The sequence below is a fragment of the Serratia sp. AKBS12 genome (assembly GCF_024793895.1).
Classification (GTDB): domain Bacteria; phylum Pseudomonadota; class Gammaproteobacteria; order Enterobacterales; family Enterobacteriaceae; genus Serratia_F.
In genome coordinates, this window is the sequence record NZ_JANUSB010000009.1 from 1 (window position 1) to 57671 (window position 57671).

The window sequence follows — 57671 nt, forward strand, 5'->3', positions numbered from 1 at the left end:
AGCGATGCATTGAGCTAACCAGTACTAATGATCCGTGAGGCTTAACCTTACAACACCGAAGGTGTTTTAGAGCGAATAATTTTCAGCGAAGTTCCGAGATTGGTTCGGGTGGTTACGAGGGTAACGGCCGGAATGAAACAGAATTTGCCTGGCGGAAAGCAACAAGCCCTACGCGCAAGCGTGGGGCTTTTTGTTTTGCCTGTTATCTAGCGTGCTGCCGGAGCATGAGTATGTGATTTGTCCGTCGGAGACGGGTGATAACGCCTCTGGCGGCGGCCCGGCAGGGGAGTCTCAGTATGAGACGAATATTGCAGACACTGCCCAGCATCAATTTAAGAAGCCCCAGGCGAAAGCATGGGGCTTTTTACATGTAAATTTCCCGATCTCTACGTGATTGGCCATTTCTATTAGCTTGTTTTCCGGTCTCTTACCGGCGATTTGACCTTTATAGCCTACGGAGCAGGGAATTGAGTACAATTACTGCTATTCCCCTACCCATTACAGGAGTAACTCATGAAGCTAGGCAACATATTCACCGGCTGCGCCACCTTTCTGGCCCTGACTTGCAGCTTGCCCGCGGTGGCGGATTCGGGGCTGTCTTGCTATGGCGCACAGGATGAACAACCGCAAGATAGGGCACAACTGGCTGAAATAACAGTCAAAAGCGCTTTCTACGATTACCGTTATCCAAGCGATTGGAATGATAATCCCAACTTAGAAAATGGCCATTTCCAACAAGGGCGCAATTACCTGGTGCCGGGCGATCGCTTGGTCGTTGGGCCAGAACAGCGGGGATATCGCTGTGGTTATTACATTAGCGCCAAAGGGAGACAAACGGCGAATTGGATAAAGGCTGATTCGGTACGGGTATTGGACAATGTAGCGCCCACAGGCTGGCAGGGATACTGGGTGAGCAATGATAGTCGCCGGCAGTTGATCGTGACTAAAAAGCGGGCCGAATATCAGTTTGTCGGAGGGGGGCAAGATCCGAGCCGCATCAGTTTTACCTTCCCGTTTACTGAGCCGGCAATTAACCAGGATGCACTTTTAGTGGCTCAGCAACCGACGGATACGCCTTGTGAGCTTAAGCTACATCGATTGGGTGAATACTTGATCATTACCAATGGTGAAAGCTGCGCTATGACGAATGCCAATCCAGACGGCGTACTGCGTAAACGTTGATTTAGGTTTTGTCCGTGCCGGTAATGAAACATTTTCACCTTACGGTTACAGGCTCGACATTACGCAGAAAAAAAGCTATCTTCGGGCATCTAGAAGTCTAAACGTATAAACGGATGTGTGAGGGGTAAGCAATGCCGATTCGTGTTCCTGATGAGTTGCCTGCAGTAAGTTTCTTGCGAAATGAGAATGTCTTTGTCATGGCATCCTCACGGGCAAAAACACAGGAAATCAGGCCATTGAAGGTGTTGATCCTTAACCTGATGCCGAAAAAGATCGAGACGGAAAACCAGTTCCTGCGGCTGCTGTCCAATTCTCCGTTGCAAATTGACATTCAGTTGTTGCGTATCGACAGTCGCGAATCAAAGAACACCCCGGCTGAGCATCTGAATAACTTCTATTGTGATTTTGAAGACATACAAAACGAAAACTTTGACGGCCTGATCGTGACCGGCGCGCCATTAGGTCTGGTCGACTTCTGTGACGTTGCCTACTGGCCCCAGATAGAACGTGTTATCGACTGGGCGAAGGACCACGTTACCTCGACGCTGTTCGTGTGCTGGGCGGTACAGGCTGCGTTAAATATCCTGTACGGCATCCCCAAGATGACGCGTGACGTAAAGCTGTCCGGAGTGTACCAGCATCAAACGCTGCAACCGCACGCGTTATTGACCCGTGGTTTTGACGAAACCTTTTTGGCGCCGCACTCACGTTATGCCGATTTCCCGACCGATATCATCCGCCAATATACCGATCTCGACATCCTGGCCGAGTCGGAGCAAACCGGCGCCTATCTGTTTGCCAGCAAGGACAAACGGCTGGCGTTTGTTACCGGTCATCCAGAATACGATGCGTTGACGCTGGCAGGAGAGTACCGTCGGGATTATGATGCCGGCCTCAACCCCACGGTTCCACTGAATTACTTCCCTGATGACAATCCTCAACTCGCACCAAAAGCTACCTGGCGTAGCCATGGGCATCTCCTGTTTTCCAATTGGCTGAACTATTTTGTTTACCAGATCACCCCGTTCGATCTGCGTCATATGAATCCGACCCTCGAATAATCTTTCTCTGATTTTGGCGGCTGAATCGAGGCCGCCTCGATGCTGGTGTTCGTCTCCCCCGTTCTGCCCCTGCCTGTTTCAATCGTTAAAATCCTTTTGTTACAACCATTTAGCTACAACCTTTCCTTGTTATGGAAGCGTTTTCCTTATGAATTTAACGCAATAACACAATTAACTTATTGATAACAAATAACTAATAAAATATTTATTTTAAAAATGGAAATCGTTTTTGATTTTTAAATTTAGTTGGTTATTCTTAGATCACACGGAACCAGATCTGACCAGTTGGCGATGGTTTATATCCGCCCTGAAGCGCACGCATTTTGGTGCATGGGTACTGGCCGATTGCCAAGGGCAAAACGGCAAGATGGGAAGGAGCACGGTAATGACACAGCAGATGGTAGGCACGGAGTTAACCTTTACACAGGCTTTTGGCGTCGCCGAGCGCCAAGTGCTGACGGATGATGCGGTTGAGTTTCTGACGGAACTGGTCAGTAAATTTACCCCGCAGCGCAACAAACTCTTGGCGGCGCGCAGCGCTTGGCAGGCTGATATCGATCGTGGGGCTCTGCCAGGATTTATTTCGGAAACCAGTTCCATTCGTGAGGGCGAGTGGACGATTCGCGGCATTCCGCCCGACTTGCGTGACCGTCGGGTAGAAATCACCGGGCCGGTTGAGCGCAAGATGGTGATCAATGCGCTGAACGCCAACGTCAAGGTATTCATGGCCGACTTTGAAGATTCGCTGGCGCCAAGCTGGGAAAAGGTCATCGATGGCCAAATCAATCTGCACGACGCGGTTAACGGCACCATTTCCTATACCAATGAAGCTGGTAAAATTTATCAACTGAAGCCAAATCCGGCGGTGCTGATTGCTCGCGTTCGTGGGCTGCATCTGCCGGAAAAACACGTGCAGTGGCATGGCGAAGCGATTCCTGGCGGTCTGTTCGACTTTGCACTCTATTTCTTCCATAACTACCGCCAGTTGCTGGCTAACGGCAGCGGCCCCTATTTTTACCTGCCGAAAACCCAATCCTGGCAAGAGGCGGCCTGGTGGAGCGAGGTTTTCAGCTTTGCCGAAGATCGTTTTGCTCTGCCACGTGGCACCATCAAGGCCACGGTGCTGATTGAAACCTTACCGGCGGTCTTCCAGATGGACGAAATCCTCTATCACCTGCGCGATCATATCGTCGGGTTGAACTGTGGCCGCTGGGATTACATCTTCAGCTATATCAAAACGTTGAAGAACCATGGCGACCGGGTGCTGCCGGATCGCCAGTCGGTGACCATGAATAAACCGTTCCTCAGCGCCTATTCTCGCCTGCTGATTAAAACCTGCCACAAGCGTGGTGCATTTGCCATGGGCGGTATGGCAGCGTTTATCCCCAGTAAGGATGCCGAGCAAAATGCCGTGGTATTGGACAAGGTGCGTGCCGACAAACAGCTGGAAGCCGACAACGGTCACGACGGCACCTGGGTGGCGCATCCCGGGCTGGCGGATACCGTCATGGCGGTGTTTAACCACGCCCTGGGCGAACGACAGAACCAGTTGGCGGTGCTGCGTGAAAATGATGCGCCGATCACCGCCGAGCAACTGCTGGAGCCCTGTGAAGGCGAGCGGACCGAAGCAGGCATGCGCGCCAACATTCGCGTGGCGGTGCAATACATTGAGGCATGGATTTCCGGTAACGGCTGCGTGCCGATTTACGGCCTGATGGAAGACGCCGCCACGGCGGAGATTTCCCGCACCTCGATCTGGCAATGGATCCACCACGAAAAAACCCTCAGCGACGGGCAACAGGTTACCAAGGCGCTGTTCCGTCAGATGTTGAAAGAAGAGATGTTAGTGATACGTGATGAAGTCGGCGAGACACGTTTTAACGCCGGCCGCTATCAAGAAGCGGCACGTCTGATGGAGCGTATCACCACGCAGGATGAATTAATCGATTTCCTGACCTTGCCCGGTTATGAGCTCTTGGCCTGAACCACTGCTGATAGTTAACCCCTACAATTCAAGGATAAAATTATGACCACCTCTCGTACCCAACAGATTCAACAGCTGGAGCAGGATTGGAAATCGGCACGCTGGCAGGGTATTACCCGCCCGTACAGTGCACAAGACGTGATCAACCTGCGTGGTTCGGTTAACCCGGCGTGTACGCTGGCGCAAAACGGTGCTGCCAAACTGTGGGAACTGCTGCACGGCAAGTCGCGCAAGGGCTACGTTAACAGCCTGGGGGCATTAACCGGCGGACAGGCGCTGCAGCAGGCCAAGGCCGGCGTCGAGGCGATTTATCTGTCGGGCTGGCAGGTAGCTGCTGACGCCAACACCGCCTCGGCGATGTATCCGGACCAGTCGCTGTACCCGGTTGATTCGGTGCCGGCGGTGGTTGAGCGCATCAATAACAGCTTCCGCCGTGCCGATCAGATCCAGTGGGCGAACAAGATCGAGCCGGGCAGCCAAGGCTATACCGATTATTTCCTGCCGATCGTTGCCGACGCGGAGGCCGGTTTTGGCGGCGTACTGAATGCGTTTGAGCTGATGAAGGCGATGATTGAAGCCGGCGCGGCCGGCGTGCATTTTGAAGATCAATTGGCGGCGGTTAAAAAATGTGGCCATATGGGCGGCAAAGTACTGGTGCCAACGCAGGAAGCGATTCAGAAACTGGTCGCGGCGCGCTTGGCGGCCGATGTACTGGGCGTACCGACGCTGCTGATCGCCCGTACCGACGCCGATGCGGCCGATCTGCTGACTTCGGACTGCGACCCGTACGACAGCCCATTCATCAGCGGTGAACGCACCGCCGAAGGTTTCTTCCGTACCTATGCCGGCATTGAGCAGGCGATCAGCCGTGGCTTGGCCTATGCGCCTTATGCCGATCTGGTGTGGTGTGAAACCTCGACGCCGGATTTGGCAGCCGCCAAGCGCTTTGCCGACGCCATCCACGCCAAATTCCCGGGCAAACTGCTGGCCTACAACTGCTCGCCGTCGTTCAACTGGAAAAAGAATCTCGACGATCAGACCATTGCCCGCTTCCAGGACGAGCTGTCGGCGATGGGCTACAAATACCAGTTCATCACGCTGGCCGGCATACACAGCATGTGGTTCAACATGTTCGATCTGGCGCATGCCTATGCGCAGGGCGAAGGCATGAAGCATTATGTCGACAAAGTGCAGCAGCCGGAATTTGATGCCGTCAGCCGCGGCTATACCTTTGCCTCGCACCAGCAGGAGGTGGGCACCGGTTACTTTGATAAGGTCACTACGGTGATCCAGGGCGGAGCCTCGTCGGTCACTGCCTTGACCGGATCGACCGAAGAGCAGCAGTTTTAGCACCGAGCCGATGGTTTGGAGCTGATAGGCATAGAGGGCCGGCATCCCGGCCCTCATCCGTTGGGGGAGCACACGATGGCGGCAAAACTGGAGTTGTTGATCGCGCAGACCATCCTGCAAGGTTTTGATGCACAATATGGTCGCTTTCTGGAAGTCACCGCCGGGGCGCAACAGCGCTTTGAGCGGGCTGACTGGCCGGCAGTGCAACAGGCGATGAAAAAACGTATCCATCTCTACGATCACCACGTGGGGTTGGTAGTGGAACAGCTGAAATGCATCACCGGGCAAAAGTACTTCGATGCGCAGTTTCCCAGCCGGGTAAAGGCGGTGTATACCGAACTGCTGCCGGATTACCCGCGTTTTGAAATCGCCGAAAGCTTCTTCAATTCGGTCTATTGCCGCCTGTTCAAACACCGTGACCTTACGCCGGATAAACTGTTTGTCTTCAGTTCGCAGCCCGAACGGCGTTTTCGCGATATTCCGCGCCCGTTGGCGCGGGACTTTATGGTCAACGACTCTCTACCGGCGATGCTGAATAATCTGTTAAGCGATTTACCGCTGCGCCTGCCGTGGGAGGATTTGCCACGCGATATTGGTTACATCACGGCGGCGTTGCAGCAGGATTTCAGCGCCGCACAGCTGTCTGGAGCGACTTTCCACATCGCCAACGAGCTGTTTTACCGCAATAAGGCGGCCTGGCTGGTAGGGAAGCTGCGCACCGCAGATGAGGTGTTCCCGTTTCTGCTGCCGATCCACCGTAGCGATGCGGGGGCGCTGTTTATCGATACCTGTCTGACCCGCAAGGAAGAGGCCAGCATCGTGTTTGGCTTCGCCCGTTCCTACTTTATGGTGTATGCCCCGCTGCCAGCGGCGATGGTGGAATGGCTGCGTGAAATTTTGCCAGGCAAGACCACCGCCGAACTGTATATGGCGATTGGTTGCCAAAAACATGGAAAAACCGAATGTTATCGCGAATATCTAACGTTTATGGCCACCTCGCAACAGCAGTTCATCATTGCGCCGGGGGTTAAGGGCATGGTGATGCTGGTATTTACCCTGCCGTCGTTCGATCGGGTATTCAAGGTGATCAAAGACCAGTTCGCCCCGCAAAAAGAGGTTACCCAGGCGCAGGTAATGGCCTGCTATCAGTTGGTGAAAGAGCACGATCGCGTTGGACGAATGGCGGATACGCAGGAGTATGAAAACTTCGTCATCGACAAGGCGCGCATCAGCCCGGAGCTGTTGGCAGAATTACAGCGCGAAGTACCGGAAAAGCTGGTAGATCTGGGTGAGCAGATCGTTATCAGACATTTGTATATGGAGCGCCGCATGACGCCGCTCAACCTGTACCTTGAGCAGGCCGGCGATCGGCAGTTGCGTGACGCGATCGAAGAATACGGTAATGCGATAAAACAGCTGGCGGCGGCCAATATTTTCCCGGGCGATATGCTGTTCAAGAATTTTGGCGTTACCCGCCATGGGCGGGTGGTGTTCTACGATTATGATGAAATCTGTTACATGACCGAAGTGAATTTCCGCGATATTCCGCCGCCGCGCTACCCGGAGGACGAATTGGCCAGCGAGCCGTGGTACAGCACCTCACCCAATGATGTGTTCCCGGAAGAATTTCGCCATTTTCTGTGCAGCGATCGGCGGATCCGTCAGGTGTTTGAGGAGTTACACGGTGATTTATTTACCGCGCAATACTGGCGTGGTTTGCAGCAGCGCATTCGTCAGGGGCACGTTGAAGACGTGTTCGCCTACCGCAAAAAGCGGCGTTTCAGCCAGCGTAGCGGCGCGGACATACCGGCAACCCCCGCGGCGGTATAAGAGCGCAGCGACCTGCGCTCTTGTTACTGCTTATGCCTGCGCGCCGGCAACGGCTGCGCGAGCCAACTCGGTAATACGCGCATAGTCACCGCTTTCCAGCGCATCGGCAGGTACCAGCCAGGAACCACCGATGCACAGCACGCTGTTCAGCGCCAGATAGTCACGGTAGTTGCCAGGTGAAATACCGCCGGTTGGGCAGAAGCGCACCTGCGGGAACGGACCGCAGATTGCCTGCAGTGCTTTCACACCACCATTGGCTTCCGCCGGGAAGAACTTGAATTCACGCAGGCCATGATCCATACCCAGCATCAGTTCAGACACGGTGCTGATGCCCGGAATCAAGGGAATGGTGCCAGCGGTTGCGGCGCTCAGCAGCTCGGCGGTCAGGCCAGGACTGATGGCGAACTGCGCGCCAGCCTCGGTCACCTGTCGTAATTGCTGCGGATTAATGACGGTGCCGGCACCGATGATGGCGTCTGGTACCGCGTCGGCGATGGCGCGAATCGCGTCGATGGCACAGGCGGTACGTAGCGTCACTTCCAGCACTCGTACGCCGCCGGCGACCAGCGCCTTTGCCAGCGGCACCGCATGCTCCAGTTTGTTGATGACAATCACCGGTACCACCGGGCCGGCGCTGAGGATCTGCTCGGCGCTCGTTTTCCAATTCTTCATTTATCAACTCTCTTCAACGTTGGGGCGGGAAACCGACGGCCGATAGCGGGGTGACGCCCCCTCGGCCGCGTTTCCTCATCGATTAAAATTTGATGCAGCAGGCACCCTGTTCCGCGCCAGAAAGCTGGCTGCGCAGTGCGCCAAACAGTTCGCGTCCACAGCCGATGTGCTCGGCGCTCAGATCTGGGCGATACGCTTCGCGCGCGGCCAGTTCGGCCGCACCAACCTGCAGTTCCAGTTCGCCGCTGCGGCCATTGACGCGGATAATGTCGCCGTTGCGTACTTTCGCCAGCATGCCGCCGGTATAGGCTTCCGGCGTTACATGGATGGCGGAGGGCACCTTGCCGGAAGCGCCGGACAGCCGACCATCGGTCACCAGTGCCACCTTGAAACCACGATCCATCAGCACGCCAAGCGGCGGCATCAGCTTGTGCAGTTCCGGCATGCCGTTGGCCTGCGGCCCCTGGAAGCGCACCACCACCACGCAATCTTTGTTCAGCAGTCCGGCTTCGAAGGCCGGAACGATGTCGTGCTGGCTTTCAAACACCACTGCCGGCGCTTCGATAATCTGGTTATCCGCTGGCACGGCCGAGGTTTTCATCACCGCGCGGCCAAGGTTGCCGGACAACACCTTGGTTCCGCCGTGGTGCTCGAACGGCTGGGCGATGCTGGCGATAACCTGAGCGTCGAGCGAACTTTCCGCACCGTCGCGCCACGCCAGACTGCCGTTGTCCAGCCAGGGTTCCTGGGTGTAACGCTCAAGGCCAAACCCGGCGACGGTGTGTACGTCACGGTGCAGCAAGCCATGCTTCAACAGTTCGCGCACCACCAGTTGCACGCCACCGGCGGCCTGGAACTGGTTGATGTCGGCCGGGCCATTGGGGTAGATGCGGCACAGCAGCGGCACGGCGTCCGACAGCTCGGAGAAATCATCCCAGTTGATGATGATGCCGGCGGCGCGCGCCATGGCCACCATGTGCATGGTCAGGTTGGTGGAGCCGCCGGTGGCCAGCAGCGAAACGATGCCGTTGACCACCACTTTTTCGTTCATCAGCTGGCCAATGGGCAGATAGTTGCCGGAGGTTTCGGTCAGGCGCGTGACCTGGCGAGCGGCAGCATCGGTCAGCGCGGCGCGTAGCGGCGTGTCCGGGTGGACAAACGAGGCGCCCGGCAGGTGCAGGCCCATTACCTCCATGATCATCTGGTTGGTATTGGCAGTGCCGTAGAAGGTACAGGTGCCAATGCTGTGGTAAGAGGCGGCTTCCGCCTCCAGCAGCGCCTGGCGGTCTGCCTTGCCTTCGGCATACAACTGGCGCACGCGGACTTTCTCTTTGTTTGGCAGGCCGCTGCTCATCGGTCCGGCGGGCACGAACACCGCAGGCAAATGGCCGAACGACAGCGCGGACATCACCAGCCCCGGAACAATCTTGTCGCAAATGCCGAGAAACAGCGCGCCATCGAACATATTATGCGACAGCCCGACCGCCGCCGACATGGCGATCACGTCCCGGCTCATCAGCGACAGTTCCATGCCATCCTGTCCCTGGGTCACACCGTCGCACATTGCCGGTACGCCACCGGCCACCTGACCGACCGCCCCGACGGCATTTAGCGCCTGTTTCAGCTTCTGCGGATAATCTTCGTAGGGCTGGTGGGCAGACAGCATATCGTTGTAGGCGGTGATGATGGCGATATCGCTGCGCACCATGTTTTTCAGCGCGTTTTTATCTTCCGGTTGGCAGGCGGCAAAGCCGTGTGCCAGGTTGCCGCAGGCCAGCTGGGCGCGATGCACGGTTTGGCTGCGGGCGGCGTCGATACGTGCCAGATAGGCAGCACGGCTGTCTTTGGAGCGTTCAATAATGCGCTGTGTTACACGGGATAGGGTTGAATTAATCATACCTTCCTCACATTGTCGTTATAGTTATCGCCAGCAATGGCGGGCCCGGTGATACCAAGGGCCAATCATGGTGTTGTTATAAGTGTGTCGAATTTAAAACGGGCTCGCCGATGTGGGCCGCCGAGCTGGGGCGCTATTTACGCGCAATCTTCCTGCGGCATGAAGCTTTGAATGTGTTGCAGGGTATCGGCAATCACCCCTTCCAGCGGTTGGTTGATATCCACCGCCATCACATCACTTTCATCAACACCCGGCTGTTCCAGCGCGTCAAACTGCGACACCAGCATCTGTGGTTTGAAGAAATGGCCTTTGCGGGCGCTGAGGCGCGCTTCGATCACCGGCAGGTCACCGTGCAGATAAATAAACGACAGGTTGCCGTTACCGGCGCGCAGGCGATCGCGATAATGCTTTTTCAGCGCCGAGCACACGATAATCGACACGTTATTGGTGCGTTGCATGGCGAACGCGGCGTCATTGAGCGCAGCCAGCCAGGGCGCGCGATCGTCGTCATTTAGCGCCATGCCGTCGGCCATTTTCATGATATTGCTGCGTGGATGCAGGAAGTCGCCATCCAGAAAGCCGGCGGAAAGTTGGCGGGCAACGGCACCGGCGACGGCAGATTTGCCACTGCCGGAAACGCCCATGATGACGTAAATACGGTTTTGATTATTGGTCATGGCTTAGCTCCAAACGCGATGGGTGTCGTTACCGTGCAATAGTGTTGTTACCGGTAACATGTTATCGGTAACATTGTCGGCGCAAGCGGCTTCGGAGGCAATCAGCTTTACCTTTTGCCGTCGTTAACTGTGATCGGAATCAAACTTTTCGTACAGGAATTACGCTGCTGGTGGCATGACGCCGTAAGGCAGTGGCGGGAGGGGCTCTTTCCCCGCAAGGTAGGTGCCGCAGGGAAAGGAGGGGAGAATTAGCGTACGCCGCCGTAGGCCAGGCTGATCTCTTTTGCAGCGTGGATCACCAGCGCGCCCAGTTCGATAACGCGGTTATCGGTAATGCGCGACACCGGCCCGGAAATGGAGATCGCCGCGAACGCTTCGCGATGCTCATCAAAAATACAGGCCGCAACGCAACGTAGTCCAAGCGCATGTTCTTCATCATCAAAGGAAAACCCCTGCTTGCGGATTTGCGCCAGCCCTTCCTTCAGGTTATGCGGCGTCAGGGTATGCGGGGTATAGGTCTGCATGCCCTTTTGGTGCAACAGCCGGGTGACCTGTTCGTCGGACAGAGTGGCGAGAAACGCTTTACCTGCGCCGGATGCGTGCATCGGCAATTTACCGCCGATGGGTGCCGACATGCGCATCAACGCGGTACATTGCACCTGATCGATAATAATCGCCTGATATTCACTGGTATCCAGCACCGCCAGATTGACGGTTTCGCCGGACTCCTCCATCAGACGGCGCAGCGTCGGGTGCACCATCGCCAGCAGGTTGCGGCTTTGCAGGAAGCTGCTGCCGACCACAAACGCATGTGAGCCAATAGTCCACAGGCCCAGATCGCCCACCTGGCGTACGAAGCCTTGCTGCTGCATGGTGGACAACAGCCGGTGGGTGGTTGAATTCGGCAGGCCCGCCTGCTGAGCCAGATCGGTCAGCGCGACGTTACCCTGCGCTTCGGCGATGTATTCCAGCAACTTCAGGCCGCGGGTCAGCGATTGCACCTGTCCGGTGGCGCTGCTGGCAGTTGCAGCGGTGGCGCGCGGTTTTTTGCCGCGTTTGGCGGGAACGGGTGTGGCCATGTTCAAGCTTCCTTTTTCCGTATCATGGAATTCATTTTCGTTTTTTGAGTATGAATTGCAATACGCGATTGCGCTCATCGGATGTGTTAAACAGCGATCCTGAAAAACTCTCAATTGGCGCTGCCCCCGCAGCCCCGCTTTACTGTGCTAGGATGGTTCGTTTTTAGAACGATTGGCTGATGGCATTACAGGCTCGGTAGGTTTCACGTTGCAGCAAGGCGCAGCCCGAACAATAAAGCCCATCGTGGGCGAACAACGACGCGCAGCTGGCGCCGGCGAGGCGTGGAACGGCGAGGGGAGAAGGGGTTACAGTGACGAATCGAGTAGAACAACTGCGCCAGCAGCTTGCGCAGCGCATTTTGGTGCTGGACGGCGGTATGGGCACCATGATCCAGAGCTATGGGCTGTTGGAAGAAGACTATCGCGGCGAACGTTTTGCCGACTGGCAGAGCGATCTGAAAGGCAACAACGACCTGCTGGTGTTGACCAAGCCGGAAATCATTACCGCCATACATGACGGCTACCTGGCCGCCGGCGCCGATATTCTCGAAACCAACACCTTTAACGCCACGCCGATCGCCATGGCCGATTACCATATGGAATCGCTGTCAGCCGAAATCAACTATCAGGCTGCCTGCCTGGCGCGCACCTGCGCCGATGCGTGGACGGCGCGAACGCCGCAACGGCCGCGCTACGTGGCCGGGGTGCTCGGTCCCACCAACCGCACCGCGTCCATTTCACCGAACGTCAACGATCCGGCTTTCCGTAATGTGTCGTTTGATGAGCTGGTCGCCGCCTACCGCGAATCCACCCGCGCTCTGGTGGCCGGCGGTGTCGATCTGATCATGATCGAAACCATCTTTGATACCCTGAACGCCAAAGCCGCCGCGTTTGCCGTTGAAACCGAATTCGAGGCGCTGGGGGTGACGCTGCCGATCATGATTTCCGGCACCATCACCGATGCCTCTGGCCGTACGCTCTCCGGCCAGACCACCGAAGCGTTCTACAACTCGCTGCGCCACGTCAAACCGCTATCCTTTGGCCTCAACTGCGCGCTGGGGCCGGACGAACTGCGCCAGTACGTGGCGGAGCTGGCGCGAATTAGTGAAAGTTACGTTACCGCACACCCCAACGCCGGCCTGCCGAACGCCTTTGGCGAATACGATCTCGATGCCGAAGAAATGGCGAAGCAGGTAGCCGAATGGGCGCATGCCGGTTTCCTGAATATTATCGGCGGTTGCTGCGGCACCACGCCGGCGCATATTGCGGCGATGGCCAAGGCGGTCGAGGGCGTGCCGCCGCGCCGACTGCCGGATATCCCGGTTGCCTGCCGGCTTTCCGGCCTGGAGCCGCTGAACATCGACGCCAAATCGTTATTCGTCAACGTCGGTGAGCGCACCAACGTCACCGGTTCAGCACGCTTCAAACGCTTGATCAAAGAAGAAAAGTATAACGAAGCGCTGGACGTGGCGCGTCAGCAGGTGGAGAGCGGCGCGCAGATCATCGACATCAATATGGACGAGGGCATGCTTGACGCCGAAGCGGCGATGGTGCGTTTCCTCAATCTGATTGCCGGCGAGCCGGACATCGCCCGTGTGCCAATCATGATCGACTCCTCCAAATGGCAGGTGATAGAACAAGGCCTGAAGTGCATTCAGGGCAAAGGCATCGTCAACTCGATTTCAATGAAAGAGGGTGAAGAGGCGTTTATTCACCACGCCAAACTGGTGCGTCGCTACGGCGCAGCGGTGGTGGTGATGGCGTTTGACGAGGTTGGCCAGGCGGATACCCGCGAACGCAAGTTCGACATTTGCCGCCGCGCCTATAAGATCCTGACCGAACGCGTTGGCTTCCCGCCGGAAGACATCATCTTTGATCCCAACATTTTCGCCGTGGCGACCGGTATCGACGAGCATAACAACTATGCCGTCGACTTTATCGAAGCCTGTGCCGACATTAAAACCCACCTGCCGCATGCGATGATCTCCGGCGGTGTTTCCAACGTGTCGTTCTCGTTCCGTGGCAACGATCCGGTGCGCGAAGCGATCCACGCGGTGTTTCTCTATCACGCCATCCGCAACGGCATGGATATGGGCATCGTCAACGCCGGCCAGTTGGCGATTTACGACGACCTGTCCGCCGAGTTGCGCGACGCGGTGGAGGATGTGGTGCTCAACCGCCGGCCGGACGGTACTGAACGCCTGCTGGAGCTGGCGGAAAAATACCGTGGCAGCAAAGACAGCGAGGCCGCGGTTCAGCAGGCGGAATGGCGCGGCTGGCCGGTGGCCAAACGGCTGGAATACTCGCTGGTGAAAGGCATCACCGAATTTATCGAACTGGATACCGAAGAGGCGCGCCAGCAGGCAGACCGGCCGATTGAGGTAATCGAAGGGCCGCTGATGGCCGGCATGAACGTGGTTGGCGACCTGTTCGGTGAAGGTAAAATGTTCCTGCCGCAGGTGGTGAAGTCTGCGCGGGTGATGAAGCAGGCGGTCGCCTATCTGGAACCGTACATTCAGGCCAGCAAGCAGCAGGGCAGCAGTGCCGGCAAGATCCTGCTGGCGACGGTGAAAGGGGACGTACACGACATCGGCAAAAATATCGTCGGTGTGGTACTGCAGTGCAACAACTATGAAATCATCGATCTCGGCGTAATGGTACCGACTGATAAAATTCTTAAGACGGCGCGCGAAGAGAACGTCGATATTATTGGCCTGTCGGGGCTAATCACGCCCTCGCTGGACGAAATGGTCAACGTGGCGAAAGAAATGGAGCGTCAGGGCTTCACGCTGCCGCTGCTGATTGGCGGCGCCACCACCTCCAAAGCCCATACTGCGGTGAAAATAGAACAGAACTACAGCGGGTCGACCACCTATGTGCAAAACGCCTCGCGCACCGTTGGCGTGGTGTCGGCGCTGCTGTCGGACACTCAGCGCGACGCGTTTGTCGCCCGGACGCGTAAAGAGTATGAAACCGTGCGCATCCAGCATGGGCGTAAAAAACCGCGAACCCCGCCGGTCAGCCTGGAGAAGGCGCGCGCCAACGCCATGGTGCTCGATTGGGACAACTACAGCCCGCCGGTGCCACGACAATTGGGCGTGTTCCCGGTGGAGGCCGATATTGCCACGCTGCGTCCTTACATCGACTGGACGCCATTCTTCATGACCTGGTCGCTGGCGGGCAAATACCCGCGCATTCTGCAAGACGAGGTTGTGGGCGAAGAAGCCAAACGCCTGTTCGACGACGCCAATCAGATGCTGGACATGCTGGCGGCCAAGCGTAGCCTGAATCCGCGCGGCGTCTACGGTCTGTTCCCGGCGAACCGCGTGGGCGATGACGTGGAAGTCTATCGCGATGAACGGCGCGACGAGGTGCTGGTGGTCAGCCGCCACTTACGTCAGCAGACTGAAAAAACCGATTTCCCCAACTACTGCCTGGCGGATTTCGTTGCGCCGAAAAGCAGCGGCAAGGCCGATTACTTTGGCGCGTTTGCCGTGACCGGCGGGCTGGAAGAGGACGATCTGGCGGCGGCCTACGACGCGCAGCACGATGACTACAACAAAATCATGGTAAAGGCGCTGTCAGACCGTCTGGCCGAGGCATTCGCCGAGTATCTGCATGAACAGGTACGCAAGCTGCACTGGGGTTTTGCGGCCGACGAAAACCTCAGCAATGAAGAGCTGATCCGCGAAAATTATCAGGGCATCCGCCCGGCGCCGGGATATCCGGCCTGCCCGGAGCACACCGAGAAGGCCGAAATCTGGCAACTGTTGGACGTTAACCGCCATACCGGTATGGTGCTGACCGAATCCTTCGCCATGTGGCCTGGGGCGGCGGTGTCCGGGTGGTACTTCAGCCATCCGCAAAGCAAATATTTCGCCGTGGCGCAGATCCAGCGCGATCAGGTCGAAGATTACGCGGCGCGCAAAGGCATGAGCGTCAGCGAGGTTGAGCGCTGGCTGGCCCCAAATCTGGGATACGATGCCGATTGATTTGCAGCCAGCAGGCTGAAAGTTACAGGGGAACAACGTGTCTATCGACGAACTGTTAAAGCTGCATCCGGTGATCGCAGCGGTAAAAGATAATGAAAGCCTACAGGTTGCGGTGAAGTCGGATTGCCAGATCATCTCGGTGCTGTATGGCAACATCTGCAATATTGGCCGTATTGTGCAGCAGGTAAAAGAGGCGGGTAAATATGCCTTTGTGCATGTCGATTTGCTGGAAGGTAGCTCCAACAAGGAGATCGTGATCAATTTCCTGAAGATTGTCACGGCGGCGGATGGCATTATCAGCACCAAGGCTTCAATGGTGAAGGCAGCTCGTCAGCAAGGTTTCTATACCATTCACCGGTTGTTTATCATGGATTCGATCTCTTTCCACAATATTGACAAGCAGGTCGCGCAGTCGACGCCGGACTGCATCGAAATCCTGCCGGGCTGTATGCCCAAGGTGCTCGGTTGGGTGGCAGAAAAGATCAATCTGCCGATCATTGCTGGCGGTCTGGTGTGCGATGAGGATGATGCTCAAACCGCGCTGAATGCCGGGGCCATCGCCGTAGCCACCACCAATCACGAAGTCTGGAAGTTGAAGTTGTAATCAAGGGGGCACCGTACGTGGGTGCCCTCGCTCTTTTTAGTCGACCAATGGGCTGAGTGCCTGTAACAGCGGATCCAGATGTTTGTTCACCTGCTGATACACCTGCTGGTTCAGCTGATGGTAGAACCGGTGGTTATCCATGTTCGGTGTAAAACTGTCCCCCATTCGCACCAGTTTCTGCGCAGCCTGTTCGTAATCGCTAAAGACGTTCACGGCCATCCCGGCATTGATGGCGCAGCCAACCGCCGCCGAACCTTTCATCACGTTACGGCTGGTAGGGATGCCAAATACATCGGCAAAGATCTGCATAAACAGATCGCTGTTGGCCCCGCCGCCAGAAATGATCAGGTGCTTGAACGGGGTTTCCAGCTCCAACGCCATCTTGTCCATATGGTTCTTCATGGTGAAGGCAATACCCTCCAGCACCGACCGGTACATATGGGCGCGGGTGTGGCGGCCATCGAAACCGATCATCGCTCCTTTACGGAACTCCGCTTCTGATGGTGGTGCCCAGTCGTGTACGGTGATCAGGCCTTCACAACCCGCAGGGACGCGTTCTGCCTCCTGATTCAACAACTCCTCAATGCTGGTCCCGGCATCTTGGGCATCTGCCAGCGCGGCCGCGCCAAACTGATCGCGGAACCAGCTGATGGTCCACATACCGCGGCGCACCCCCATGCATTCATACAGGTAACGCCCGGGGATCGAGGCCTGGAACGGCCAGAAGTTTTGTGCGTCCTTCACGTTGGCATGGCCGTGGACCATGGCACCAATATAGGTACCAAGGGAGAGCAACGCCACGCCTTCATCCAGCGAGCCGGCGCCCAACGCCTCAACCGCTTTGTCATGTGCGGTAGCGACCACAGGAATACCAGCGGGTATGCCAAGCTGCTGGGCGACCTGTGGGGTAATATGACCGAGGATCTCACCTGGTTTCACCACGTCCAGCACCATGTCGCGCGTCAGGTTGCAACTTTGCCACGCGGCGGGATCGGTGCTCCAGTCCAGCGTATCGTTGTCCATCGGCCACCAGCCAATGTAGTTGGCACAGGTATCTTTGAACTCGCCGGTCAGGCGATGGGTGATGTAGCCCGACGTGGTCGTCACATAGCGTACGCCTTGATAGGCATCGATGTATTCATAGGGTTTGTTCAGACGCTTGTCCATCCAGTTGATCACCGGATAGGCAAGTTCACCGTTGTCCTGCAACAATACCCGGCAGCAGCGTACGATACAGATACCCATCGCCAGAATATCCTGCGGTTTACCACCCCGCTCGTCGAAACGCTGCATGACACGGCGGAAGGCGACCTTCAGTGAGTCCCATAGATCATCATCTGGATGTTCTGCCAGCAGCGGGGCCGGAATATCCATCTTGCGTAGCTGCTGTTTCCCTTCGCAAATTGCGTTGCCGTCCAGATCAAAAATCACTACCTTGGCGCTTTGCGTGCCTACGTCCACACCCATCAGATACTTGCTCTTCATATCGCAACTCCTTGAGATAATTATTCGGTGACCGGCCGTATCGTTGTGTTTTTGGCGCCGGCGCGCCTGATGTTATTAGATAGCAGGAAGGTGAACACGACGACCAGACAGGTAGCACCTAATCCCATCAGCCACATGTTGTGATAGGCCTCGGCGGCGGGCAGGGTATCCTGCCAATGGCCGATAATCGGGTAAACAAACACATCGGGCAGGAAACCGATCACCGAACAGATCCCCACGGTGGTACCCATAATGTATTTTGGCGTTCTGGCTTCGCCGATACAGGCGAAATACAGCCCGCGTGAGGCGTAACAGGTGAAGGCCAGTAACAGGATCAGGCCAATCCCCACGGCCACAGAAGTTGGGCTCTGGTTGGTGATCAGCAATATAACCAGAGTGGCAATACTCACTAGCGCCAGTAACTGAATGGCCCGCGTCGGTGATTTCAGCCGGGTGTAGGTAGTGATGAGCCCACCGAGTGGCCCGCACATGGCCCGGAAGATTTTGTTGATCACGATCCCCATATAGCTGGCGGCGACCAGGGTCATACCGTACATTTCGGTCAGGTAATTGGTGGAGTAACTGAGGATGGCGTAGATGGTATAGACGCCAAAGATGATCATGCTGCAATACCAAGTGGTGCTGATTTTGAGTACGGAGAGAATATCCCCCAGGCTGAATTTATGCGCTTTCTCGGTCTCGTCACTGCTGACAAAGCCATCGGTGACAAAGTACCAGCAGAGGATCCCCAGCAGGATATACACGCTACTGTAGATCAGGATCACCGTTTTCAGGCTATTGGGGTTTTCCGGCGCGAACAGTGAGAAAATCCACATGGTGAAGACAGCCAATGCCATCACGCCAACGCCGCGTAGCCCTTCCATCCAACCCATGATTTTACCCTGTTCCTCATGGTTGCCGAGCAGCGAAGCGGCCTTGATAGAGACCGACCACAACAGCAGGATAGTGGTGACTGCGAAAGCAACCTGGATCAGGATCATTACCCAGAACGGAGGGTAAACCGCCATCAGCAACCCCAGCAAGCCGGTGGCGAGCATCGCGAAGGTCATCATCTTTCTATGAGAGAATTTATCGGCAATGATCCCGCTAGGAGCATACAGAATAATCGCGGTGATGCCGAAGGTACTCATGATGAGGCCGATTTCGGTATTGGAGAACCCCATAAACTTGGCCATCGGGATTTGATAAATATAGCGTAGATAGGCGAGATCGAAACTTACTCCGCCGCTGATACTTATTATTGCCAGCGTTAACCAACGGTGGGGATTGTTTTTTTCCATGGTGAGGTTCCGCATAAATACACCCATTAATTGTTGATTTAACCGTTATTGGGTACATCGCTTTAAACAAAAAAAAGAGAAAAGCAGGCTTCCCGCAGTGCAGGAAGTTACTTTTCTCTTCGTCTCTTTCAGTAACTGCGTTAATAAATAACACGGCAAGCTGTAATTCATCTGTGAGAGTTATCACAAAACCGCGGCAGAGCCATCAGGTTAGATCCCAATCGTGCAGTAACCCACCGTATTAAGCGGCAATGAATAAGTAACATCGTAGCTTGATCTTAAGCCAGTTCGTCAAAAAATGAATTTGTGATTGTCATCACGGAATAATCGGGAGTGAATGTGTTACTTTTTTTTCAGTTACTAGAGACGATGAGAAAAGTAACTTCTCTGCCAAGCGCAGGGGAGGTTGCTTTTCTCTTTTTTTTTGCATTTTTTCCAGACCAAGGGGCAGCATCATGTCAACAAACGCGTTAAATGAATTCTCATTAGATTTCTTCTCGCTAAAAGGCAAAACCGCTATTGTCACCGGCGGTAACAGTGGTCTGGGGCAGGCATTTGCCATGGCGTTGGCCAAGGCCGGCGCCAATCTGTTCATCCCAAGCTTTATCATGGATAAGGGGCAAACCCGCGAAATGATTGAGCAGCAAGGGGTTAAAGTTGAGTTCATGCAGGTGGATATCACGGAAAAAGGCGCGCCTGCCAGAGTGATTGCCCAGTGCCTGGAAGCCTTTGGTTCGGTGGATATTCTGGTGAACAACGCCGGTATCTGCAAGCTGAATAAGGTGCTGGACTTTGGCCGTGAAGACTGGGATCCGATGATAGATATTAACCTGACCGCCGCTTTTGAATTGAGCTATGAAGCGGCAAAAATCATGATCCCGAATAAACAGGGGAAAATAATCAATATCTGTTCTCTGTTCTCTTATCTGGGCGGACAATGGTCACCGGCTTATTCGGCTACGAAACATGCGTTGGCGGGTTTTACCAAAGCCTATTGTGACGAGTTGGGACAATATAATATTCAGGTAAACGGTATTGCTCCGGGCTATTATGCGACAGACATTACGGTAGAAACACGTAAAAACCCAGAAACCAATAAGCGCGTGCTTGACCATATTCCAGCCAATCGCTGGGGTGAAACGCAAGATTTAATGGGTGCAATGGTGTTTTTAGCCAGTCGTGCATCTGATTATGTTAATGGTCATTTATTGGTAGTCGATGGGGGGTATTTGGTTCGCTAAATTAATGAGGGGTTCCTTTTAATTTTACTTAAGCTCATTTTTCTATTCTTAAAGTAGGAAGGGTTGATTATGTCTCTATCTCGTGAAGAAATTGTCGTTCAGTTAAAAGAAATTGTTGGCTCTGAACGGGTTATTACCGATGAAAAAGTGCTGAAAAAAAACAGCGTAGACCGCTTCCGTAAATATGCCGATATTCACGACGTGTTTACACAGCCGCTGCCTGCGGCCGTGGTCAAGCTGGCCGATACCCAACAGGTCTCCGACGTGCTGGCGTTTATGAATAAGCACGGCATTACTGGCGTACCGCGCACCGGGGCTTCGGCCACTGAAGGCGGGCTGGAAACGGTGGTGAAGAATTCCGTAGTGCTGGATGGCTCCGGGATGAACAAGATCATTAACATTGATATCCGCAATATGCAGGCCACAGCGCAGTGCGGCGTACCGCTAGAAGTGCTGGAAAATCAATTGCGCGCCCAGGGTTACACCACCGGCCACTCCCCGCAGTCCAAACCGTTGGCCCAGATGGGGGGCCTGGTCGCTACGCGCAGTATCGGTCAGTTCTCTACGCTATATGGGGCGATCGAAGACATGGTGGTTGGGCTGGAAGCGGTGTTCCCGAATGGCAATATCACCCGTATTAAAAACGTACCCCGCCGTGCTGCTGGCCCGGATATCCGCCATGTGATTATCGGTAACGAAGGCGCGCTGTGCTTTATCACCGAAGTAACGGTGAAAATCTTCAAATACATGCCGGAAAACAACCTGTTCTATGGTTACATTCTCGACAACATGCCAACCGGTTTCGACATCTTGCGTGAAGTGATGGTCGAAGGCTATCGGCCTTCCATCGCCCGTTTGTATGATGCCGAAGATGGCACTCAACACTTTACCCATTTCGCCGAAGGCAAATGCGTGCTGATCTTTATGGCCGAAGGCGCCAAAGGGATTGCGCAGGCGACCGGTGCGGGGATTGAAGAAATCGTCAAACGCTATCCGGAATGTAAAAAGGTCGACAGCAAGTTGATTGAAGCCTGGTTCAACAATCTGAACTGGGGCCCGGAAAAAGTGGCCGCAGAGCGTGTGCAGATCATGAAGACCAACAATATGGGCTTCACCACCGAAGTCTCCGGTGATTGGGGCAGTATCAATGCGATTTACGAGAATGTGATCCGCCGCATCCGCGATGAATTCCCCTACGCCAGTGATATCACTATGCTGGGCGGCCACTCGTCACATAGCTACATCAACGGTACCAATATGTACTTTGTGTACGACTACAACGTGGTGGACTGCAAGCCTGAGGAAGAGATCGACAAGTATCACAACCCACTGAATAAAATCATTGTGGAAGAGACCATTAAGCAGGGCGGTTCAATGGTACATCACCATGGTATCGGTAAGCACCGGGTGCATTGGACCAAGGATGAGCACGGCAGCGCCTATTACATCCTCAAGGCGCTTAAAGAGGTCTACGATCCGAATGGCATCATGAATACCGGCACTATTTATCCAATTGAAAAATAAAGACGTCCTCATGCCAACCCTCTCTCTAGGGAGAGGGTGCTGTTATCGGCTACGGAGTTCAATCTGAAGCAGGATTACTATTGAGGACGGGTACGGTATTTACGCTGTGGCACGTACGGTACCCTCTCCCTGTGGGAGAGGGTTGGGGTGAGGGGGATATCGCCGTAATTAGCCCCTCATGCCATGTCTTTTTGGCGCAGTAATTGGGGGGTAACGATGACATCACGGCTGCCTCGGCAAGTGCGCATGGATGATATTCCGCTTAACGCTTTTCATTTTAAAATGGCGGGACTGACCTTTGGCGCACACCTGACCGACGGCTATGTGCTGGGGGTGATTGGTTTTGCGCTGGCCCAGCTCAAGCCGCAAATGGGGCTGACGCCATTTTGGGAGGGAATGATCGGCAGTTCAGCGCTGATAGGCCTGTTCCTGGGCAGCCTGGTATTGGGTTGGGTTTCCGACCATATTGGCCGCCAGAAAATTTTCAGCTTCAGTTTTGTCATCATCACGTTGGCTTCCGTGATGCAATTTTTTGCCACTACGCCGGAACAGCTGTTCTGGCTACGGGTATTGGTAGGGATCGGGCTAGGAGGTGATTATGCCGTCGGCCATACCATGCTGGCCGAGTTCGCTCCGCGTAAGCATCGCGGCATTCTGCTGGGATCCTTTAGCGTGATTTGGACGTTAGGTTACGTCGCTGCCGGGTTTGCCGGTCATTTTATAGCCGACCTGGGGCCAGAGTCCTGGCGTTGGCTGCTGGCCTCAAGCGCCGTGCCAGCGCTATTGATTATGCTGTTACGCATCGGTACGCCGGAATCACCACGTTGGCTGATGCGCAAAGGGCGGATTGCCGAAGCACATCTGGTGGTGCTGCGCTGTTTTGGCCCGCAGGTGATCCTCAATGACGAAATCCCGGTAGAAACCGCACGCCATATGCACACTTTATTCTCGCCACGTTACTGGCGGCGCACCGCATTCAACAGCCTGTTCTTTGTTTGCCTGGTGATCCCTTATTTCGCCATCTATACCTTCCTCCCCTCGATCCTGAGCACATTAGGGCAGAGCCAAAGCTTTGCTACCGACCTGCTGCTCAATGGTTTGCTGATGGTGGGGGCGGTGATGGGTATTGCCTTGACCCAATGGTTGCCGCGCCGTCGCTTCCTGATCGGCGCTTTCTGGGTATTGGCCGCCAGCCTGGCGGCATTGGCCTTTGTGCCCCCAGGGCAGGGGGCAATGCTGGTACTGTTTGCCGTCTTTACGCTGACGATTTCGGCGGTCAGTAATTTGGTCGGGGTGTTCCCGGCGGAAAGTTTCCCGACCGATATTCGTTCATTGGGCGTCGGTTTTGCCACCTCGATGAGCCGACTCGGATCGGCTATTGGTACCGCCTTGCTACCGCTGTCGATGCTTTCATTGGGTCTGCAAGGCACCATGCTGATCCTGACCGGCGTTTTGGTGCTGGGAGCGGTAGTTTCAATCTTGTGGGCACCGGAAACCAAGGATATGACGCTGGTGGGCGCCTCCTCGGTAAAGCCGTTAACCGTCCACTGACCGGAGAAGCGGATGAACCTGTTGTTGGCGATTAAGGTCGCACCGGATCTGGGAATGTTGGCGCGGAGCGATTGGCAGCCCGATGAACGGTTACAGATTGACACCCGCTTTGCCCGGCGTCAGTTAAGCGGTTATGACGAAAGCGCGGCGGAAATGGTGCTGATGCTGCGTGATGAGATCAGCCTTAACCTGAGCGTTTTGACGGTGGCCGATGCGATGGCCGAATCGGCGTTGAAGCCGTTGATGGCGCTGGGATACCAGCAGGCGGTACGCATTGAGCCTCCAGCAGATTGGGATCTACGTTTTAATCCTGCAACGGTTGCCGCATTGGTCGCGGCTTATCAGCAGCAGATTGCCGCGCAGCAGGTGATCGTCATGGGTGCCCAAAGCCTCGAGGGGCAAAATAACCAAACTCCGTTGATGTTGGCAGAACGCCTCGGCTGGCCCTGTATTACCGGCGTTTGCCAATTAGCTGCGGCCGAGCAGGCGGGAGCACTACGGGTGACCCGGCAAACCGCCTATGGCCAGGAAGTGCTGACGGTAATGCCTCCTCTGGTGCTGGCCGTCGGGAACTCGCAGCAGGCGAGTGCGCTACGCGTTCCCACGTTGCAGCAGAAACTGGTGGCGGCTAAACGGCAGATCCAGCGTCTATCACCTACCGATTTGATGATGACGGAACCGCCTGCCGGTGATGTGTACTTGTGTGGCTTAACGTATTTGGAACATCGGCGCGCCGGGATACTGATCGAGGGAGACAGCGTGGAGCAGAAAGTGCAACTGCTGTGCCAGGATTATCTCCGCGACAGGGGGACATGATGAATATTGCATTGATATTGGATGCGGATGCCCCTGGTTTTCATACCCAGGCCAGCCAGATCAATCAGTTCCTGCAACGGAGCCAGCTTACCGCCACGAGCGTGGAACTGTGGCTATTCAGCGATGAAGTACCACAGACCCTGCCACGCCTGGGCGGTGGGGTGGCGCAAATACGTTGGGCTAGCGTTTCCCGCCTGGCAGAGGCGCGAATAGCGGTATTGGAGCAGATGTGGCACGCCTTCGAACCACGACTCATGCTGTTTGCTGGCGAAGAAGGTGGAGAGTGGGCAACGCGTCTGGCCTATCGGTGTGGCGGTTCTGCCTGTTGTGCCGTGGAGCAGGCGCAGATTAATGGTGCGGAATGCCGGGTCACCAAAGCGGCCTACGGTAACCATCTTGCCGCCGAACTGGCTATGACGCAGGAACCTTGGTGCCTGAGCGTGGCCCGCAGCGGTGCGGCAAGGGTGGAAACAGGGCCCAGCCCGGTTGCTGCCCAACGCTTTGAGCCAACCAGTATAGCCGATACAAAGTGGCTACTGTACTCGGCCAGTTCACCGCAGCCCGCAGAGTCGTCACTAAGTCGGGCGCGTTATGTATTAGCTATCGGAGAAGGGGTTGGCAGCGCTCGGCAGGTAGCCAATGTACGGCAGTTGGCCGCCCGCATCGGGGCGGAGGTCGGCGCCAGCAGACCGGTGGTGATGAACGCCTGGTGCAAGATGGATCGCCTGTTGGGCATGTCCGGTGCCATCATTGCGCCCGAAGTGTGTATTGCCGCCGGGGTCTCAGGTGCTCCAGCGTTCGCCATCGGTATTCGCCACAGCAAGTTGATTGTAGCGATTAACCAGGATCCGCAGGCGGCTATTTTTGCCCAGGCCGACGTGGGAATTGTGGGTGATATGCATGAGGTACTCGCGGCATTGGCGAAAGCCCTTTAACCAAAGCGGAATTCAATCCCGTTACCGGCCTGCGGATAGCGCCAGCGGGTGATGGTTTCCTCCCCACACAGCAGGCGGCAGGTGCCGCATTCCAGACAGCCCTGCACGTCGAAGTGCAGGCTGCCGTCCGGCTGGAGTCGATATAATCCGGCCGGGCAGGCGATCGCCAAACGCATCAACACCATACGCTCCTGTACATCGGCCAGGATAATATGTGGATTGGCGTGAGCCACCTGATAACGGTTGCGGCTGAGATCGGGCTGGATCATAAACAGCGCACTCCATTGAGGGTATCTTTCAGTAATTGCTTCAGCCCGATGCGGCGCGCGTGGCGCCACAGCAGCTTGCACAACGGTGTGGGGGCATCGCCATTGATCACAAACATCTCTTGCAACACGTCCGTGGCCAACTGTGGGTAACGGCTAAACCAGTGCGGCGATTGCAGCATCATTTCCGGCAGACGCCGATACTGCCGGATTAGCGCCCAGAGCGAACTTTGCTGTAGCCGCAAGGGATAATGCCGCAGTTCCTGCCCGGCAATCAAGGTTTGTGCCGCGGCCTGTGCCGATAGCATCGCCAGGTCCATGCCCCGCACGCTATGTCCGGTATTGATACACAACCGGGCTGCATCGCCAACCAACAGATAGCCGGGGCCGAATAGGGGTGGCATGCTTGCCATCCCCCCTTCGGGGATCAGGTGGGCGCTGTACTCATGCAGCTCGGTGTTTTTCAGCAAAGGCCGCATGGCGGGGTGCTGTTTGAACTGTTGCAGCATCTGCGGCAGGGCAACCTGACTCTCAGTGAGGCTGGATAGATTGCATACTACGCCGAGCGACAGGCTATCGCGGTTGGTATACAGGAAACCACCGCCGACTTTGCCCTGCGTGGGCTGACCAGCGAAGAGCCAGGCACAACCTTGGTTATCCTCCAGGGCGAAACGCTCTTCTAACCGTTCACGCGGTAGAGCCAGCACCTCTTTCACACCGATCGCCATCGTTGCTGCCGGTGGCTTCGGCTGTAATCCGGCATGTTCGCTCAGCAGCGTATTGGCCCCTTCCGCCAGGATCACGGTGTTGGCATATAACGCCTCGCCTGCTGCCATTACGCCAACGATACGTCCTTGCTGCACGATCAGTTCATCGACCAGAGCGCCGGCCAGACATTGCGCCCCGGCGGCTTCCGCCTGCGCCATCAGCCAGGGGTCGAAACGAGCGCGCAGCAGGCTGTAGGAACAGGGCAAGGTATGACGGTAATCCAGCGTTAACGCGCTTTCGCCGCTCATCATCGACAGCCTTTCCTGGATGATATGGCGTTCCAGCGGGGCGGAGGCGGCAAAATCCGGCAACAGTTCTGCCAAGGCGTGCGTGTACAACCTGCCACCACTGACGTTTTTACTGCCCGCCTGAGTGCCCCGTTCCAGTAACAAGGTATTGATGCCAGCGCGTGCCAACAGCAGTGCCGCCGTGCAGCCCGCAACGCCACCACCAACGATAATGGCCTCAAAACCTGGGTGTTCCATCAGCATTGTTTACCAAGGGTTGAAGTGTAACGGTTAGAATAACATTCGTGCTCTAACGTTCATTGATTCTGCACAGTTTTTACACTCCCGAGGCCGATTCCCACCCGAGGGCAGCCAAATTGGGCTACAATTAGAAATTGTTAGTTTTCGGGTAGTTGCATGATTTCGCCGTTGCACCGTTTGATCATTGTATGGTGAGCTCTCCCTCTCTCTAGATAGAACGACATAATTTGCCGCTGTCCTGCTTAACTGGCGTCTGGCAGGCGGGATAGCCTGTGGTGCCTGCCGGGCGTCAATGGAGCGTTCCTTCCGTGCTGACCCTTCTTCACCTGCTTTCTGCCGTTGCGCTGCTGGTGTGGGGTACCCACATTGTCCGCACCGGCATCATGCGGGTTTACGGCGCCAATTTGCGCCGCGTACTGAGCAACAGCGTCGAGAAAAAACCGCTGGCGTTTGCCTCCGGCATTGGCGTAACCGCGCTGGTGCAAAGCAGCAACGCCACTGCGCTGCTGGTCACTTCCTTTGTCGCGCAGGGGCTGGTGGGGCTGGCACCCGCGCTGGTGATCATGCTCGGCGCCGACGTAGGTACCGCGCTGATGGCGCGGGTACTGACCTTCGATCTTTCCTGGCTTTCGCCGCTGCTGATTTTCGTCGGCGTCATTTTCTTCCTCAGCCGCAAGCAAACGCGTGCCGGTCAGATGGGGCGAGTATCGATTGGTCTTGGCCTGATCGTGCTGGCATTGGAGCTGATTGTCGCTGCTGCGACGCCGATTACCCAGGCCGCCGGCGTGAAAGTGCTGTTTTCATCGCTGACCGGTGACGTGATGCTCGACGCGCTGACCGGTGCGCTGTTCGCCATCATCAGTTATTCCAGCCTGGCTGCGGTGCTGCTGACCGCCACCCTGACCGCTTCGGGCGTAATTTCCCTGAAGGTCGCGCTGTGTCTGGTGATCGGTGCCAACCTGGGCAGTGGGTTGCTGGCAACCATCAATACCAGCGGGCAGAACGCCGCCGGCCGCCGCGTGGCGCTGGGCAGTCTGCTGTTCAAACTGTTAGGCAGTGCGCTGGTGCTGCCGTTTGTGTCTTATCTGGCCGATGCAATGGAAAAATTACCGGTGCAGGGGGAGGAACTGGTGATTTATTTTCACGTGTTTTACAACCTGATCCGCTGTCTGATCTTCATCCCACTGGCGGCTCCGATGGCGCGTCTGTGCCAGATGCTGATTACCGATGCGCCCGAAGACGATCCGCGTCTGCGGCCTCGGCATCTGGATTCCAGCGCGCTGGATACGCCGTCACTGGCATTGGCCAATGCGGCGCGGGAAACGCTGCGCATGGGCGACGTGGTGGAGCACATGCTGATACTGCATCACGAAGTGCTGCACGGCAAACTGGGGCAGGATAAGGAAGTACGCCGTCTGGACGACGATGTGGACGTATTGTACACCGCGATCAAACTGTACCTGGCGCAGATCCAGAAAGAAGATCTGGGCGAAGAAGATTCACGCCGCTGGGCGGAAATCATCGAAATGGCGCTCAACCTGGAGCAGGCCGGCGACATCATCGAACGCATGACCGGGGATGTGGCAGCCAAGTCGCATGGGGCGCGGCGGGCATTTTCTCCAGAAGGGCTGACCGAACTCGATACCTTGCACGACCGACTGGTGACCAACCTGCGGCTGAGCCTGTCGGTGTTCCTGTCCGGCGATTTGACCAGTGCCAAGCGGCTGCGCCGCTCCAAACACCGTTTCCGTATTCTTGACCGGCGCTACGCCCACGCTCACGTCGATCGTCTGCATCAGCAGAACGTGCAAAGCATGGAAACCAGCTCGCTGCATCTTGGCCTGCTGGGTGATATGAAACGTTTAAACTCGCTGTTCTGCGCGGTGGCGTATAACGTGCTGGATCAGGACCAGCGTGATGACGAGCGCGATTGGGAAGATACCCCAAGCACGCTGTAAATGGCCGGGCGCGTGCGCGCCCGGCAAGCGCTTATTTTTTTGCCTTGTTCACCGGTCGTCCGGACCAATAGCCCGCCAGCAACGAGCCGGACAGGTTGTGCCAGACCGAGAACAGCGCGCCCGGCAATGCCGCCAGCGGTGAAAAGTAAATCTTGCCCAGCGTCGCCGCCAAGCCGGAGTTCTGCATACCGACCTCAATGGCCAGCGTACGGCAGGTTGATTCGTCAAAGCCAAACAGTTTGCCGCCCCAGTAGCCGGTCAGCAGGCCAATGCCGTTATGCAGGATCACCGCGATAATCACTATCAGACCGACCGAAGCGATATGCCCCTGGCTGCCGGCGACCACCGCGCTGATGATGGCCAAAATGCACACCACCGACAGCGCCGGCAATAGAGGCTCAACGCGTTTGACGGTTTTGCTGAACAGGTGGTGGACGATCAGGCCCAGACCGATGGGGATCACCACGATCTTCAGAATGCTGAGCAGCATGCCGAGCACGTCAACGCTGATTTCGGCATCGACGTACAGTCGCGTCAGCAGCGGGGTGGCAAACACGCCGACCAGCGTCGATACTGCTGAAATGGTCACTGACAACGCCACGTCACCTTTCGCCAGATAAATCATGACGTTGGATGCGGTGCCGCTGGCCACGCTGCCCACCAGCACCATGCCGGCGGACAGATCCGGCGGCATATGGAACAGCATCGCCAGCAGCCAGGCCGCCAGCGGCATAATCAGATAATGCAGAAAAATGCCCGCCGCCACCGGCGCTGGGCGTGACAGTACGCGCTTGAAGTCGTCCAGCCGCAGCGTAACGCCCATGGCAAACATGATCAGCATCAGCAGCGTGCTGATATAGGGGCCGATACCGGTGAAGGTGGTCGGCGTGAGGTAGGCGGCGACGGAAAGCGCCACTGCCCACAAGGGGAACAAACGGGTGAAAAGTGCCAGCATGGTTGGTTTCCTTTGCCAAATTGGAACGGTGGTATGGTTGTGTTTTTGTGTTTTTGCAGGCTCGGTTGAGCCTCTACGGTTATGGGCTGATTTTTAGATGTAGAGGCGCAGCGATGCTGCGCCCGCAATGAGGTAATAAGAAATTATTCGAACAGATTATGGTGCAGGGTGCGGACAACCTGCTCGGCGTCGTTGCCCGGCACCAGGAAGCACAGGTTATAACTGCTGGCGCCGTAGCAGATCATGCGAATATTGAACGGATCAAGCACGCCAAACACTTCCTTGCCGACGCCGCAGGCCTGGGACAGTTTGTTGCCGATTAAGGCGATCAGTGCCAGATTCTCTTCCACTTCGACTCGGCACAGCGATGATAGCTCGGTGAGTAACGAGGTGGTCAGCAGACTGCCGCTGGTGGAGGTCGAACCGGTGGTGTCCATGGTCAGGGCAACGCTGACTTCCGAGGTGGTGATCAGATCGACGGAAATATTATGGCGCGCCAGAATGTTGAACACCTCTGCCAGAAAGCCGCGCGCGTGCAGCATGTTCAGGCTGTGTAGCGTCAGCAGGGTTTGCTTGCGGCGCAGCGCCAGCGCACGGAACAGCGGTGGATTGTCGGTGGTATTGCACACCATGGTGCCGCCGGCGGCCGGATCCTTGCTGGAGCCGACAAACACCGGAATATCGCTGCGCACCGCTGGCAGCAGGGTTGCCGGGTGCAGCACTTTGGCACCGAAGGTCGCCATCTCTGCCGCTTCTTCAAAGGTGATTTCATCGATGCGTTTGGCTGACGGCACCACGCGCGGATCGGTGGTATAGATGCCCGGTACGTCGGTCCAGATATCTACCTGGCTGGCATTCAGCGCTTCGCCCAGCAATGCGGCGGTATAGTCGCTGCCGCCGCGGCCGAGTGTGGTAGTGCGCCCCTTTGGCTCGCTGCCGATAAAACCCTGAGTGACGATCAGCGCCTGTTGCAGACGCGGCTGAAGCAGCGTTCGTGCCAGCTCCTTCAGTACCGCACTGTCCGGGGTAGCGCGGCCGAAATGGTCGTCGGTGTGCATCACCTTGCGAACGTCGAACCACTCCGCCGCAACCTGACGTTGGCGCAGGATTTCGACAAACAGCAGGGTGGACATCAGTTCGCCGTGGCTGACCAGCTCATCGGTCAATGCCGGAGAGGTAGCCAGCGCCGCCGCTTCTGACAGCATGGCGATATTTTCCAGCATGCGGTCGATTTCTTCGCGGATCACCGTCGGGTTGTCGAGCCGGTCGAGAATGGCGTATTGAATGCGGCGAATTTCGTCGAGGTGCCATGAGCGTTTGTCGGCTTCGCTGCCTTCAGCCAATGCCACCAACAGATTGGTCACGCCCGCAGAAGCGGAAAGCACCACCAGCCGAACGGCAGGGTTGCTCAGCACCACGTCGGCGCTACGGTTCATGGCCTCAAAATCAGCGACGCTGGTGCCGCCGAATTTTGCCACCACGGTGGGGGATTGGGGTGCTGCTTGATTCATGTAAAAAACCTCGTGTCAGGGTTTGTTTGCCGTTTCGTACGGCAGGATAATTCCAGAGCCTTGGCACAAGGGAAGAGCGGTAAACAGGGAGCAGGCGTAGAGGTTAATGCTACGATACACCCAGAAGCGCCCCACCTTGTTGACCGCCCCGAAAGGGGCGACCATGGTGACAACCCAAGGGATTCAGCCCCTGTAGTCGATATACCGCATGCCGCGATGCAGCGTATCTCGGCGTCACTCCCCCTCCAGTGCCGTCTGTGGAAAACGGCTCCTCTGACACTCTACCTGGGTGACGCGCCTCTTCTGGCTTGCGCATTGGGTGCGCAAGTAGGCTGTTAGGAATAGCCGGTTTAACCGCTGCTGTCAACGGTCTGACGCTGAGGGATTTTCATCTTGTACCAGCGCAATCAGCGTACAGGGCATCGACGGCGTTGAACCTGCGCCGATCGGTTGCAAACTGCCGTCATCCCGTTGGCAAAATAGTGGGATAACCCCACGATTTTTCTCGAGATATTCCAACCAGCCAAAGTTCTCGTTGAGCTTGGTGGCCTTGATGGTGCAGCCCCTGGCGATCAGGCTGCTTAAACGGCCATAAGTGGCCTCCTGATTGAACAGGATTTCATGGCGACGAAAGCGCGAGCTTTCCGAACTGTTGTTGCGTCCCTTGAGCGGCGCGCCGGAGCGAATGGCGAACACCTGGTCTTCGCCAAACAGATGGCCAAAGTGATACACCGCCAGCGCGTTTTGATGCCGGTTGGGCGACAGCGCCAACACCTGCGCGGTATCGCTCAGATCGAGGGTGTTTTCGGCGTGTTCGGAATAGGCGTGGCCATAATAGGCTGGAATGCCTTCCATGCGCGCCTGGCGATAATATTCCCAACTGCTGTCGGTAACCATCACCGGAATGTTCATTTTCATCAGCGCCTGTGCCAGCGTACGGGCGACGCTGTTGGCACCGACGATCAGCACCCCGCGCGGTTTTTGTTGCTGAACCCGCAGCCAGCGCGCCATCATGCCGCTGGTCAGGCTTTGCAGCACCACGGTACCGATAATAATGGCGAATACCACCGTCACCAACCGATCGGCGCCTTGGTAGCCGCTGCGTTGCAGGGTCAGCGCAAACAGCGAACTGACCGCTGCCGCCACGATGCCGCGCGGTGCAATCCAGCACAGCAGCAGGCGGTCGCGCCAGTGTAGGGTCGATCGCCAGGTCGATACCGCAATGCACAGCGGTCGGGCGATAAACTGCACGACCAGCAGCAGGATCAACAGCGGCCAGCCCATGTTCCACAACGCGTTGATATCCAGCCGCGCCGCCAGAATGATAAACAGCGCGGAGATCAGGATGGCTGACAGCTCTTCCTTGAAAGCCAGAATATCGCTGGTATCGACATCGCGCATATTGGCCAGCCAAATGCCCATCACCGTGACCGTCAGCAAGCCGGATTCGTCGGCGATGGCGTTGGACAGGCCAAAGGCGGTGAGCATGATCGCCAACACCGCCAGGTTTTGCAGGTAGCGCGGTAGCCAGACGCGGCGCAGCGCCACGCCAAGCAGGTAGCCGAACAGCGCGCCGGCGATCAGCCCGACGGCGGCAGTGGTGCCCAGCGTCCAGAACAGATGGGTATAGGATTCGGCGTGCTGTTGCAGAGAGATAAATTCAAACACCAGCAATGTGAAGATGGCACCGACCGGATCGATGACGATCCCTTCCCAGCGCAGCACCTGGTTGATGTTGGCATTCGGCCGCACCACGCGCATCAGCGGGGCGATCACCGTAGGGCCGGTCACCACCGTTACCGCGCCGATCAGCGCCGCCAGTTCCGGCGGGAAGTCCAGCAGCCACCAGCAGGCGACGCTGATAACCAAAAAGGTCACCAGCATGCCAATGGTCACCAGATTGCGCACCACGCCGCCCAGACCGCGGATTTCGTCTACCCGCAGCGTCAACGCGCCTTCGAACAGGATGATCGCCACCGACAGCGACACCAGCGGGAACAGCAGATCGCCGAACAGTACGTCCGGCTGCACCGTATGCATCACCGGCCCCAGCACAATCCCAATCAGCAACAGCGGCAGAATGGCCGGCAGGCGCAGCAGCCAGGCGAGCCATTGCGCCAATAACGAGCTCAAACCAATCACTACCAGCATCAACGGGGCAGATAATTCCATAACGAGTTCCCTTTCCAAAAAACGACTACCAACCGTCAATTCTGCCACATTCCGCTGACAGTTTGACAACCCAGCGCTATCCGCTGTTAGCTGAAGTATAGGGAGTCTGTTGCTAAAAAGTAAAAAGCGCGCGCGGCGTTTTGACAGTTAACGCCTATCGCAAGAAAAGAGATCGTAATCACAGTCGAACAGGCTACAATCGGGACATCACGTCACATTCATTCTCAAGCATAAGAGCGTTGCTATGAAAAATATCAATCCTAGTCAAACCGCTGCTTGGCAAGCCCTGCAGCAACATTTTGAACAAATGAAAGACATACGGATCGCCGATCTGTTTGCGCAGGATAGCGAGCGTTTCTCCAAGTTTTCCGCCACCTTTAACGATCAGATGCTGGTGGACTATTCCAAAAACCGCATCACCGCAGAAACGCTGGAAAAGCTGCAGGCCCTGGCGAAGGAAACGGATTTGCATGGCGCCATCAAATCCATGTTCGCCGGTGAGAAGATTAACCGCACCGAAGACCGCGCGGTGCTGCACGTTGCTCTGCGCAACCGCAGTAACACGCCGATCATCGTTGACGGTAAAGACGTGATGCCGGAGGTCAATGCGGTTCTGGCGAAGATGAAACAATTCTGCGACCGGGTGATAGGCGGCGAGTGGAAAGGCTACACCGGCAAGGCGATTACCGACGTGGTGAACATCGGTATCGGCGGATCCGATCTTGGCCCGTATATGGCGACCGAAGCGCTGCGTCCGTACAAGAACCACCTGAACATGCACTTTGTGTCCAACGTTGACGGCACGCACATCGCCGAAACGCTCAAACCACTGAGCCCGGAAACCACGCTGTTCCTGGTGGCGTCCAAAACCTTTACTACCCAGGAAACCATGACCAATGCCCATAGCGCGCGTGAATGGTTCCTGAAGTTCGCCGGCGATCGGCAGCACGTGGCCAAGCATTTCGCCGCGCTGTCTACCAACGGCCAGGCGGTAGCGGAATTCGGCATTGATACCGCCAACATGTTCGAATTCTGGGACTGGGTCGGTGGTCGTTATTCCCTGTGGTCGGCGATCGGTCTGTCAATCGCGCTGTCGCTGGGCTTTGACAATTTCGAACAGCTGCTGAGCGGCGCCCATGCGATGGACAAACACTTCGCAGAAACTCCGGCCGAGCAGAACCTGCCGGTACTGCTGGCGTTGATTGGCATCTGGTACAACAATTTCTTTGGTGCCGAAACCGAAGCGATTCTGCCGTATGATCAATACATGCATCGTTTTGCCGCGTATTTCCAGCAGGGCAATATGGAATCCAACGGCAAATATGTCGATCGCAACGGCAATCCGGTGGATTACCAGACCGGTCCGATTATCTGGGGCGAGCCGGGCACCAACGGCCAGCATGCGTTCTATCAGCTGATTCACCAGGGCACCAAACTGGTCCCTTGCGATTTTATCGCGCCGGCCATCAGTCACAATCCGCTGAGCGACCACCACGCCAAACTGCTGTCCAACTTCTTTGCGCAAACCGAAGCGCTGGCGTTTGGCAAATCGCTTGAGGTGGTAGAGGAAGAGTTCGCTGCCCAGGGCAAAAAGCCGGAAGAGGTCAAGCACGTGGCGCCGTTCAAGGTGTTTGAAGGCAACCGTCCGACCAACTCGATTCTGCTGCGTGAAATCACCCCGTTCAGTCTGGGCAGCCTGATTGCGCTCTATGAGCACAAAATCTTCACTCAGGGCGCCATCTTGAACATTTTCACCTTCGACCAGTGGGGCGTGGAGTTGGGCAAACAGCTGGCTAATCGCATTTTGCCGGAACTGACCAGTGCCGAACCGGTTACCAGCCACGACAGCTCGACCAACGCGCTGATCAATCGCTTTAAAGCATGGCGTTAATCCAGGGGCCGGGTGCTTAACCGCGCGCTCGCACCGAGACAATAAAAAACCCGCGCGGCGGGTTTTTTTATTGCCGTCGATCAACATTAGCGCGATGTGAAGTCAATCACCATGCGGCCTTTGATCTTGCCTTGCGCCATTTCATGGAAAATGGCATTGATGTCTTCCAGCGGGCGCTTGGTCACCGCCGGCGCCACTTTGCCCTCGGCGGCGAACTGGAACGCTTCCTTCAGATCTTCACGCGTGCCGACCAGCGAGCCGACAACCTGAATGCCGTCCAGCACCAGTCGTGGAATATTCAGGCTCATGGATTCCGGTGGCAGGCCGACGGCCACGATGCGGCCACCGGCGCGCATGGCGTCCACCGCAGAGTTAAACGCGGCTTTGGCGACGGCGGTCACCACCGCTGCGTGTGCGCCGGCCATTTCGGTCTGAATAATCTTCGCCGCGTCCTCTTTCGATGAGTTGATCACCCGATCGGCGCCCATTTCGCTGGCAAATTTCAGTTGTTCATCATTGACGTCAATAGCGATCACTTTGGCGTTAAACACGTTTTTTGCATATTGCAGCGCCAGATTGCCCAGCCCGCCCAGGCCGTAAATGGCGATCCACTGTCCGGGGGCCACGCCCGACATTTTCACCGCCTTATAGGTGGTGACGCCGGCGCAGGTAATGCTGCTGGCGGCCGCCGAATCGAGGCCGTCCGGTACTCTCACCGCATAGTCGGCCACCACGATGCACTCTTCCGCCATGCCGCCATCGACGGTGTAACCGGCGTTTTTCACCTCGCGACACAGGGTTTCGTTACCGGTAGTACAGTATTCGCAGTGCCCGCAACCCTGATAAAACCAGGCGACGCTGGCACGATCGCCGACCCGTAGCGAGCTGACACCCGGACCGACAGACTTGACGATACCAATGCCTTCATGTCCCAGAATAACCCCGGTTTTATCGCCGAAATCGCCATTTTTGACATGCAGATCGGTATGGCATACCCCGCAGCATTCCATCCTGAGCAAGGCTTCGCCGTGTTGCAGCGGGCGGAGCTTTTTGTCGACGATAGCGATCGAATGGTCCTGATTGACAACGGCTGCTTTCATCTTGTTTTGACCCTCTTGATAACAAAGTTAAAAGATAGCGCAGAATCGGGCAGACGGTGGGCATGGCGCAGAGATAGGGCAGATATGCGACGGCAAGGCACAAAAAAGCCAGTCGGCATGTCATCGACTGGCTTTATGCGGGGCAGCGTTAACCGTTACAGGTTGATAGGCACTTCAAGGCTGATGCCGGCGCCAACGTCGTCGGCGGTGCTGTGGTTGTTATCGGTATACCACAGGCTGGTGTCGAACTTGACCTGAGAGTCGAAGTTGTAGCCCCAACCCAGCTGGATGCCCTTGAGGGTATCAGAGCGTGGGAAAGCCTGGTTGATGCTCTGGTTGTTCGGGTTGACCTTGGCGTAGACCAGTCGGGTGCTCCAGCGTTGGCCATCATCCAGTACCATCTCTACCCGGCCGGACAGCATCTGGCCGTCGCCGCCCATGGCGTGACCCAGCGGGTAACCCTGCTGGTAGTAGCCGCCTTTGTAGGTGTAGTGAGTATAGACATATCTATTGCGGCTCATATCGGCACGCGTGTCTGCGCCTTCGATATACCAGTTAATGGTGGTAGGACCCCATTCGGGGTGGCCTTCCAGGCCCAACAGGTAAGTATTTTGCGACGGTAGGAAGCCTGCCTCATCTTCCCCGACCAGTTGGCCATACAGACTGACCGGCAGACCAATCAGCGGCTGCATTTTCAATTTGAAGTCGAAACCGGCCAGTTGGTTGCCAGGATCGTTCCCTTGGCCCGAGTCGTCATTGTCATTACCGCTGAAGGCATCCCAGAAGGAACTCCAGGATTGCGGTCGACCTTCTCCGCCCCATTGCATGATGCGCGATGCACCCAGTTCGAGGAAGTTGGTCGGCATCATGGTGAGTCGCCCACCGATCAGCTTGGTATGAGGGACGGAAGTGTATTGCGACAGCTGGCCGGCGGTCAGCTGGTACTGCCAGCGACCAATCCACGACAGCCAAGGTGTTTCAAACGGTGATTGATCGGCGCGCTGCATCATAAAGCCGGTTACCGGGCGGGCGGCGTCGGAGCGAATCAGGCTGCCGTCATAGCCCGGCCCCCACCATTGTGACACTTCGCCAAAGGAGAGCCACTGGTTCCATATTTTTACCGCGCCGTAGGAGCCTTGCAGGTTGAACTTGGAGCTGTCACCCACGCGCTGGTCACCTTCAACCGAGCCTTGCAGGCGGACATCCCAATAGTCACCGCTGCCGCCGACGCCAACGGTCAGGCGATCGTCGGCATATTCGTTTTGGCCAAAGCCCTGCGGGGTGCCTGGCTTGTCGGTTGAAGCATAGCCGGTGATGCGAACGTTGGATTTCAGTTCACCTACGCGACGCTGAACGCGTTCAATCACGTTTTTCTCGGTGTTGGTGACCGGCTTGGCCTGTGAAATCACCGAGCTGATCTCTTCTTGACTCAGTGGCCAGGTCGACAGGCTGACGTTAATTACGCCGCGATCGGATAGCCAGGCAAGGTCGTTACGCAGATCGTTATCAGGGGTAACCAGGCCGCTGGCATGGCCGGTTAACGCACAGGAAAACAGGCCAGCAGCGACCAATCCATTGAGTTTAGCGCGCATAGGAAGGATCCCTTTGAAGTTTGTGTTTTATGTAAATTATTTACGCACAATGATAGTTTGCATTTCTAATTGCAACAAACATATCACCGAGCATGATCATAACCTAAGTGCTGTGCGATGCTTTATAAGGAATTTCCGATAATTGGTCGGTAATTGTACATTACCCCAATAGGACAGAAATAACGTATTTAATTGAAAAATAAGGGAATGAAAGTATGGCAAAAACCTCGCGCTCGATAATCATCGCCAAAGGGTTGCAACGGGTACTCAACGTCGGTTTATTGCTGTTGGCGGCGATCCTGGTGGTGTTCCTGGTGAAGGAAACCATCCATCTGGCAAAAGTATTGTTTATCAATAGCGAGGAGTCTTCCTCGTATCTCTTGATCGAAGGGATTGTGATTTACTTTTTGTATTTTGAATTTATCGCCTTGATCGTGAAGTATTTTGAATCGGGTTACCACTTCCCGCTGCGTTATTTCATTTATATCGGCATCACTGCCATCATCCGATTGATCATAGTTGATCATAAAAACCCATTCGATACGCTGATTTATTCAGGGGCGATATTGTTGTTAGTGGTGACGCTGTTCCTGGCCAATAGCGACCGGCTGAAACGCGAATAGCAGGGATAAAAAGGGCGGCCCAGCGGGCCGCCGAAGACACAGGCTTAGAAATACATCAAACATATCGCAGTAGCATAAAATTACCCTTTGACCCCGCCGGCGGTCAGACCTCCCACCAACCAGCGCTGCGCCAGCAGGAAGACGGCGGTGATCGGGATTGCCGACAGCACCGCTGCGGCGGCAAAGTCCCCCCACAAATAGTTCTGCGGATTGAGGTACTGCTGCATGCCGACCGCCAGCGTGTAGCTGTTGACGTCGCGTAGCAGCAATGACGCCACCGGCACTTCGGTGATGGCGGCGATAAACGACAGAATAAACACCACCGCCAGAATCGGCACCGACAGCGGCAACAGCACCAGGCGGAACGCCTGCCATGGGCTGGCACCGTCCAGCGCGGCGGCCTCTTCCAGCGAGTTGTCGATGGTTTCGAAATAACCCTTGATGGTCCAGACGTGCAGCGCGATGCCGCCCATATAGGCGAATATCACCCCGCCGTGGGTGTTGAGGCCGATGAACGGCAGGTATTGCCCCAGACGATCGAACAGCGCGTACAGCGCCACCAGTGAAAGCACCGCCGGGAACATCTGGAAGATCAGCATGCTCTTCAGCAGGGTGCTTTTGCCGCGAAAACGCATGCGTGCGAAGGCATAGGCGCAGGTGGTGGACAGTGTGACAATGCCGATGGCGGTGATCACCGCCACTTTAATCGAGTTCCACAGCCATAGCAGTACCGGGAAAGGCGGCGGCGTCACGCTACCGTCGGCGTGGGTGACGCTGAAACCGAGCGCCAGCCGCCAGTGTTCGAACGAGATCTCCTCGGGGATCAGGCTGCCGGTGGCAAAGTTGCCGGAGCGCAGCGAAATGGCGATCACCATCAGCAGCGGGAACATGATCAGTGCGATAAAGCACAGCATCAATAGGTGAGTCAGCAACAGGCGTATGCGTTGAGACTTGGGTTGAACCATCGCCATTTTTTTCTCCTAGTCGAAATTCATCTTGCTGGCTTTCAGATTCAAAATCGCCAACGCGCCGACCAGCAGGAAGATCAGCGTGGCGATCGCCGCCGCCAGGCCGAAGTCTTGGCCGCCGCCGCCCTCAAAGGCGATGCGATAGGTATAACTGACCAGCAGGTCGGTGTAGCCGGCCGGGGTGGTGGTGCCAATCATGTCCGGTCCGCCATTGGTCAATAGCTGGATCAGCACGAAGTTGTTAAAATTAAAGGCAAAACTGGCGATCATCAACGGTGTCAGTGGCTTGATCAGCAACGGTAAGGTGATACGGAAGAAGTTCTGCAACGGGCTGGCGCCGTCCATTGCCGACGCTTCATACAGATCGTCCGGAATGGCCTTCAGCAGGCCCATGCACAGGATCATCATATAGGGATAGCCCAGCCAGGTATTGACGATGATAATCATACTCTTGGCGGTGAGCGGATCGCTGAACCAGGCCGGTTTGATGCCAAACAGCGCGCTGAGCATCAGGTTGATTTCGCCGAAGCTCTGGTTGAACAGCCCCTTGAAGATCAGGATCGATATGAACGACGGCACCGCATACGGCAGGATCAGCAACACGCGGTAAACCGCTTTGCCTTTCAGCGCTTCCCACTGCACCACGCAGGCCAGCACCATGCCGACGGCAACGGTCAGGAAAACCGTCAACACCGAAAACACGATGGTCCAGACAAAAATCGAGATAAACGGTTTTTTGATACCTTCATCCTGCAATACGCGCAGGAAGTTCTTCCAGCCGGTGGTAACGGTATAGCCTGGGCTGAGCGTTTCCTTGGCCCAACTGCCGTCGGCGTTCACCGCCTGATAAAAACCGATCTCCTGATTCGGCCGATACTGCACCTGAGTCTGGTTGTTGGTCAGCGTTTTGCCGTCATCGGCGACGTGATACAGCGGGCTGGTGCCGGCAAACTGGCGCAGTGAGCTCATGCGCAGTTCACCGCCGTCCGGCAGCTGCGCCACCAGGTGGCTCAGGGTCTGACGATGCTGGGTAATGACGCGCAGCGTGGCGCGTTCGGTGGCGGGCTGGCTGGCGGTCGCGGTTAACTTCACCGGCTCCGTCAGGTTGGCGTCAAGGCTGAACGGCTCTGACACCAGCAGTTCACCGCTGTCCGGATGAGTCAATTGCAACTGCCATTGCTGATTGGCTGCGGCATACAGACCGAAGGTAAAAGTCTTGCCGGTCTGGAACTGGCGTTGCATCAACACCGACTGGGCACGTTCAAACGTCAGCTGATTGGTACTGCTGTAGTTGGTGAAGGCGATGGCAATGGTGCAAATCAGCGGGAACAGGACAAACAGCCCCATACCCGCGACGCCCGGGTACACGTAGCGCCAGGCATAGGCGCGCCGGTTGGCGAAGACGTATAGCCCGGCGCCGATCAGGATCAGCGTCATAATGGCGAACAGATATTCACCCTGTGCATACATCAACACAATCAGATAGCAGGTTATCAGGCTGAGCAGGCCGATACACAGCCATTTCAATCCCTCACTCTGCCACCACTTCGATTTTTTTCGCGCAGGCGAACCGGCGTGAGCTAATTGCATAGGGCGTTCCTTTCTCTGCAGCAACGGCGGGGCGCTCGTCCCCATCATACTTGAAGCTACACCTTGGTTGGCGGTGTCCGCCTGCCCCGGACAGATAGCTAGCCATGCTGCCGGGGAGGGAGGTACCAGCCGTCGCGGTGTAACGCCATGATCAGGGGAGGCTAATCCCGCACAACGACATTACTTGGTGATGCGGGTTTGCGCATCGTCCAGCGCGGCCTTGACCGTTTGGCGACTGCTGACGGCGTTAATCACCGCGCTGCGCATCGCATACCAGAAGGCGCTCATTTGCGGGATATTTGGCATGATTTCGCCATTCTGCGAGTTCTGCATGGTGGCGGCGATCTTCGGATCCTTTTCCAACTGCGTCTGGAACGACTTCAGCGCCACGGCGCCCAGCGGTTTATCCTTGTTGACGTCAGCCAGACCCTGATCGGTTAACAGATAGTTTTCCAGAAACTCGGTCGCCAGCTCTTTGTTCGGACTGGCGGCATTGATGCCGGCGGTCAACACGCCAACGAAGGCTTTGGACGGCTTGCCTTTGAAGCTGGGCAGCAGCGCCACGCCGTAGTTGATGTTGCTCTTGTCGATATTGGTCCACGCCCACGGGCCGTTGATGGTCATCGCCGTCTGGCCTTTGTTGAACGCGGCTTCGGCAATGGAATAATCGGTATCGGCATTGATGTGCTTGTTTTTCACCAGGTCGACGATAAATTGCAGGCCGGCTTGCGAACCGCTGTTGGCTACGCCGACGTTCTTGACGTCATACTTGCCGTTTTCCATCTTGAAGGCATAACCGCCGTCGGCGGCGATAATCGGCCAGGTAAAGTACGGCTCCTGCAGGTTCCACATGATGGCGCTTTTACCCTGGGCGCGTAGCGTTTTGTCCAGTGCCGGGATCTCTTCCCAGGTTTTTGGCGCTTCCTTGATCAGATCCTTGTTGTAAATCAGCGACAGCGCTTCCACCGCCACCGGGTAGCCAATCAGCTTGCCGTCGTAGCGTACCGCGTCCCAGGTGAAGGGATAGATTTTGTCCTGGAAGGCTTTGGAAGGATGGATTTCCGCCAGCAGACCGGACTGCGCATAGCCGCCAAAACGGTCGTGCGCCCAGAAGATGATGTCCGGACCGTCACCGGTAGCGGCGACCTGCGGGTACTTTTCTTCCAGCTTGTCCGGATGCTCAATGGTGACCTTGATGCCGGTGTCTTTTTCAAATTTTTTGCCGACTTCAGCCAGGCCGTTATAGCCTTTGTCGCCGTTGATCCAGATAACCAGTTTGCCTTCTTCGATCTTGGCAAACGCCGACGAAGAAAGCACCAGCGTCGTCAATGCTGACAGCGCCAGAGTGCGCGCGGTGGTGGTAATTCTGCGAGTCATAGTCCAATCCTTCTGTGGGCACTGCGGTAAGGAGAGTGATTTCGTTGCTTATAGTGGGTGACAAAGCGACATGGGCTCATCCTCCCCCCGTCTACGCCCCATGGCCAGGTAGTGTGATCCAGCTAACATTACGCCCTATTCTGTGGGGTTAGACACAAAAAGGTCGACGATTTTTGCCAGACAGATCACAGATTTGTCTTAGGTGCCGACGCTGTGACCATCCGGGTCGTTCTCTCATCCTCCCGTCTCCTCCCCCATGAAAAACCCGGTTACGGATGATTACCGTTTCCTGCGGTTCGCGCACTATCGGCAGCATCACTTTTATCCCCGTTGCAGCAGGAAACCGTACCTATGTCGTTAATGCGTAGCGCCACTCACCCGACGTTGTACCGGATTCATCCGGTGAGTTTCCGTGATGGCAACGGCGACGGCATTGGCGACGTCGAGGGGCTGCTGAGTACGCTGGCGTATTTTGAAGCGCTGTCGGTGGATGGCCTGGTGGTACCGCAAACCTGGCTGGCGGATGTCGGCGGCGCAGCGGCGGCGCGAGGTTTGACCCTGTGGCACGGCGATGAGGCCGGCTATCTGTATCAGGACGACCAGCCGTACGCCAGCAGCCCGTTGGCGCAGCAGGTGGTGCCGTTCAGTGCGGAAAAGCTGGTTGAGGTGCTCAATGCGCGTCGTCATCGTCTGGCGGACAGCGTGTGGAGCACCGGTGACGCCAATCAGCCGCGCGTGGTCAGCCACTGGGGGCAGGGAGATTTACGTTCCGCCGATGCCTTTCTGACATTGTTGGCGCTGCTGCCAGCTCCCGTTTGCCTGTATCAGGGCGAAGAGCTGGGCTTGCCACACGCCGCCGATCTGCACGATCCGCAGGGCGCACAAACGCCGATGCCGTGGCACGAAGCACCAGAACAGGTCACCGCAGGGGAGATCCATTGGTATCAGCAGGTGGCCATCGAACATCGTGCCATGGCGATCAGCCGCCAGCAGCACGATGGCCAATCCACGTTGCAGTATTGCCGCTCATTGCTGGCGCTGCGCCGGTTGCCGGTAATTCAACACGGTGAACTGCAGGCGGTCAGCCAGCAAAATGGCCTGGTTCGCTTACTTATTACCCATCAGGATCAAAGCCTTGAAGCGCTGATTAATTTGCAGCCGTATACTCAGGCGGCCGCGCCGTCTGAGGCGACCATGCCATGGGCATGGCAGACGGCGCAGGGCCAAGAGGGTCATCAATGGGTTTTGGCGGGGTTTGCCTCCGCCATTTTCACTAGGAATGTTAACTGCGAAAGCAGGGGAGTAACGCATGGCTAGCGTCACACTGCGCAGCGTTTATAAGGCCTTTGGCGAGGCCGTGATATCCAGAGACGTCAACCTGACTATCGACGACGGAGAGTTTGTCGTGTTTGTCGGGCCATCAGGCTGCGGTAAATCGACGCTGCTGCGCATGATCGCCGGGTTGGAGGACATTACCTCGGGCGATTTGTTTATCGGCGAAACGCGCATGAACGAAGTTCCGCCATCCGAGCGCGGTATCGGCATGGTATTCCAGTCCTACGCGCTGTATCCGCACTTGTCGGTGGCGGACAACATGTCGTTTGGCCTCAAGCTGGCCGGTGCGAAAAAGGCGGAAATCAAGGCGCGAGTGAATCAGGTTTCCGAAGTACTGCAGCTGGCGCACTTGCTCGATCGGCGGCCGAAAGCGTTGTCCGGCGGGCAGCGTCAGCGGGTAGCGATCGGTCGTACGCTGGTGGCCGAGCCGGATGTGTTCCTGCTCGACGAGCCGCTTTCCAACCTCGATGCCGCGCTGCGTGTACAGATGCGTATCGAAATCTCCCGTCTGCACAAGCGCTTGCAGCGCACCATGATTTACGTCACCCACGATCAGGTGGAAGCGATGACGCTGGCCGACAAGATCGTGGTGCTTGACGCCGGGCGCGTTGCTCAGGTCGGCAAGCCGCTGGAGCTATATCACTACCCGGCCAACCGTTTCGTCGCCGGCTTTATCGGTTCGCCGAAGATGAACTTCCTGCCGGTCAAGGTGACCGCCGCAGAGCCGCAGCGGGTGCAGATCGAACTGCCGAACCGCCAGCTGGTCTGGCTGCCGGTGGATGGCAGCGGGGTAGTGGCCGGTGCCAACATGTCGTTGGGCATTCGCCCGGAACATCTGCTGCCGAGCAACGCCTCGGAAGTGACGTTGGAAGGTGACGTACAGGTGGTAGAGCAGCTCGGCAACGAGACGCAAATCCACATCCAAATCCCGGCAATCCGTCAGAACCTGGTGTACCGCCAGAACGACGTGGTGCTGGTAGAAGAAGGTGCCACATTCGCCATCGGCTTGCCGCCGCACCGTTGCCACCTGTTCCGCGAGGATGGAACGGCGTGTAAACGGCTGCATCAGGAGCTGGGCGTTTAAAGCACCACAACCCGGCGCCTTTTGCGCTACGGCAGCGTTGGCTGCGAACTCTCCCCGCGGCCACCTGCTTGCGCGGCCGGCGGGGGAGCCGCATCCCGGCGCTCATGCCGCCGCGTGAAATCCATTGGGTAACGGTCTGTATAACTGGAGAATAATGATGACTACTCTGCGCAAACTCCCTCTGGCACTGGCTGTCGCCGCTGGTGCTCTCTCTTCATCAGCGATGGCGGTGGATTTTCATGGCTACGCACGTTCCGGTATTGGCTGGACCGGCAGCGGCGGTGAGCAGCAATGCTTCCAGGCTACCGGCGCCGGCAGCAAATACCGTCTTGGCAACGAATGTGAAACCTACGCGGAATTAAAGCTGGGTCAGGAAGTCTGGAAAGACGGTGACAAGAGCTTCTACTTCGATACCAACCTGGCGTACTCGGTTTCACAGCGTTCCGACTGGGAAGACACCACGCCGGGTTTCCGTGAAGTGAATGTGCAGGGTAAAAACCTGATCGAATGGCTGCCTGGCTCCACGCTGTGGGCCGGTAAGCGCTTCTACCAGCGTCATGATGTTCACATGATCGACTTCTACTACTGGGATATTTCCGGCCCGGGTGCGGGTCTGGAGAACGTGGATCTCGGCTTCGGCAAATTGTCGATGGCGGTAACCCGTAACGGTGAATCCGGCGGTTCTTACGGTTATCTGTATAACGAATGGGATGAGCGTCCAACCGTCAATGACGTGTTCGACGTGCGTCTGGCCGGTCTGGAAACCAACCCGGGAGGTACGCTGGAGTTTGGCGTCGATTACGGTCGTGCCAACGTGCAGGACGGTTATCATCTGGCTGACGGCGCTTCCAAGGATGGTTGGATGTTCACCGCAGAACATACGCAAAGCATCCTCAACGGCTACAACAAATTTGTCCTGCAATACGCCTCCGACTCGATGACCTCACAGAATAATGGCCGTAACCAGGGCTCCAGCGTTGATAACAACGGCAATATGTTCCGCGTACTGGATCACGGCGCAATTGATTTCAATGATAAATGGGCGCTGATGTACGTGGCGATGTATCAGGACATCGACCGTGACAATGACAACGGCAGCACCTGGTACACCGTGGGCGTGCGGCCAATGTATAAATGGACGCCGATCATGAGCACCTTGCTGGAAGCGGGTTATGACAACGTCAAGTCTCAGCGTACCGGCGATCGCAACGGTCAGTACAAAGTGACGCTGGCTCAGCAATGGCAGGCGGGCGACAGCATCTGGTCACGCCCGGCAATCCGTCTGTTTGCCACCTACGCCAAGTGGGATGAGAAGTGGGGCTACGCCAACAGCGATTCCGGTTCGGCATATACCACCGGTACCGCCTACAGCGATAGCAGCGCACACACCTTCAGCCGCGGCAATGACGATGAAGTCACCTTCGGCGCACAGATGGAAATCTGGTGGTAATACCGGCACGGTGGGAAGACGCCTGCGCCTCTTCCCGTCACTGATTACCGGCAGCGTGGCGCTTGCCTGCCCGCTGCCGGCATGAATGGGGATATAACAATGAAAAAAAATCTGTTGTCACTCTGCCTGTCCGTGGCGCTGTCGGTCGGTATGCCGCTGATGGCCAGCGCCGCTACCCCGGCCAACGTCTCCGTGGCGCCGGCGATTGGTGCCGCCACGTTGCAAAGCCTGCCATGGCAGCCGCTGGTACCGCCGGTCAGCCAGGATGTAAAACTGGACAGCGTCAGCCCGCAAATCAATCAGGGCGATATTCAAGGGGCGGTGGCGGCCTATACGCTGCCGGCCGACCGTGGCTCGCTGGAAATTACCCTGAGCAGTATTGCCAAAGACAATGCGCTTTACGCGCCGAGCGTGCTGGTGCTGGATGAGCATCAGCGACCGGCCGCCTATTACCCGAGCAGTTACTTTGTGTATCAGCCGCCAGGGGTGATGTCAGCCGATCGGCTGGAGGGCACCCTGAAGCTGACGCCGGCACTGGGCCAGAAACAAATCTATCTGCTGGTATATACCACCCGTCAGGATTTGACCAAAACCACGCAGCTGACCAACCCGGCGAAGGCGTATGCGCGCGGCGTGGGTAATGCGGTGCCGGATATTCCCGATCCTATCGCCCGTCACACCACCTCCGGCCAGCTGAAGCTGAAAGTCACCGCTGAGCAGGGGACCGGCAACGTGATGATCGGCATGCTGCAATCTGCGCCGGCAGCGGCGCCGGTGGTGGTGGGCGCCAACGCGCCTGCGGCCAGCGCACCTGCGAAACCGGCCGAGCCGATGCTGAACGATACCGAAAGTTATTTCAACAACGGTATACGACAGGCGGTGAAGGCTGGTGATATCGACAAGGCGCTAAAACTGATGAATGAAGCTGAAAGACTGGGTTCGTCCACCGCGCGTGAAACCTTTATCAGCAGCGTGAAAGGCAAGGGGTAGTACCCCACGCTGTCGATGCTGGCTCGATGACTGGTGCGCCTCGGCGCACCTTTTTTCGTCACCGCTGGCTGACCGTCACCGGCGCGGTTATGCTGCGGCCTCTCATGCTCTGCACGGCGATAAGCCGCCGTCCCCTCTTCGAATCACCCTGCCGCTTTTGATTTTCTGCGTTACAATGGCCTTCTGTTAACAGTTTGTATGGTCTGGCGCGCGCGGTCGGTTCGCGCGCTCCTGATGTGGAGTAGATCAATGTCTGGCACTAGCGAATCCATCCTGCCTCCGCTGGAATGGCTCACCGCACCACACTCTGTGGTTCCCGCCGCGGTTAATGATTGGTTAATGGAGCTGGGCTCGATGACCCGACGCTTCGAACGGCATTGCCAACGGGTGCATGTTGAACCGCAGCGCGAAGGTTTTATCAGCCGTGCCGAACTGGGTGACGAAGCGGAACACCTGCCGGAAAGCCCACGATATTGGCTGCGCGAAATCGTCCTGCTGGGTGACAACCAACCCTGGCTGTTGGGGCGCACGGTGATCCCACTGGAAACGCTGACCGGCCCCGATCAGGCGCTGGTCGATCTGGGCACCGTACCGTTGGGGCGCTACCTGTTCAGCAGTGAGGCGCTGACGCGTGATTACATTCATATTGGTCGACAAGACGATTTGTGGGCGCGTCGTTCCCGCCTGCGTCTGGCGGGTAAGCCGCTGTTGCTGACCGAGCTGTTTTTACCCGCATCGCCGATTTATACGGCGAACCGCGTCGATCCGGCATGACGAGGAGAGCAGAGATCGTGGAAGGAAGCGTGAAGCAAAGTAAATGGCAGGCTTATTGCCACTTGATGCGTATTGACAAGCCGATCGGTACCCTGCTGTTACTGTGGCCGACGCTATGGGCGCTGTGGTTGGCCGGGCAAGGCATGCCTCCGGTATCCATTTTGCTGGTATTTGTATTGGGCGTGTTCCTGATGCGGGCGGCCGGCTGCGTGGTGAATGATTTCGCCGACCGTGATTTCGACGGTCATGTCAAACGTACCGCCAAACGGCCATTACCGAGCGGCCGCGTTAGCGCAAAAGAGGCCAAAATCCTGTTTGTGATCCTGGTGCTGGTGTCCTTTGCCCTGGTGCTGACGCTGAACGCCATGACCATCTGGCTGTCGCTGGCGGCGCTGGCGCTGGCCTGGATTTATCCGTTTATGAAACGGGTCAGCAACCTGCCGCAGGTGGTGCTGGGCGCAGCGTTCGGCTGGGGTATCCCGATGGCCTTTGCCGCGGTCAGCGAAGCCTTGCCGCTGAGCTGCTGGCTGCTGCTGCTGGCGAATATCTGCTGGACGGTGGCGTATGATACGCTGTATGCCATGGTCGATCGCGACGACGATCTGAAAATTGGCGTCAAGTCCACCGCCGTGCTGTTTGGCCGCCATGACAAGCTGATCGTCGGCCTGTTGCAGTTCGCCACGCTGTTACTGTTGCTGTGGGTAGGCTATCTGTCGCAGTTGGGGGGGGCGTTTTATTGGTCGCTGCTGCTGGCGGGGGCGCTGTTTATTCATCAGCAACAGCAGATCGCCACGCGCGATCGCGATGCCTGCTTCCGCGCCTTTTTACACAACAACTACGTCGGGCTGGTGGTGTTTATCGGTATCGCGTTGAGTTATATCTGACGCGTTGACGCCATAAACGATACAGATAAAAAAGGCACCCTTGTGGGTGCCTTTTTCGTGGTAGCCGCAGTCTACTCGTCCTGTTTGGAGTCTTCCGCCGCTGGCGGCAAGGCGTTAGCTTCCGCAGGCAGGCTGACGCTCTCGATGGTCAACTTGATTTCCGGCGTAATCAGATCGCTCAGCATGGTGTAAACCTCCATGGTGTGCTCACGGATTGCATCGCCGATGTCATTGATATAGCCTTCGGCGCGTAGCGTGGCCACCAGGGTGGAAAATACCGCCTTGTCGAAGAACTCCGGTGCGTTGATGCCGTGCAGAACCGACAGACGCTGCGCCATGATACGGCTCTCTTTCTCCAGCGCGCCGCGGTTGATGCTTGGGTTGGCGCTCAGGATCGACAGCGTGATGGCGTAGCGTTGCAGTGTTTCACGCACGCCGGCTGCCAGCAGTTGCAGCGGACGAATGCGTGCAGAGTTAAGTACCAGCTCCTCGCCCTGGTCGCAGATCAACCGTTGGCGAGCCAGTTCGTCGACCAGCGTGTTCAACACTGCCGGCAGCTGAGCGGTATCGTAATGCAGGAACAGTTCAGCCTTCAGCATTGGATAAATCAGGCTGATTTGGCGCAACAGTTCGCTGCGCGAGACGCGGCGGTGGTGCATCACGATGGTGGCGATCAGCGATGGCAATACCAGCAAGTGATGGATATTGTTGCGGTAATAGGTCATCAACACCGCCTGCTCGCGCGGCAGAATGATGATATCGCCGATGTTGTCCTTTTCTACTTCGAACTTGTTCATGTTGAGCGCGTGATCCAGCAGCTCTTCTGCCGTCTGCTGCGGCACGGTGACATCACCGGCGTAAGGCACGTTACGCATCAGTTGCAGATAGCAGTCCAACTGCTCAATCAACTGCTCGCGGGTCAGCGAGCGCTGGCGAGAAGCCAGTAGCGCGGTGGAGCACAGGTTCATGGCGTTGGCGGCGGCGGCATTGTTGATGCGCACCATGATTTTGCCGGCCAGATCGTTGACCGTCGGCGTCAGCCAGCTTGGACGCTGCGCTTCGATCGGGTCGATCGACTCCCGCCACTGCGGCACGTGCTGATTGAGGTACGAGGTTAACGGCAATGGATCGCCAAAGTTGACGTAACCCTGGCCGAGGTTGCGCAGTTTACGCAGACCGCGCAGCATCTGCAGCAGGCTTTCTTTTTCTTTGGTGGCACCACGCAGCTCTTTGGCGTAGGTGCCGACTTCCATCACGTGCTCGTAACCGATGTAGATCGGCACCAGGGTAATCGGGCGGGTGCCGCCACGCAGCATGGCCTGGATGGTCATCGACAGGGTGCCGGTTTTGGGTTCCAGCAGGCGTCCGGTACGCGAACGACCGCCTTCAACGAAGTATTCCACCGAGTAGCCGCGGGTGAACAGTTCGCCGAGATATTCGCGAAACACCGTCGAGTAGAGCTTGTTGCCTTTGAAGGTGCGGCGAATAAAGAACGCTCCAAGACGGCGGAAGATCGGCCCGGCCGGCCAGAAGTTAAGATTAATACCGGCGGCAATGTGCGGCGGTACCAGCCCCTGGTGATACAACACGTAAGACAGCAGCAGGTAATCCATATGGCTGCGGTGGCATGGCACATAAACTATTTCATGCCCGTCCTGCGCCAGTTGGCGCACGCGTTCGGCGTTGGTGACGTTGAGGCCCTGGTACAATCGGTTCCAGGTCCAGCTTAGTACGCGATCCGACAGGCGCACCGTCTCGTAAGAGAAGTCTGCCGCGATCTCTTCCATCAGCGCAATGGCGTTCTGCTGGGCTTTCTCGTGCGAAATCTTTTTGTTGCGCGCTTCGTCTTCTATCGCTTTTTCAATCGCTTTGGACGCCAGCAGCTTGTTGAACAGATCCTGACGTGCTGGCAGGCTAGGCCCGACCGCCGCCAGACGCTGCCGAGAAAAGTGCATGCGCGCCACGCGCGCCAGCTTTTGCGCGATAATCTTGTCGGTACCGTGCTCGGTCGCCATGCGGCGCAGAGACACCGTATTGGAGAAGCGCACGAAGCTGTCGCGTCCCAACCACAGTACCGCAAAGAACTTCTGCACACCGTTTAGTAGACGCAGATGCGGCGTACCGTGGCTTTCGCGCCCCGGCGAACGGCCGAACATCACCGAAACCGGCAGCATCTGGATATCGAGATCCGGATTGTTGCGATGCAGATCGAGATAATCGTGGAACAGTTTTACTGACTCTTCTTTCGGCGTGTAGTAGCGGAATACGCGTGGGCCATCGTGGATAAACACGTAGCTCGGCAGTACCGCGCCGTCGATCTCCAGCGGAGTGAGCGGATCGGGCAGATCCTGCGCCAGGCACTGGGTGCGCAGCGTCAATAAATCCGCCTTGGAATTATAAGGTAAAACATACAGAATCGGCCGTGAGGGATCCAACCCTAACTCCGTGACCGGATCTGAAGGGATAACCTTACTTCTTACCAACAGTTTTAGTGGTAAATTCAATAATTTATAATAAATTTTACGCCAACCTGACATAACAACGTGAAGCCTCTTGTTAGCAATGCGCCGCAAGCATACCAGAAACCGGGTAGCAGATCTGTGGTGTTAAAAAAACCAGAGCCGTTAAGATTATGACTTATCACTTATAAAAGGCACACCGCAACATGGCAAATCAAGCAACCGGTTTGACTCGCGTCATCAAAGCTTTCGGATATTCCTATAAAGGACTGACCGCCGCCTGGCAGCATGAAGCCGCGTTTCGCCAGGAACTGGTGGCGGCCGTACTGGCCATCATACTGGCGATTTGGCTAGATGTGGGGACGATAGCCCGCATTTTATTGATCGGTTCGGTGGTGCTGGTGATGATTGTCGAAATACTCAACAGTGCAATTGAGGCGATTGTCGATCGCATCGGCACCGAACACCACGAGCTTTCCGGCCGCGCCAAGGATATGGGATCGGCGGCGGTATCGCTGGCGATTGCGCTGGCGCTGTTCGTCTGGGCCAGCGTACTGTGGCAATACCTGGTTTGAGCGGGAGGCGATCGAAGTTGCGCGACACCTCGCTAATCCCTGATTTTTATTCATTCTCCAGTTCCCAATCCACGTTCACCTGTATATACTCACAGCAAGACTGTATAAACAAACAGGGGGCGGAATGAAAGCATTAACTACCAGACAGCAAGAGGTCTACGACCTGATTCGCGATCATATTTCGCAGACGGGCATGCCGCCAACGCGTGCCGAGATCGCGCTGCGTCTGGGGTTCCGCTCGCCAAATGCCGCAGAAGAACACCTCAAGGCCCTGGCGCGAAAAGGCGTCATCGAAATCGTCTCTGGCGCATCGCGCGGCATTCGCCTGCTGATGGAAGATGAAGACGGTCTGCCGCTGATCGGCCGGGTGGCCGCCGGTGAGCCGCTGCTGGCGCAGCAGCACATCGAAGGGCACTACAAGGTCGATCCTTCCCTGTTCAAGCCAAACGCAGATTTCCTGCTGCGGGTCAACGGCATGTCGATGCGTGATATCGGTATTCTTGACGGCGACCTGCTGGCGGTGCATAAAACCCAAGACGTGCGTAACGGCCAGGTGGTGGTGGCGCGCATCGAAGACGAAGTTACCGTCAAGCGCCTGAAAAAACACGGTAACGTGGTAGAGTTACTGCCAGAAAACAGTGAGTTTCAACCGATTGTTGTCGATCTTCGTCAGCAGAACTTCACCATTGAAGGCCTGGCCGTCGGCGTCATTCGCAACGGTGATTGGATCTAACCCGCAGTCCCCCGAACTTTATCGCCTCAGCCCGTGCTGGGGCGATGCCATCGTCAAAACATCATCATACCCAAGAGCTTCCAAGGCGTAGCCGGTAAATCGCTCCCCTTGCCAGAGTATGGGTACCTACGGGAACATTTTACTATGCGCCTGCTTGCCACCTTCACCAGCGATACCGACAAAGCCCTGTGGCGTCTGGCGTTGCCGATGATCTTTTCCAATATCACCGTACCGCTGCTAGGTTTGGTGGATACGGCGGTGATTGGTCATCTCGACAGCCCGAACTATCTGGGGGGCGTGGCGGTCGGTTCGATGGCGACCAGCTTCCTGTTCATGCTGTTGCTGTTCCTGCGCATGAGCACCACCGGTCTGGCCGCGCAGGCGTTGGGGGCACAGAATCCTCTCGCGCTGGCGCGCGCCTTTATGCAGCCGCTAGTGCTGGCGTTGCTGGCTGGTTTGGCCATTGTGCTGCTGCGTCAGCCGTTGATCGATCTGGCGTTGAGCATCGTCGGTGGCGACGCCGAGGTGCTGGCGCAGGCCCGGCTGTTCCTGGAAATCCGCTGGCTGAGCGCGCCGGCTGCCTTGGCAAACCTGGTGTTGTTGGGTTGGCTGCTGGGCGTGCAATACGTGCGCGCGCCGGTGGTCCTGCTGATCGTTGGCAACCTGCTGAATATCGTGCTGGATATCTGGTTGGTGATGGGACTGGGCTGGAACGTGCAGGGCGCAGCCACCGCCACCGCCATTGCCGAATACGCCACGCTGCTGCTGGGGTTGTGGCTCAGTTGGCGGGTGATGCGCCTGCGTGGCATTACGCCGGCGATGCTGCGCCACGCCTGGCGCGGTAATCTGCGTCGCCTGCTGGCGCTTAACCGCGACATCATGCTGCGATCGCTGTTGCTGCAGCTGTGCTTTGCCTCGTTGACCATCTTTGGTGCACGCCTCGGCAGCGAGGTGGTGGCGGTAAACGCGGTACTGATGAACCTGCTGACCTTTACCGCCTATGCGCTGGACGGTTTTGCCTATGCCGTTGAGGCGCATTCCGGCCATGCTTATGGGGCAAGGGACGATCGCCAACTGCGACGCGTCTGGCGCGCGGCATGCCGGCAGGCATGTATGGTGGCGCTGGGATTTGCGCTGATTTATGCCGTCGCCGGCCAGTATATCGTTGCTGCGCTGACCTCGTTGCCGGCGTTGCGCGCCCTGGCCAATCTCTATCTGCCGTGGCAGGTGCTATTGCCGCTCGTGGGCGTGTGGTGTTATTTGCTGGACGGTATGTTTATCGGCGCCACACGCGGAGCGGAAATGCGTAATAGCATGGCCGTCGCCGCTGCCGGGTATGGCCTGACGCTGTTTACCTTGCCATGGTTGGGTAACCACGGTTTGTGGCTGGCCCTGGCGGTATTTCTCGGCTTGCGTGGCTTGGCATTAGGTTGGATCTGGCACCGGCACAGCGTGAACGGCACCTGGTTTGCCCACGCCGGTAGCCACTGATTTTGGCTATTCATTAGTTTAGTTGCTGTATTTTTTGCTTTTTGTTTATATCTGGTTACATTCCGCCTTGACGTTGGAACGGCGTTTAGTCACTGTTTTATCAATTTATTTATCTGTAATTTGCTTTGTTAATGGTTTTTTGAACTGGTGTTTGCTGCCGTTTCGTTGTTGGTGACTATAATTAGTCATGTGGCTGGCGGGTTGTGCGGTGATTTTATATTGCTGGTATAGCGTTAAACGGCCATAAACTTTAATCAGTAGGCGCCAGCCCGATTTATCTAAAGCTGACTAACCACAGGTAACGGAGAGATTATGAACACAGATCAAGCCGACGGTAACTGGAAGCAGTTTAAAGGTAAAGTGAAGGAACAGTGGGGCAAGCTGACCGATGACGATTTGACGGTCATTGAAGGGAAACGTGAACAGCTTGTCGGTAAAATACAGGAACGTTACGGCTACCAGCGGGAGGCGGCCGAAGAAGAAGTCAAAGCCTGGGAAGATCAGAACAAGTATCGCTGGTAACCCATTCCGCCGCAGTTGAACGCGGCGCTTTGACACCCCTTGGGCCAGCGTTCCCCCCTGGATGTCTTGGCCCATAGGTACAGAGATGTACCTGCCTGCCTATTTCTTTTTAATCACGATGCTGTGGTCATGATCGCAATCGTGCTTACTTTCGCAGGACTCCACCTCAACACAGCCTGAACACAGGCCATGGGCTTCCACCACGCTGTGGCGCAGAGCAAAACCGGACTCTTTTGCCAATTTTTGCAATGTTTCCTCCACCCCGGCGGTGGTGCGTTCGGTTACCTGACCGCAACGATCGCAGATGAAAAGCGCAGAGGTGTGCATCGGCTGTTCAAAATGGTGGCACAGCACGTAGCTGTTCGCCGATTCAACGCGGTGAATAAATCCTTGTTCCAGCAGAAAGTCCAGCGCGCGGTAGACCGTCGGCGGCTTGGCCTGCGGCTCGGCGACGCGCAATAAATCGAGGAGATCATAGGCGCTGATCGCACCGGGCTGTTGAGCCATCAGGCGTAACACTTCCAGCCGTTGCGGCGTCAGGCGCACATTGCGTTGCTGACAGAGTCGTTCTGCCTGCGCGAGCAGCTTTTCCTGGTTGGTTGGGTTCATGGCAAATATTCCCGGTACGTAAAAAAGGCGATTTTAACATGTATCGGTCAATTCGCCGAGAGTTGAGCCATTTTCTCCCGTTAATCACCCCGGCAGCGACACATACGCATGCCAGGGGCTGCAAAACGTGAATCGACTCACAACTTCTGTCGCGCGCGCGCACTGAAATCAACGTTGTGGGGTTTTCGTCTGGGCATTGCCCGCACGTGGCGTTATAACGCCTGGCAACACTTTGGCCAAAGGAACACGCGATGACCGAAAGAGAAAAGTTGCTGCGCGGCGAGATCTATAACAGCCGCGATGCGGAATTGATAAGCCTGTATCACCGGGCTCGGACGCTAAGCAAGCAGTTGGGCGCATTGGATTCCCAGCAGATGGACGAAAAAAACCGTCTGCTGCGCGAGTTGTTCGCGCATTGGGGGCAACAGAGCTGGATTGAAACGCCATTCTGGTGCGATTACGGCCAGCACATCAGTATCGGCGATAACTGTTTTATCAACGTCAATGCGGTATTCCTCGACTGTAATACCATAACCATTGGCGACAACACGCTGATCGGTCCCAACCTGCAGGTCTATACGCCGAGCCATCCACTGAAAGCCAGCGAACGCCTTACCGGTGATACCAACTTCCCATTTCTGACCTCCGCCAGACCGGTAACTATCGGCAGCAATGTGTGGATTGGCGGCAATGTGCTGATCCTGCCGGGCGTAACCATTGGGGATGGCAGCACCATCGGTGCCGGCAGCATCGTCACCGGCGACATTCCGGCCAACGTTTTGGCGTTGGGGCAGCCATGTAAAGTAATACGTGCATTAGAATAGCTTTATTTTCAGTCGCATAGCGGCGAGCGGCGCGGTGGTTTCGCCCCGGCGGCAGTTTACGTTATAATCAGCGATTACTTTTTTGACCGCCAGACCCTGAATAGAGCCGTAATGACTGATTCGCTGAAAACTGATATTCCACTGCTTGCCGGCCAAACCGGCGTTGAACGGCCGTTCCCTGCGAGCCGTTTTTCCGTTGCGCCGATGCTTGACTGGACCGATCGTCATTGCCGCTATTTTCACCGCCTGCTGAGCAAGGAAACGCTGCTGTACACCGAAATGGTGACCACCGGCGCGATCGTGCATGGCAAAGGCGATTATCTGGCGTACAGTGAAGAAGAGCACCCGGTCGCGTTGCAGCTGGGCGGCAGCGATCCGTCGGCGCTGGCGCACTGTGCCAAACTGGCGGAGCAGCGCGGCTATGACGAAATCAACCTTAACGTCGGATGCCCCTCCGATCGGGTGCAGAATGGCATGTTCGGCGCCTGCCTGATGGGGCAGGCGACGCTGGTGGCGGATTGTATCAAGGCAATGCGCGACGTGGTGTCGATTCCGGTCACGGTGAAAACCCGGATAGGCATTGACGAGCAGGACAGCTACGCCTTCCTGTGCGATTTTATCGAAACCGTTGCTGGCCGCGGCGAATGCGATATGTTTACCATTCATGCGCGCAAAGCCTGGCTGTCCGGACTGAGTCCGAAGCAAAATCGCGAAGTGCCGCCGCTGGACTACCCGCGGGTGTATCAACTCAAACGTGATTTCCCTGCGCTGACCATCGCCATTAACGGCGGCGTCAAAACGCTGGAAGAGGCCAGGCAGCATTTGCAGCATCTGGATGGTGTGATGATGGGGCGTGAGGCCTACCAGAATCCGGGCATTCTGCTGCAGGTGGATCGCGAACTGTTCGGTTCGCAGGCACCGTTACAAGACAGCGTGGCGGCGATTGAAGCGCTCTATCCATACATTGAACGCGAACTGGCCAACGGCACCTATCTGGGGCATATCACCCGTCATATTCTTGGTCTGTTCCAGGGGATCCCGGGGGCGCGTCAATGGCGTCGTCACCTGAGCGAAAACGCCCACAAGCCCGGGGCCGACGTGCGTGTCGTCGAGCAGGCGCTGAATCTGGTACGTCAGCCGCATTGCGAAATGGCGTAATTGATTAAATATTTCACTAAAAGTTAGTGTAACTCACCAAGCACGTTGCGCCCTGCAACGTGCTATCTACCTGATTTCAGCAGCTTGGCACGTTTGCCGACTTGGCACGCTTCTTGTAAGACTCCCGGCAGTCTCTTTCTGTCAAAACAATCTGCAGAAACCCGTTTTACCAAGGAGCAATCATGTTGGAACTTTTCTTTTTTGTCGGCTTTGTGTTGATGCTGTTGGTCACCGGCGTTTCGCTATTGGGCGTTTTTGCCGCTTTGCTGGTAGCTGCGGCCTTCATGTTGATTGGTGGCCTGTTTGCCATGGTGATCAAGCTGTTGCCGTGGTTGATTTTGGC

47 protein-coding genes and 1 riboswitch (1 of these 48 running past the window's edge) are annotated in these 57671 nt (G+C 56.6%); of the genes, 28 read left to right on the forward strand and 19 right to left on the reverse strand.

Features of this window, described 5'->3' with window-relative positions; genetic code table 11:
- Nucleotides 1-513 precede the first annotated feature (513 nt).
- The 5 genes from NYE85_RS06390 (at nt 514) to aceK (ending at nt 7407) form a co-directional block, all read left to right on the forward strand.
- Nucleotides 514-1182 carry a hypothetical protein gene (locus tag NYE85_RS06390; protein ID WP_259003826.1) on the forward strand — a complete coding sequence of 223 codons (669 nt, stop codon included), beginning with the start codon at nt 514-516 and terminating at the stop codon, nt 1180-1182.
- A 131-nt stretch (nt 1183-1313) separates the two neighbouring features.
- Nucleotides 1314-2243, forward strand: coding sequence for a homoserine O-succinyltransferase (metA, locus tag NYE85_RS06395; protein ID WP_259003828.1), 930 nt, complete (start codon nt 1314-1316; stop codon nt 2241-2243).
- Nucleotides 2244-2628: 385 nt separating this feature from the next.
- Nucleotides 2629-4227 carry a malate synthase A gene (gene aceB / locus NYE85_RS06400; protein WP_259003829.1) on the forward strand — a complete coding sequence of 533 codons (1599 nt, stop codon included), beginning with the start codon at nt 2629-2631 and terminating at the stop codon, nt 4225-4227.
- A gap of 42 nt (nt 4228-4269) precedes the next feature.
- Nucleotides 4270-5577, forward strand: coding sequence for an isocitrate lyase (aceA, locus tag NYE85_RS06405; protein ID WP_259003830.1), 1308 nt, complete (start codon nt 4270-4272; stop codon nt 5575-5577).
- Nucleotides 5578-5652: 75 nt separating this feature from the next.
- Nucleotides 5653-7407 (forward strand): bifunctional isocitrate dehydrogenase kinase/phosphatase, encoded by a 1755-nt coding sequence (gene aceK, locus NYE85_RS06410; RefSeq protein WP_259003831.1) that lies wholly within the window; start codon nt 5653-5655, stop codon nt 7405-7407.
- A gap of 30 nt (nt 7408-7437) precedes the next feature.
- Here aceK and NYE85_RS06415 read toward each other — a convergent pair whose 3' ends face one another.
- The 4 genes from NYE85_RS06415 to iclR all read right to left on the reverse strand — a co-directional run bounded on the left by NYE85_RS06415 (nt 7438) and on the right by iclR (nt 11732).
- A complete protein-coding gene (locus NYE85_RS06415; RefSeq protein ID WP_259003832.1) occupies nt 7438-8079 on the reverse strand; it encodes a bifunctional 4-hydroxy-2-oxoglutarate aldolase/2-dehydro-3-deoxy-phosphogluconate aldolase in 642 nt (213 codons plus the stop codon).
- A gap of 82 nt (nt 8080-8161) precedes the next feature.
- Nucleotides 8162-9976, reverse strand: coding sequence for a phosphogluconate dehydratase (gene edd, locus NYE85_RS06420; protein ID WP_259003833.1), 1815 nt, complete (start codon nt 9974-9976; stop codon nt 8162-8164).
- 137 nt (nt 9977-10113) lie between these two features.
- Nucleotides 10114-10653 (reverse strand): gluconokinase, encoded by a 540-nt coding sequence (gene gntK / locus NYE85_RS06425; RefSeq protein WP_259003834.1) that lies wholly within the window; start codon nt 10651-10653, stop codon nt 10114-10116.
- 248 nt (nt 10654-10901) lie between these two features.
- The gene (iclR, locus tag NYE85_RS06430) at nt 10902-11732 is read right to left on the reverse strand and encodes a glyoxylate bypass operon transcriptional repressor IclR (RefSeq protein ID WP_259003836.1); all 831 of its coding nucleotides are present in this window, start codon (nt 11730-11732) and stop codon (nt 10902-10904) included.
- A 311-nt stretch (nt 11733-12043) separates the two neighbouring features.
- On the opposite strand from iclR, the gene metH reads away from it, so the two are divergent.
- The gene (metH, locus tag NYE85_RS06435) at nt 12044-15724 is read left to right on the forward strand and encodes a methionine synthase (protein WP_259003838.1); all 3681 of its coding nucleotides are present in this window, start codon (nt 12044-12046) and stop codon (nt 15722-15724) included.
- Nucleotides 15725-15761: 37 nt separating this feature from the next.
- Complete coding sequence (locus NYE85_RS06440; RefSeq protein WP_259003839.1) at nt 15762-16328, forward strand: glycerol-3-phosphate responsive antiterminator; 567 nt, start codon at nt 15762-15764, stop codon at nt 16326-16328.
- A 36-nt stretch (nt 16329-16364) separates the two neighbouring features.
- Here the strand turns inward: NYE85_RS06440 and NYE85_RS06445 are convergent, their stop codons facing one another.
- The 3 genes from NYE85_RS06445 to NYE85_RS06455 form a co-directional block, all read right to left on the reverse strand.
- Nucleotides 16365-17813 (reverse strand): FGGY-family carbohydrate kinase, encoded by a 1449-nt coding sequence (locus NYE85_RS06445; RefSeq protein WP_259003841.1) that lies wholly within the window; start codon nt 17811-17813, stop codon nt 16365-16367.
- Nucleotides 17814-17833: 20 nt separating this feature from the next.
- A complete protein-coding gene (locus NYE85_RS06450) occupies nt 17834-19114 on the reverse strand; it encodes a nitrate/nitrite transporter (RefSeq protein WP_259003842.1) in 1281 nt (426 codons plus the stop codon).
- Nucleotides 19115-19430: 316 nt separating this feature from the next.
- Entirely contained in the window at nt 19431-19688 is a 258-nt protein-coding gene (locus tag NYE85_RS06455) for a hypothetical protein (protein ID WP_259004157.1), read from the reverse strand.
- Here NYE85_RS06455 and NYE85_RS06460 point away from each other — a divergent pair.
- The 5 genes from NYE85_RS06460 (at nt 19570) to NYE85_RS06480 (ending at nt 25181) form a co-directional block, all read left to right on the forward strand.
- On the forward strand, nt 19570-20355 hold the full coding sequence (locus tag NYE85_RS06460) for an SDR family oxidoreductase (protein WP_259003843.1): 786 nt from the start codon (nt 19570-19572) through the stop codon (nt 20353-20355). The genes NYE85_RS06455 and NYE85_RS06460 overlap by 119 nt on opposite strands.
- Nucleotides 20356-20424: 69 nt before the next feature.
- A complete protein-coding gene (locus tag NYE85_RS06465) occupies nt 20425-21879 on the forward strand; it encodes an FAD-binding oxidoreductase (protein ID WP_259003844.1) in 1455 nt (484 codons plus the stop codon).
- 216 nt (nt 21880-22095) lie between these two features.
- Nucleotides 22096-23430, forward strand: a complete 1335-nt coding sequence (locus NYE85_RS06470) for an MFS transporter (RefSeq protein ID WP_259003846.1) — start codon at nt 22096-22098, stop codon at nt 23428-23430.
- 12 nt (nt 23431-23442) lie between these two features.
- Nucleotides 23443-24246 carry a hypothetical protein gene (locus NYE85_RS06475; protein ID WP_259003847.1) on the forward strand — a complete coding sequence of 268 codons (804 nt, stop codon included), beginning with the start codon at nt 23443-23445 and terminating at the stop codon, nt 24244-24246.
- Entirely contained in the window at nt 24243-25181 is a 939-nt protein-coding gene (locus NYE85_RS06480; protein ID WP_259003849.1) for an electron transfer flavoprotein subunit alpha/FixB family protein, read from the forward strand. The genes NYE85_RS06475 and NYE85_RS06480 overlap by 4 nt, the downstream gene beginning before the upstream one ends.
- Here the strand turns inward: NYE85_RS06480 and NYE85_RS06485 are convergent.
- A complete protein-coding gene (locus NYE85_RS06485) occupies nt 25178-25450 on the reverse strand; it encodes a 4Fe-4S dicluster domain-containing protein (RefSeq protein WP_259003850.1) in 273 nt (90 codons plus the stop codon). The genes NYE85_RS06480 and NYE85_RS06485 overlap by 4 nt on opposite strands.
- Nucleotides 25447-26700: an FAD-dependent oxidoreductase gene (locus NYE85_RS06490; protein WP_259003851.1), complete on the reverse strand. Its 1254-nt coding sequence runs from the start codon at nt 26698-26700 to the stop codon at nt 25447-25449. The genes NYE85_RS06485 and NYE85_RS06490 overlap by 4 nt, the downstream gene beginning before the upstream one ends.
- 311 nt (nt 26701-27011) lie before the next feature.
- Between NYE85_RS06490 and NYE85_RS06495 the strand changes: the two genes are divergently transcribed.
- Nucleotides 27012-28661 carry a Na/Pi cotransporter family protein gene (locus NYE85_RS06495; RefSeq protein WP_259003852.1) on the forward strand — a complete coding sequence of 550 codons (1650 nt, stop codon included), beginning with the start codon at nt 27012-27014 and terminating at the stop codon, nt 28659-28661.
- Between the two features lie 31 nt (nt 28662-28692).
- On the opposite strand, the gene panS is transcribed toward NYE85_RS06495, so the two are convergent.
- From panS to NYE85_RS06510, 3 genes are all read right to left on the reverse strand, one after another.
- Nucleotides 28693-29616 (reverse strand): ketopantoate/pantoate/pantothenate transporter PanS, encoded by a 924-nt coding sequence (gene panS, locus NYE85_RS06500; RefSeq protein WP_259003854.1) that lies wholly within the window; start codon nt 29614-29616, stop codon nt 28693-28695.
- A 143-nt stretch (nt 29617-29759) separates the two neighbouring features.
- Nucleotides 29760-31127, reverse strand: a complete 1368-nt coding sequence (gene lysC / locus NYE85_RS06505) for a lysine-sensitive aspartokinase 3 (RefSeq protein ID WP_259003855.1) — start codon at nt 31125-31127, stop codon at nt 29760-29762.
- Between the two features lie 116 nt (nt 31128-31243).
- Nucleotides 31244-31438: riboswitch (Lysine riboswitch) on the reverse strand.
- Between the two features lie 52 nt (nt 31439-31490).
- Entirely contained in the window at nt 31491-33299 is a 1809-nt protein-coding gene (locus NYE85_RS06510) for a sodium:proton antiporter (protein ID WP_259003856.1), read from the reverse strand.
- 244 nt (nt 33300-33543) lie between these two features.
- Between NYE85_RS06510 and pgi the strand changes: the two genes are divergently transcribed.
- Nucleotides 33544-35190: a glucose-6-phosphate isomerase gene (gene pgi, locus NYE85_RS06515; RefSeq protein WP_259003857.1), complete on the forward strand. Its 1647-nt coding sequence runs from the start codon at nt 33544-33546 to the stop codon at nt 35188-35190.
- Between the two features lie 86 nt (nt 35191-35276).
- On the opposite strand, the gene adhP is transcribed toward pgi, so the two are convergent.
- Together adhP and NYE85_RS06525 are read right to left on the reverse strand one after the other, a co-directional pair.
- Nucleotides 35277-36290 (reverse strand): alcohol dehydrogenase AdhP, encoded by a 1014-nt coding sequence (gene adhP, locus NYE85_RS06520; protein WP_259003859.1) that lies wholly within the window; start codon nt 36288-36290, stop codon nt 35277-35279.
- A gap of 155 nt (nt 36291-36445) precedes the next feature.
- Nucleotides 36446-37882, reverse strand: coding sequence for a capsule assembly Wzi family protein (locus tag NYE85_RS06525; RefSeq protein ID WP_259003860.1), 1437 nt, complete (start codon nt 37880-37882; stop codon nt 36446-36448).
- 215 nt (nt 37883-38097) lie between these two features.
- Between NYE85_RS06525 and psiE the strand changes: the two genes are divergently transcribed.
- Nucleotides 38098-38505, forward strand: a complete 408-nt coding sequence (psiE, locus tag NYE85_RS06530) for a phosphate-starvation-inducible protein PsiE (RefSeq protein WP_259003861.1) — start codon at nt 38098-38100, stop codon at nt 38503-38505.
- A gap of 80 nt (nt 38506-38585) precedes the next feature.
- Here the strand turns inward: psiE and malG are convergent, their stop codons facing one another.
- The 3 genes from malG to malE form a co-directional block, all read right to left on the reverse strand.
- Nucleotides 38586-39476, reverse strand: a complete 891-nt coding sequence (malG, locus tag NYE85_RS06535; protein ID WP_259003863.1) for a maltose ABC transporter permease MalG — start codon at nt 39474-39476, stop codon at nt 38586-38588.
- A gap of 9 nt (nt 39477-39485) precedes the next feature.
- Nucleotides 39486-41063 (reverse strand): maltose ABC transporter permease MalF, encoded by a 1578-nt coding sequence (gene malF, locus NYE85_RS06540; protein ID WP_259003864.1) that lies wholly within the window; start codon nt 41061-41063, stop codon nt 39486-39488.
- Between the two features lie 180 nt (nt 41064-41243).
- A complete protein-coding gene (malE, locus tag NYE85_RS06545; RefSeq protein ID WP_259003865.1) occupies nt 41244-42440 on the reverse strand; it encodes a maltose/maltodextrin ABC transporter substrate-binding protein MalE in 1197 nt (398 codons plus the stop codon).
- A 351-nt stretch (nt 42441-42791) separates the two neighbouring features.
- Between malE and NYE85_RS06550 the strand changes: the two genes are divergently transcribed.
- From NYE85_RS06550 to ubiA, 6 genes are all read left to right on the forward strand, one after another.
- Nucleotides 42792-43757, forward strand: a complete 966-nt coding sequence (locus tag NYE85_RS06550; RefSeq protein WP_259003866.1) for an alpha-amylase family glycosyl hydrolase — start codon at nt 42792-42794, stop codon at nt 43755-43757.
- On the forward strand, nt 43750-44859 hold the full coding sequence (gene malK, locus NYE85_RS06555) for a maltose/maltodextrin ABC transporter ATP-binding protein MalK (RefSeq protein ID WP_259003867.1): 1110 nt from the start codon (nt 43750-43752) through the stop codon (nt 44857-44859). The genes NYE85_RS06550 and malK overlap by 8 nt, the downstream gene beginning before the upstream one ends.
- 157 nt (nt 44860-45016) lie before the next feature.
- Nucleotides 45017-46309 carry a maltoporin gene (locus NYE85_RS06560; RefSeq protein ID WP_309600858.1) on the forward strand — a complete coding sequence of 431 codons (1293 nt, stop codon included), beginning with the start codon at nt 45017-45019 and terminating at the stop codon, nt 46307-46309.
- Between the two features lie 99 nt (nt 46310-46408).
- The gene (gene malM / locus NYE85_RS06565; RefSeq protein ID WP_259003869.1) at nt 46409-47299 is read left to right on the forward strand and encodes a maltose operon protein MalM; all 891 of its coding nucleotides are present in this window, start codon (nt 46409-46411) and stop codon (nt 47297-47299) included.
- A gap of 249 nt (nt 47300-47548) precedes the next feature.
- A complete protein-coding gene (gene ubiC / locus NYE85_RS06570; RefSeq protein WP_259003870.1) occupies nt 47549-48073 on the forward strand; it encodes a chorismate lyase in 525 nt (174 codons plus the stop codon).
- A gap of 17 nt (nt 48074-48090) precedes the next feature.
- Nucleotides 48091-48957, forward strand: a complete 867-nt coding sequence (gene ubiA / locus NYE85_RS06575; protein WP_259003871.1) for a 4-hydroxybenzoate octaprenyltransferase — start codon at nt 48091-48093, stop codon at nt 48955-48957.
- A 71-nt stretch (nt 48958-49028) separates the two neighbouring features.
- Here ubiA and plsB read toward each other — a convergent pair whose 3' ends face one another.
- Entirely contained in the window at nt 49029-51494 is a 2466-nt protein-coding gene (gene plsB, locus NYE85_RS06580; protein ID WP_259003873.1) for a glycerol-3-phosphate 1-O-acyltransferase PlsB, read from the reverse strand.
- Nucleotides 51495-51622: 128 nt separating this feature from the next.
- Between plsB and NYE85_RS06585 the strand changes: the two genes are divergently transcribed.
- The 4 genes from NYE85_RS06585 to NYE85_RS06600 all read left to right on the forward strand — a co-directional run bounded on the left by NYE85_RS06585 (nt 51623) and on the right by NYE85_RS06600 (nt 54737).
- The gene (locus NYE85_RS06585; RefSeq protein ID WP_259003874.1) at nt 51623-51991 is read left to right on the forward strand and encodes a diacylglycerol kinase; all 369 of its coding nucleotides are present in this window, start codon (nt 51623-51625) and stop codon (nt 51989-51991) included.
- Nucleotides 51992-52115: 124 nt separating this feature from the next.
- Nucleotides 52116-52724, forward strand: a complete 609-nt coding sequence (gene lexA, locus NYE85_RS06590; RefSeq protein WP_004957863.1) for a transcriptional repressor LexA — start codon at nt 52116-52118, stop codon at nt 52722-52724.
- 144 nt (nt 52725-52868) lie between these two features.
- Nucleotides 52869-54215, forward strand: a complete 1347-nt coding sequence (gene dinF, locus NYE85_RS06595; RefSeq protein ID WP_259003876.1) for an MATE family efflux transporter DinF — start codon at nt 52869-52871, stop codon at nt 54213-54215.
- Between the two features lie 312 nt (nt 54216-54527).
- A complete protein-coding gene (locus tag NYE85_RS06600; protein ID WP_259003878.1) occupies nt 54528-54737 on the forward strand; it encodes a CsbD family protein in 210 nt (69 codons plus the stop codon).
- Between the two features lie 99 nt (nt 54738-54836).
- Here the strand turns inward: NYE85_RS06600 and zur are convergent, their stop codons facing one another.
- Nucleotides 54837-55346, reverse strand: coding sequence for a zinc uptake transcriptional repressor Zur (gene zur, locus NYE85_RS06605; protein ID WP_259003880.1), 510 nt, complete (start codon nt 55344-55346; stop codon nt 54837-54839).
- A 251-nt stretch (nt 55347-55597) separates the two neighbouring features.
- On the opposite strand from zur, the gene NYE85_RS06610 reads away from it, so the two are divergent.
- The 3 genes from NYE85_RS06610 to pspG form a co-directional block, all read left to right on the forward strand.
- Nucleotides 55598-56170: a sugar O-acetyltransferase gene (locus NYE85_RS06610; protein WP_259003881.1), complete on the forward strand. Its 573-nt coding sequence runs from the start codon at nt 55598-55600 to the stop codon at nt 56168-56170.
- 111 nt (nt 56171-56281) lie between these two features.
- Nucleotides 56282-57328, forward strand: coding sequence for a tRNA dihydrouridine(20/20a) synthase DusA (gene dusA / locus NYE85_RS06615; protein ID WP_259003882.1), 1047 nt, complete (start codon nt 56282-56284; stop codon nt 57326-57328).
- Between the two features lie 182 nt (nt 57329-57510).
- Nucleotides 57511-57671: the 5' portion of an envelope stress response protein PspG gene (gene pspG / locus NYE85_RS06620; protein ID WP_004957989.1), read on the forward strand. 58 nt of this gene lie beyond the right edge of the window; only the first 161 of its 219 coding nucleotides appear in the window; the start codon lies at nt 57511-57513; its stop codon lies beyond the right edge, outside the window.

Excerpts from the sequence above, each read along its gene's own strand:
- NYE85_RS06390 (WP_259003826.1), top strand. The coding sequence starts at position 514 with ATGAAGCTAGGCAACATATTCACCGGCTGCGCCACCTTTCTGGCCCTG.
- metA (WP_259003828.1), top strand. The coding sequence starts at position 1,314 with ATGCCGATTCGTGTTCCTGATGAGTTGCCTGCAGTAAGTTTCTTGCGA.
- aceB (WP_259003829.1), top strand. The coding sequence starts at position 2,629 with ATGACACAGCAGATGGTAGGCACGGAGTTAACCTTTACACAGGCTTTT.
- aceA (WP_259003830.1), top strand. The coding sequence starts at position 4,270 with ATGACCACCTCTCGTACCCAACAGATTCAACAGCTGGAGCAGGATTGG.
- aceK (WP_259003831.1), top strand. The coding sequence starts at position 5,653 with ATGGCGGCAAAACTGGAGTTGTTGATCGCGCAGACCATCCTGCAAGGT.
- NYE85_RS06415 (WP_259003832.1), bottom strand. The coding sequence starts at position 8,079 with ATGAAGAATTGGAAAACGAGCGCCGAGCAGATCCTCAGCGCCGGCCCG.
- edd (WP_259003833.1), bottom strand. The coding sequence starts at position 9,976 with ATGATTAATTCAACCCTATCCCGTGTAACACAGCGCATTATTGAACGC.
- gntK (WP_259003834.1), bottom strand. The coding sequence starts at position 10,653 with ATGACCAATAATCAAAACCGTATTTACGTCATCATGGGCGTTTCCGGC.
- iclR (WP_259003836.1), bottom strand. The coding sequence starts at position 11,732 with ATGGCCACACCCGTTCCCGCCAAACGCGGCAAAAAACCGCGCGCCACC.
- NYE85_RS06445 (WP_259003841.1), bottom strand. The coding sequence starts at position 17,813 with ATGAAGAGCAAGTATCTGATGGGTGTGGACGTAGGCACGCAAAGCGCC.
- NYE85_RS06450 (WP_259003842.1), bottom strand. The coding sequence starts at position 19,114 with ATGGAAAAAAACAATCCCCACCGTTGGTTAACGCTGGCAATAATAAGT.
- NYE85_RS06460 (WP_259003843.1), top strand. The coding sequence starts at position 19,570 with ATGTCAACAAACGCGTTAAATGAATTCTCATTAGATTTCTTCTCGCTA.
- NYE85_RS06465 (WP_259003844.1), top strand. The coding sequence starts at position 20,425 with ATGTCTCTATCTCGTGAAGAAATTGTCGTTCAGTTAAAAGAAATTGTT.
- NYE85_RS06470 (WP_259003846.1), top strand. The coding sequence starts at position 22,096 with ATGACATCACGGCTGCCTCGGCAAGTGCGCATGGATGATATTCCGCTT.
- NYE85_RS06475 (WP_259003847.1), top strand. The coding sequence starts at position 23,443 with ATGAACCTGTTGTTGGCGATTAAGGTCGCACCGGATCTGGGAATGTTG.
- NYE85_RS06480 (WP_259003849.1), top strand. The coding sequence starts at position 24,243 with ATGATGAATATTGCATTGATATTGGATGCGGATGCCCCTGGTTTTCAT.
- NYE85_RS06485 (WP_259003850.1), bottom strand. The coding sequence starts at position 25,450 with ATGATCCAGCCCGATCTCAGCCGCAACCGTTATCAGGTGGCTCACGCC.
- NYE85_RS06490 (WP_259003851.1), bottom strand. The coding sequence starts at position 26,700 with ATGGAACACCCAGGTTTTGAGGCCATTATCGTTGGTGGTGGCGTTGCG.
- panS (WP_259003854.1), bottom strand. The coding sequence starts at position 29,616 with ATGCTGGCACTTTTCACCCGTTTGTTCCCCTTGTGGGCAGTGGCGCTT.
- lysC (WP_259003855.1), bottom strand. The coding sequence starts at position 31,127 with ATGAATCAAGCAGCACCCCAATCCCCCACCGTGGTGGCAAAATTCGGC.
- NYE85_RS06510 (WP_259003856.1), bottom strand. The coding sequence starts at position 33,299 with ATGGAATTATCTGCCCCGTTGATGCTGGTAGTGATTGGTTTGAGCTCG.
- pgi (WP_259003857.1), top strand. The coding sequence starts at position 33,544 with ATGAAAAATATCAATCCTAGTCAAACCGCTGCTTGGCAAGCCCTGCAG.
- adhP (WP_259003859.1), bottom strand. The coding sequence starts at position 36,290 with ATGAAAGCAGCCGTTGTCAATCAGGACCATTCGATCGCTATCGTCGAC.
- NYE85_RS06525 (WP_259003860.1), bottom strand. The coding sequence starts at position 37,882 with ATGCGCGCTAAACTCAATGGATTGGTCGCTGCTGGCCTGTTTTCCTGT.
- psiE (WP_259003861.1), top strand. The coding sequence starts at position 38,098 with ATGGCAAAAACCTCGCGCTCGATAATCATCGCCAAAGGGTTGCAACGG.
- malG (WP_259003863.1), bottom strand. The coding sequence starts at position 39,476 with ATGGCGATGGTTCAACCCAAGTCTCAACGCATACGCCTGTTGCTGACT.
- malF (WP_259003864.1), bottom strand. The coding sequence starts at position 41,063 with ATGCAATTAGCTCACGCCGGTTCGCCTGCGCGAAAAAAATCGAAGTGG.
- malE (WP_259003865.1), bottom strand. The coding sequence starts at position 42,440 with ATGACTCGCAGAATTACCACCACCGCGCGCACTCTGGCGCTGTCAGCA.
- NYE85_RS06550 (WP_259003866.1), top strand. The coding sequence starts at position 42,792 with ATGTCGTTAATGCGTAGCGCCACTCACCCGACGTTGTACCGGATTCAT.
- malK (WP_259003867.1), top strand. The coding sequence starts at position 43,750 with ATGGCTAGCGTCACACTGCGCAGCGTTTATAAGGCCTTTGGCGAGGCC.
- NYE85_RS06560 (WP_309600858.1), top strand. The coding sequence starts at position 45,017 with ATGACTACTCTGCGCAAACTCCCTCTGGCACTGGCTGTCGCCGCTGGT.
- malM (WP_259003869.1), top strand. The coding sequence starts at position 46,409 with ATGAAAAAAAATCTGTTGTCACTCTGCCTGTCCGTGGCGCTGTCGGTC.
- ubiC (WP_259003870.1), top strand. The coding sequence starts at position 47,549 with ATGTCTGGCACTAGCGAATCCATCCTGCCTCCGCTGGAATGGCTCACC.
- plsB (WP_259003873.1), bottom strand. The coding sequence starts at position 51,494 with ATGTCAGGTTGGCGTAAAATTTATTATAAATTATTGAATTTACCACTA.
- NYE85_RS06585 (WP_259003874.1), top strand. The coding sequence starts at position 51,623 with ATGGCAAATCAAGCAACCGGTTTGACTCGCGTCATCAAAGCTTTCGGA.
- lexA (WP_004957863.1), top strand. The coding sequence starts at position 52,116 with ATGAAAGCATTAACTACCAGACAGCAAGAGGTCTACGACCTGATTCGC.
- dinF (WP_259003876.1), top strand. The coding sequence starts at position 52,869 with ATGCGCCTGCTTGCCACCTTCACCAGCGATACCGACAAAGCCCTGTGG.
- NYE85_RS06600 (WP_259003878.1), top strand. The coding sequence starts at position 54,528 with ATGAACACAGATCAAGCCGACGGTAACTGGAAGCAGTTTAAAGGTAAA.
- zur (WP_259003880.1), bottom strand. The coding sequence starts at position 55,346 with ATGAACCCAACCAACCAGGAAAAGCTGCTCGCGCAGGCAGAACGACTC.
- NYE85_RS06610 (WP_259003881.1), top strand. The coding sequence starts at position 55,598 with ATGACCGAAAGAGAAAAGTTGCTGCGCGGCGAGATCTATAACAGCCGC.
- dusA (WP_259003882.1), top strand. The coding sequence starts at position 56,282 with ATGACTGATTCGCTGAAAACTGATATTCCACTGCTTGCCGGCCAAACC.